At 52.9% G+C, this 57671-nt stretch carries 52 protein-coding genes (2 of these 52 only partly in view); 30 read left to right on the forward strand and 22 right to left on the reverse strand.

Going from position 1 to position 57671, the window contains the following annotated elements; all coding sequences use genetic code 11:
• Together C9I92_RS06885 and C9I92_RS06890 are read right to left on the reverse strand one after the other, a co-directional pair.
• Positions 1-462 carry the start of a DHA2 family efflux MFS transporter permease subunit gene (locus C9I92_RS06885; RefSeq protein WP_047884965.1) on the reverse strand. It extends 1098 nt beyond the left edge of the window, so 462 of the gene's 1560 nt are visible here — the first part of the coding sequence; its start codon is at positions 460-462; the stop codon falls past the left edge of the window.
• Positions 463-464: 2 nt separating this feature from the next.
• On the reverse strand, positions 465-1547 hold the full coding sequence (locus C9I92_RS06890) for an HlyD family secretion protein (RefSeq protein ID WP_047884964.1): 1083 nt from the start codon (positions 1545-1547) through the stop codon (positions 465-467).
• Between the two features lie 134 nt (positions 1548-1681).
• On the opposite strand from C9I92_RS06890, the gene C9I92_RS06895 reads away from it, so the two are divergent.
• Positions 1682-2623, forward strand: a complete 942-nt coding sequence (locus C9I92_RS06895; protein ID WP_047884963.1) for a LysR family transcriptional regulator — start codon at positions 1682-1684, stop codon at positions 2621-2623.
• A 42-nt stretch (positions 2624-2665) separates the two neighbouring features.
• Here the strand turns inward: C9I92_RS06895 and C9I92_RS06900 are convergent, their stop codons facing one another.
• The gene (locus C9I92_RS06900) at positions 2666-3658 is read right to left on the reverse strand and encodes a DUF3187 family protein (RefSeq protein WP_047884962.1); all 993 of its coding nucleotides are present in this window, start codon (positions 3656-3658) and stop codon (positions 2666-2668) included.
• A 510-nt stretch (positions 3659-4168) separates the two neighbouring features.
• Between C9I92_RS06900 and C9I92_RS06905 the strand changes: the two genes are divergently transcribed.
• Positions 4169-5053 carry a radical SAM protein gene (locus tag C9I92_RS06905; protein ID WP_047884961.1) on the forward strand — a complete coding sequence of 295 codons (885 nt, stop codon included), beginning with the start codon at positions 4169-4171 and terminating at the stop codon, positions 5051-5053.
• Between the two features lie 58 nt (positions 5054-5111).
• Here the strand turns inward: C9I92_RS06905 and C9I92_RS06910 are convergent, their stop codons facing one another.
• The 5 genes from C9I92_RS06910 to C9I92_RS06935 form a co-directional block, all read right to left on the reverse strand.
• Entirely contained in the window at positions 5112-6275 is a 1164-nt protein-coding gene (locus C9I92_RS06910; RefSeq protein WP_047884960.1) for a glutathionylspermidine synthase family protein, read from the reverse strand.
• 137 nt (positions 6276-6412) lie between these two features.
• Positions 6413-8443, reverse strand: coding sequence for a DUF885 domain-containing protein (locus C9I92_RS06915; protein WP_047884959.1), 2031 nt, complete (start codon positions 8441-8443; stop codon positions 6413-6415).
• 761 nt (positions 8444-9204) lie between these two features.
• Complete coding sequence (locus C9I92_RS06925; protein WP_047884957.1) at positions 9205-9942, reverse strand: ChrR family anti-sigma-E factor; 738 nt, start codon at positions 9940-9942, stop codon at positions 9205-9207.
• Entirely contained in the window at positions 9935-10504 is a 570-nt protein-coding gene (locus C9I92_RS06930; RefSeq protein ID WP_047884956.1) for a sigma-70 family RNA polymerase sigma factor, read from the reverse strand. Before C9I92_RS06930 ends, C9I92_RS06925 begins: the two co-directional genes overlap by 8 nt.
• A gap of 108 nt (positions 10505-10612) precedes the next feature.
• The gene (locus tag C9I92_RS06935) at positions 10613-11254 is read right to left on the reverse strand and encodes a hypothetical protein (protein WP_146149670.1); all 642 of its coding nucleotides are present in this window, start codon (positions 11252-11254) and stop codon (positions 10613-10615) included.
• Positions 11255-11493: 239 nt separating this feature from the next.
• Here C9I92_RS06935 and C9I92_RS06940 point away from each other — a divergent pair, with 239 nt between their 5' ends.
• The gene (locus tag C9I92_RS06940) at positions 11494-12840 is read left to right on the forward strand and encodes a DUF4397 domain-containing protein (protein ID WP_047884954.1); all 1347 of its coding nucleotides are present in this window, start codon (positions 11494-11496) and stop codon (positions 12838-12840) included.
• A gap of 45 nt (positions 12841-12885) precedes the next feature.
• On the opposite strand, the gene C9I92_RS25760 is transcribed toward C9I92_RS06940, so the two are convergent.
• Positions 12886-13011 (reverse strand): hypothetical protein, encoded by a 126-nt coding sequence (locus C9I92_RS25760; protein WP_277991790.1) that lies wholly within the window; start codon positions 13009-13011, stop codon positions 12886-12888.
• Between the two features lie 52 nt (positions 13012-13063).
• Between C9I92_RS25760 and C9I92_RS06945 the strand changes: the two genes are divergently transcribed.
• Entirely contained in the window at positions 13064-14404 is a 1341-nt protein-coding gene (locus C9I92_RS06945) for a DUF2252 family protein (protein WP_047884953.1), read from the forward strand.
• A 130-nt stretch (positions 14405-14534) separates the two neighbouring features.
• A complete protein-coding gene (locus C9I92_RS06950; protein ID WP_047884952.1) occupies positions 14535-15008 on the forward strand; it encodes a NanQ anomerase/TabA/YiaL family protein in 474 nt (157 codons plus the stop codon).
• 390 nt (positions 15009-15398) lie between these two features.
• Here the strand turns inward: C9I92_RS06950 and C9I92_RS06955 are convergent, their stop codons facing one another.
• The 4 genes from C9I92_RS06955 to C9I92_RS06970 all read right to left on the reverse strand — a co-directional run bounded on the left by C9I92_RS06955 (position 15399) and on the right by C9I92_RS06970 (position 21046).
• The gene (locus C9I92_RS06955; RefSeq protein WP_053061798.1) at positions 15399-17936 is read right to left on the reverse strand and encodes a penicillin acylase family protein; all 2538 of its coding nucleotides are present in this window, start codon (positions 17934-17936) and stop codon (positions 15399-15401) included.
• Between the two features lie 237 nt (positions 17937-18173).
• Positions 18174-19478: a TRAP transporter large permease gene (locus C9I92_RS06960; protein WP_047884951.1), complete on the reverse strand. Its 1305-nt coding sequence runs from the start codon at positions 19476-19478 to the stop codon at positions 18174-18176.
• On the reverse strand, positions 19472-20005 hold the full coding sequence (locus C9I92_RS06965) for a TRAP transporter small permease (protein ID WP_047884950.1): 534 nt from the start codon (positions 20003-20005) through the stop codon (positions 19472-19474). The genes C9I92_RS06960 and C9I92_RS06965 overlap by 7 nt, the downstream gene beginning before the upstream one ends.
• Positions 20006-20014: 9 nt before the next feature.
• On the reverse strand, positions 20015-21046 hold the full coding sequence (locus C9I92_RS06970) for a TRAP transporter substrate-binding protein (RefSeq protein ID WP_084712535.1): 1032 nt from the start codon (positions 21044-21046) through the stop codon (positions 20015-20017).
• A gap of 220 nt (positions 21047-21266) precedes the next feature.
• Between C9I92_RS06970 and paaZ the strand changes: the two genes are divergently transcribed.
• The 14 genes from paaZ (at position 21267) to C9I92_RS07040 (ending at position 35494) form a co-directional block, all read left to right on the forward strand.
• Complete coding sequence (paaZ, locus tag C9I92_RS06975) at positions 21267-23321, forward strand: phenylacetic acid degradation bifunctional protein PaaZ (protein WP_047884949.1); 2055 nt, start codon at positions 21267-21269, stop codon at positions 23319-23321.
• 433 nt (positions 23322-23754) lie between these two features.
• The gene (gene paaA, locus C9I92_RS06980; protein ID WP_207103929.1) at positions 23755-24687 is read left to right on the forward strand and encodes a 1,2-phenylacetyl-CoA epoxidase subunit PaaA; all 933 of its coding nucleotides are present in this window, start codon (positions 23755-23757) and stop codon (positions 24685-24687) included.
• Positions 24688-24701: 14 nt separating this feature from the next.
• Entirely contained in the window at positions 24702-24989 is a 288-nt protein-coding gene (gene paaB, locus C9I92_RS06985) for a 1,2-phenylacetyl-CoA epoxidase subunit PaaB (protein ID WP_047884947.1), read from the forward strand.
• Between the two features lie 13 nt (positions 24990-25002).
• Positions 25003-25791 (forward strand): 1,2-phenylacetyl-CoA epoxidase subunit PaaC, encoded by a 789-nt coding sequence (gene paaC, locus C9I92_RS06990; protein WP_047884946.1) that lies wholly within the window; start codon positions 25003-25005, stop codon positions 25789-25791.
• Between the two features lie 9 nt (positions 25792-25800).
• Positions 25801-26307 carry a 1,2-phenylacetyl-CoA epoxidase subunit PaaD gene (gene paaD, locus C9I92_RS06995; RefSeq protein ID WP_047884945.1) on the forward strand — a complete coding sequence of 169 codons (507 nt, stop codon included), beginning with the start codon at positions 25801-25803 and terminating at the stop codon, positions 26305-26307.
• 13 nt (positions 26308-26320) lie between these two features.
• Positions 26321-27376, forward strand: coding sequence for a 1,2-phenylacetyl-CoA epoxidase subunit PaaE (gene paaE / locus C9I92_RS07000; protein WP_047884944.1), 1056 nt, complete (start codon positions 26321-26323; stop codon positions 27374-27376).
• Positions 27377-27403: 27 nt separating this feature from the next.
• The gene (gene paaF / locus C9I92_RS07005; RefSeq protein ID WP_084712533.1) at positions 27404-28237 is read left to right on the forward strand and encodes a 2,3-dehydroadipyl-CoA hydratase PaaF; all 834 of its coding nucleotides are present in this window, start codon (positions 27404-27406) and stop codon (positions 28235-28237) included.
• Between the two features lie 4 nt (positions 28238-28241).
• Complete coding sequence (gene paaG / locus C9I92_RS07010; RefSeq protein WP_047884943.1) at positions 28242-29030, forward strand: 2-(1,2-epoxy-1,2-dihydrophenyl)acetyl-CoA isomerase PaaG; 789 nt, start codon at positions 28242-28244, stop codon at positions 29028-29030.
• Between the two features lie 2 nt (positions 29031-29032).
• Positions 29033-30619, forward strand: a complete 1587-nt coding sequence (locus C9I92_RS07015) for a 3-hydroxyacyl-CoA dehydrogenase (RefSeq protein WP_047884942.1) — start codon at positions 29033-29035, stop codon at positions 30617-30619.
• On the forward strand, positions 30616-31050 hold the full coding sequence (gene paaI / locus C9I92_RS07020; protein ID WP_047884941.1) for a hydroxyphenylacetyl-CoA thioesterase PaaI: 435 nt from the start codon (positions 30616-30618) through the stop codon (positions 31048-31050). The genes C9I92_RS07015 and paaI overlap by 4 nt, the downstream gene beginning before the upstream one ends.
• Positions 31047-32258: a 3-oxoadipyl-CoA thiolase gene (pcaF, locus tag C9I92_RS07025; protein WP_047884940.1), complete on the forward strand. Its 1212-nt coding sequence runs from the start codon at positions 31047-31049 to the stop codon at positions 32256-32258. Before paaI ends, pcaF begins: the two co-directional genes overlap by 4 nt.
• Positions 32259-32403: 145 nt before the next feature.
• On the forward strand, positions 32404-33696 hold the full coding sequence (paaK, locus tag C9I92_RS07030) for a phenylacetate--CoA ligase PaaK (protein WP_047884939.1): 1293 nt from the start codon (positions 32404-32406) through the stop codon (positions 33694-33696).
• 210 nt (positions 33697-33906) lie between these two features.
• A complete protein-coding gene (gene paaX, locus C9I92_RS07035; protein WP_047885148.1) occupies positions 33907-34836 on the forward strand; it encodes a phenylacetic acid degradation operon negative regulatory protein PaaX in 930 nt (309 codons plus the stop codon).
• 31 nt (positions 34837-34867) lie between these two features.
• On the forward strand, positions 34868-35494 hold the full coding sequence (locus C9I92_RS07040; RefSeq protein ID WP_047884938.1) for an acyltransferase: 627 nt from the start codon (positions 34868-34870) through the stop codon (positions 35492-35494).
• Between the two features lie 172 nt (positions 35495-35666).
• Here C9I92_RS07040 and C9I92_RS07045 read toward each other — a convergent pair whose 3' ends face one another.
• Both C9I92_RS07045 and C9I92_RS07050 read right to left on the reverse strand, forming a co-directional pair.
• On the reverse strand, positions 35667-35912 hold the full coding sequence (locus tag C9I92_RS07045) for a hypothetical protein (protein WP_047884937.1): 246 nt from the start codon (positions 35910-35912) through the stop codon (positions 35667-35669).
• A 55-nt stretch (positions 35913-35967) separates the two neighbouring features.
• Positions 35968-36576 carry a TetR/AcrR family transcriptional regulator gene (locus C9I92_RS07050; protein ID WP_047884936.1) on the reverse strand — a complete coding sequence of 203 codons (609 nt, stop codon included), beginning with the start codon at positions 36574-36576 and terminating at the stop codon, positions 35968-35970.
• Positions 36577-36694: 118 nt separating this feature from the next.
• Here C9I92_RS07050 and C9I92_RS07055 point away from each other — a divergent pair, with 118 nt between their 5' ends.
• Entirely contained in the window at positions 36695-37861 is a 1167-nt protein-coding gene (locus C9I92_RS07055; protein ID WP_047884935.1) for an MBL fold metallo-hydrolase, read from the forward strand.
• Positions 37862-38043: 182 nt separating this feature from the next.
• On the opposite strand, the gene C9I92_RS07060 is transcribed toward C9I92_RS07055, so the two are convergent.
• Positions 38044-39420 carry a hemolysin family protein gene (locus tag C9I92_RS07060; protein WP_084712532.1) on the reverse strand — a complete coding sequence of 459 codons (1377 nt, stop codon included), beginning with the start codon at positions 39418-39420 and terminating at the stop codon, positions 38044-38046.
• Positions 39421-39624: 204 nt separating this feature from the next.
• Between C9I92_RS07060 and C9I92_RS07065 the strand changes: the two genes are divergently transcribed.
• Positions 39625-40251 carry a GNAT family N-acetyltransferase gene (locus C9I92_RS07065; protein ID WP_047884934.1) on the forward strand — a complete coding sequence of 209 codons (627 nt, stop codon included), beginning with the start codon at positions 39625-39627 and terminating at the stop codon, positions 40249-40251.
• A gap of 149 nt (positions 40252-40400) precedes the next feature.
• On the opposite strand, the gene C9I92_RS07070 is transcribed toward C9I92_RS07065, so the two are convergent.
• Positions 40401-42350: a ligand-gated channel protein gene (locus tag C9I92_RS07070; protein WP_047884933.1), complete on the reverse strand. Its 1950-nt coding sequence runs from the start codon at positions 42348-42350 to the stop codon at positions 40401-40403.
• 147 nt (positions 42351-42497) lie between these two features.
• On the opposite strand from C9I92_RS07070, the gene C9I92_RS07075 reads away from it, so the two are divergent.
• The 5 genes from C9I92_RS07075 (at position 42498) to C9I92_RS07095 (ending at position 47525) form a co-directional block, all read left to right on the forward strand.
• Complete coding sequence (locus C9I92_RS07075; RefSeq protein ID WP_047884932.1) at positions 42498-43436, forward strand: LysR family transcriptional regulator; 939 nt, start codon at positions 42498-42500, stop codon at positions 43434-43436.
• Between the two features lie 361 nt (positions 43437-43797).
• Entirely contained in the window at positions 43798-44715 is a 918-nt protein-coding gene (locus C9I92_RS07080; RefSeq protein ID WP_047884931.1) for a siderophore ABC transporter substrate-binding protein, read from the forward strand.
• 53 nt (positions 44716-44768) lie between these two features.
• A complete protein-coding gene (locus C9I92_RS07085; RefSeq protein WP_047884930.1) occupies positions 44769-45743 on the forward strand; it encodes an ABC transporter permease in 975 nt (324 codons plus the stop codon).
• A gap of 19 nt (positions 45744-45762) precedes the next feature.
• The gene (locus C9I92_RS07090; protein ID WP_047885146.1) at positions 45763-46701 is read left to right on the forward strand and encodes an iron chelate uptake ABC transporter family permease subunit; all 939 of its coding nucleotides are present in this window, start codon (positions 45763-45765) and stop codon (positions 46699-46701) included.
• Between the two features lie 5 nt (positions 46702-46706).
• Positions 46707-47525: an iron ABC transporter ATP-binding protein gene (locus C9I92_RS07095; protein ID WP_047884929.1), complete on the forward strand. Its 819-nt coding sequence runs from the start codon at positions 46707-46709 to the stop codon at positions 47523-47525.
• A 123-nt stretch (positions 47526-47648) separates the two neighbouring features.
• Here C9I92_RS07095 and C9I92_RS07100 read toward each other — a convergent pair whose 3' ends face one another.
• Positions 47649-48305, reverse strand: coding sequence for a cupin domain-containing protein (locus C9I92_RS07100; protein ID WP_047884928.1), 657 nt, complete (start codon positions 48303-48305; stop codon positions 47649-47651).
• Between the two features lie 190 nt (positions 48306-48495).
• Here C9I92_RS07100 and C9I92_RS07105 point away from each other — a divergent pair, with 190 nt between their 5' ends.
• Positions 48496-49953, forward strand: a complete 1458-nt coding sequence (locus C9I92_RS07105; protein ID WP_047884927.1) for a catalase — start codon at positions 48496-48498, stop codon at positions 49951-49953.
• Positions 49954-50161: 208 nt separating this feature from the next.
• On the opposite strand, the gene C9I92_RS07110 is transcribed toward C9I92_RS07105, so the two are convergent.
• The gene (locus tag C9I92_RS07110) at positions 50162-51508 is read right to left on the reverse strand and encodes a magnesium transporter (RefSeq protein WP_047884926.1); all 1347 of its coding nucleotides are present in this window, start codon (positions 51506-51508) and stop codon (positions 50162-50164) included.
• A 1014-nt stretch (positions 51509-52522) separates the two neighbouring features.
• Here C9I92_RS07110 and tpx point away from each other — a divergent pair.
• Together tpx and C9I92_RS07120 are read left to right on the forward strand one after the other, a co-directional pair.
• Positions 52523-53026, forward strand: coding sequence for a thiol peroxidase (gene tpx, locus C9I92_RS07115; RefSeq protein ID WP_047884925.1), 504 nt, complete (start codon positions 52523-52525; stop codon positions 53024-53026).
• On the forward strand, positions 53027-53635 hold the full coding sequence (locus tag C9I92_RS07120; RefSeq protein WP_047884924.1) for a peroxiredoxin: 609 nt from the start codon (positions 53027-53029) through the stop codon (positions 53633-53635). It begins immediately after the preceding gene.
• 486 nt (positions 53636-54121) lie between these two features.
• On the opposite strand, the gene C9I92_RS07125 is transcribed toward C9I92_RS07120, so the two are convergent.
• The 3 genes from C9I92_RS07125 to murQ all read right to left on the reverse strand — a co-directional run bounded on the left by C9I92_RS07125 (position 54122) and on the right by murQ (position 57119).
• Positions 54122-54811 carry a pirin family protein gene (locus C9I92_RS07125; RefSeq protein ID WP_047884923.1) on the reverse strand — a complete coding sequence of 230 codons (690 nt, stop codon included), beginning with the start codon at positions 54809-54811 and terminating at the stop codon, positions 54122-54124.
• A 115-nt stretch (positions 54812-54926) separates the two neighbouring features.
• Positions 54927-55367, reverse strand: a complete 441-nt coding sequence (locus C9I92_RS07130; protein WP_047885145.1) for a DoxX family protein — start codon at positions 55365-55367, stop codon at positions 54927-54929.
• An 849-nt stretch (positions 55368-56216) separates the two neighbouring features.
• A complete protein-coding gene (gene murQ / locus C9I92_RS07135; protein ID WP_047884922.1) occupies positions 56217-57119 on the reverse strand; it encodes an N-acetylmuramic acid 6-phosphate etherase in 903 nt (300 codons plus the stop codon).
• A 326-nt stretch (positions 57120-57445) separates the two neighbouring features.
• Between murQ and C9I92_RS07140 the strand changes: the two genes are divergently transcribed.
• Positions 57446-57671, forward strand: the 5' portion of a protein-coding gene (locus C9I92_RS07140; protein ID WP_047884921.1) for a right-handed parallel beta-helix repeat-containing protein. 992 nt of this gene lie beyond the right edge of the window; only the first 226 of its 1218 coding nucleotides appear in the window; the start codon lies at positions 57446-57448; the stop codon falls past the right edge of the window.

The raw sequence follows: 57671 nt of genomic DNA on the forward strand, positions 1-57671 counted from the left end.
AAACAGGGCCATCCCGACGGCCCGTTTATGGATGGGCAGCAACTGGACCACCAGTGAAAATGCCAGCGGGATCAGGGCACCGCCACTGAACCCCTGCATCGCCCGAAAGGTGATCATCGAGCCCAGATTCCATGACATGGAACAGAGGAAAGATGACAGGGTAAAGATCGCAGTCGTCCAGGTGAGGTAGCGTCGTTTACCCAGAGAGCGAGAGAGCCAGCCACTGAGCGGGATCGCAATCATTTCCGCCACCAGATAGGACGTCGAGATCCACGAACTTTCATCCAGGGTAGCAGAAAGCGCCCCCTGAATGTCTTTCAGTGAGGAGTTGGTGATCTGGATATCCAGAATCGCCATAAATGCCCCAAGTAGCCCGCCGAACAACGCGATCCAGTGACGACGGGGCACTGATGTGCTGGTGGATGTAGCCAGGCTGTCAGGGGCGACAGTAACGGCACTCATGGTCAGCCTCGGGTATCAACGGTGGCAACAACAGACAGCCCCGGGATTAGCCGGCCTGTCAGCGCTTTTTGATTCGGGATGGTGATTTTGACCGGCACCCGCTGAACAATTTTGGTGAAGTTGCCGGTCGCATTCTCCGGCGGCAACAAAGCAAATTTGGCGCCAGTAGCCGGAGAAAAACTGTCGACAACCCCTTCCAGGGGCTGATTCGGAAAGGCATCCAGCTCAATGGTGACTTTCTGCCCCTGATGAATACCGTTGAGCTGAGTTTCCTTGAAGTTAGCCTCAATCCAGATATCGGAGGTAGGCACCAGACTCAGCAGCGGCATGCCTGGCTGGACATACAGGCCGACCCGTAGGCTGCGTTTGCCGACAATACCGTCTACCGGGGCATAAACCTTGGTGTAATCCAGATCCAATTGTGCCCTTTCAACCTGGGCGCGGGCTTCGGTGACGGCGGCTTTAGCTTGGTTGATTTGGCTGGCCAGAACGGTGAGCTGATCACTTTCGGCCTGATAGCCGGCTTTTTCTTCGTTGAGCTCTGCCCGGGTCACTTTTTCATGTGCCAGCATGCTGTCGAGTTCATCTTGCGACGAGTAGTGGCGTTCAAGCAGGCTGCGGGTGCGGGAAACCTGTTGCTGGGCGCGCTCGAATTCGGCCTGCGCGGAGGCAACTTTGCTGGCGGCCTGACGGATTTTCGTATGCTGTAGCTGCTGTTGTGCCAGCAGGTTGTCCACGGCCGCCTGCGTGACCGCCAGATTGGCGGTGGCCTTATCGAGTGCCGCGACATAATCACGATCATCTATGGTGGCCAGCAGCGCCCCGGCTTTAACCTGCTGGTTGTCTGCAACCAGAGAGCGGGTGATGTAGCCGGTGACTTTCGGACTGAGTGTCGTGATGTCTCCCTGAAGATAGGCATTATCGGTGGACTCAAAATACTGCCCGTAGCCCAGCCAGTAACCGCCCCCGGCAGCGCCGAGCGCCAGCATAACGAGGGTCGCGATCAGCGGTGCTTTCTTTTTCTTTGATCGTGCCGCTGTGGGCAGGGCGGAAGTGTTGTTCGCGATGGCGGATTGGTCTGCCATTGATACCTCATTGATATAGAACGTGGTTAAGCATAAAAGTGTTACAAAGTGTAAACGAATTGATTGGTTGGTAAGATAAGAAGAAAGGGAAACACTGTTGCAGGAATCTGAATAATCACTATGGCGAGACCAATATGGATCTGAACAGCGTCGCAATTTTTGCCCAGGTCGTGGAAGGCGGGAGCTTCACCCAGGCCGCCGATATGCTGGATCTCACTAAATCTACCGTCAGTCGAAAAGTGGCGGATCTTGAGCAACACCTTGGCGTACGTCTGATCACGCGGTCGACCCGTAGCTTGGTGTTGACCCCGGAAGGTGAACGTTTTTATCAGTCATGCGTGCAAATGCTTGAAATTATGAGTCAGGCTGAGCTGGAAGTGACCGCGAATCAGGATTTGATCCGTGGCCGGCTTAACGTCGTGATGCCGGTTGAACTGGGTCATCAGGTGATGGGGCAGTTTATCAATGATTTTATTAAGCTCTATCCCAATGTACTGGTTCATCTCGAGCTGACAAACCGGGAAGTGGATATCATCGGTGAGGGGATTGACCTGTATGCCCAGGTCGGCGAAATGGATGACTCCACTCTGGTTTCTCGGCAGCTGACTGAATCGGTGAGGGTTTTGGCGGCCAGCCCGGCTTATCTGGAGCAATACGGTCAAATTCAGACTCCGGCTGATCTCAAGCCGCCGCACCATCAGGTGAAGGTGTATAACAAAGCTGTGAAGCTGCCAAATTGGCACCTGATGGAAGACAACGGCAATACCATTATCATCGACTTACCCTATAAGCTGCGGGTGAACACGATTACGTCATCACTGAGTGCTTGTCTGGACGGGTTAGGAGTGGCGATTTTGCCGGAATTCATCTGCCGTGAGCACTTCGCATCCGGTAAGCTGGTGTGTCTGCTGCCCGATTGGAATATGCCTGCTGTCCCAGTCAGTCTTGTTTACCCGCAGCGTAAACTGTTGCCCAAACGGCTGCGGGTGTTCATTGACTATCTGATCGAGCGTTTTGAACAGCGTGATAAAGAGATCGGGACGGCGGCGTATTTACAATGTAAATCTATGCCGTGACGGAGCACTGAGACACGGCAGAATAAGGGCCATTTTTTGCCCTTACAGTTGATGACGATAGCCCAGAGAAAAAGCGATGTCGGTACTGTTGTCCATGTTAAACATATTTTCAACCATGGACACTTCTATCGCGCCATGCTTGGTGTGATAACGGTAGCCGAGCAAGACCTCGGTGGACGGCTCACTGAGATCTGAGGTGGCATCCGAGGCGCCTTCATAAACATGCAGTTCGGTGAGCAGGCGATGTTTGGGACTCAGGACATATTGGTAACTGACGCCGCCGGACAATGCGAACTTGTTGTATTTGATCCCGGATAAAACTTCGTCACTATGGCGATAGGTCATGCCAAGCAGGGTGTAAACCCGATGTCTGCCATTGCGGTAGCTGTAATTGGCCTGTATGCCCTGTTCAAAATTACTGACTTTAAAAGGGCCACTACCGACATAGTTGTAATACAGAGTGCCACCAACAGAGAGGCCATGGTGCGTATTTTCCAGCAGCTGATAACTGGTATAAAAACTGAAGGCGTTACTCATGGTTTCCCCTTCGAAGTCATGAATTTCGACGCCGTACTGCGGAACGGAGATGTCAAAAGAATGGTCATCGACCGTGTCCCGGCCGTTCTGGCCGAGGCCGAAAATATCATGGAATGCTTTGGTCAGGTTATCGAGATGGTTGTCGGCGGCAAAACGCCAGGTGTACCCCAGCTCCATGGCCCAGCGATCATTCAGCTGCCAGTATCCTCCGACCGATAAGGCATTCTGGTAATAGTCGGCCCGGTAATCGTCGGTTTCTGCCCACACACTGGCGATGGTCGCGGTGGCAAACAGCTCCACAGTGTCGGGCTGATAACTGAAGCCACTACGCACGAGCGGTGTCAGGCTGTTGGACTGCAGCGGCGACTGAGCGTAGGTTTTCAGTGGGCCGTAGTCGATTTCTGTGTTGGCCAGCTCGGCAGCATCAACGGGTAGCGCAGCGGCGAAGAGGCTGATTCCGGCCAGATGATAATGGCACTTTATAGTTTTAATTTTCATGGGAAAGCCGTTAATCGAATGGAAAGCGGATTAGCGAAAGCCCCTTTTATAAGGCAAAACAGCTGTGTAGGAGCTGAATCAGTCAAATTGTTGGTAAATTGTTCCGATTATCACGATTTTGTCGCTGAATGTTTGCTGAATCACGTTTGATGACAGGATCGTGATGGCGCATTGTGATGACACGAGACGACATCACGCGATACGTGTGAGGCAGTGCTGATGACGACACAAGGCGTAACTTGGTTGTCGCTTGACTGCTCATTAAGAATATTATTATCAATAAGAATAGCAGAGTGGTTTCAGACAGTTGCTTTAATTGTGCGTCGTTTTTCATTGCGGTAGGGGCGATGGTGTGTGTCCTGAGAAGTCATGATAGTCAGGAAACCGAAGCCAGGCACCACGTTCATAAAATCACATTAAGGCAACAATCATGAACCAGTGGCAGACCGAATGGCAGGGAACAGTGACAAAGAAATACCACAACACGGAACCACAACAAGGAAGAACAGCATGCTGAATTATATTGAACCGGTCTTTCGACCTCCCTCAGAATGGAAATCACTGATTTTGCAGGTGACAAACGGCTGCAGCTATAACCACTGCACCTTCTGCGATATGTATACTCAGCCGCAGAAGAAATTCCGGCCGAAAAAACCTGACGATATTGAGCGGGAGTTGCAGCTGATCGCAGCGTCAGGGGCCCGGGTAACCAGAGTGTTTCTGGCGGACGGTGATGCAATGACCCTGCCGTTTGCACGGTTGCAGCACATTTGCTCTTTGATTAATCACTACCTGCCGACCGTTCAGCGCATTGCCAGCTACTGTCTGCCCCGTAATTTGACTAACAAGACGCCAGCGCAGCTCTCTCAGTTGCGTGATCTTGGGCTAAGTCTGATGTATGTCGGCTGTGAAAGCGGTGACGATGAGGTGCTGGCTAAAATTGAGAAAGGCGAGACGTTTTCCTCGTCTCTGGCAGCGCTGGAAAAAATCAAAGCCGCAGGCATGAAAAGCTCGGTGATGATTCTCAATGGCCTTGCTGGCCCTGCGTTAAGTCGCCAGCATGCATTAGCCTCAGCACGACTGATGAACGCTGCTCAGCCGGATTATCTATCAACGCTGGTGGTGTCATTTCCATTGGGAACTGAACGTTTCGCGTGCAATTTTGACGGGCAATTTCGGCTGCTGACCCAGCCGGAATTGTTTCAGGAAATGGCTTGGCTGCTTGAACATTTGGAATTGGAAAAAACGGTGTTTCGTTCCGATCATGCATCCAACTATCTGGTACTGAAAGGCATTTTGGGACGAGACAAAGCGCGCATGTTACAGCAGGTCAGTCTGGCTCTGACCCATCCTGACTGCATGCCACTCCGTGAAGAGTGGCAGCGAGGTTTGTAACGTTGGATCAGGCGGCTGAAAGCCACATGCTGCCGATAGCCACTGGCAGCATGAATCTTTACAAAATGACGTGGGGCAGATAGCGCGACAAATCCTGCGTGACCCGTGATTGGTCTTCACGAATGGAAATCCCACCCGCTTTGTCATTGATCAGCCAACTGCCAATCAGGGTATAGCTGCCGTTAAATTTCGGCAAAGGATGATAGGCCTGATAGATCATCCCTTCGTCGCCATACGGGCCTTCTACCCGCAGGGTCTGACGGCCCTGTTCGACAATGCTGATGTTGGCACCTTCGCGGGAAAAAATCGGCTTGATGACATAATCGCCCAGCTCGCTGAGGTGGCGATCATCCGGGAAATAAGCCGGCAGCAGGTTCGGGTGCCCTTTGAATTTCTGCCACAGCAGCGGCAGCAGGGCTTTGTTGCTGATGAGGGATTTCCACATTGGCTCGAGCCAGTTCACTTTGGCCTTTGTCAGATTGGCGGCATATTCTTCTCGGAACATGAATTCCCACGGATAGAGCTTGAACATCCAGCGGATTGGTCTGTCCTGTAAATCGGTAAACTCCTGTTTGCTGTTCAGACCGATATCCTCCATGAAGACGAAAGCGGTTGATAACCCGGCCTCTTTGGCACAGTCTTCCATGTACTGCACCGTCCCGCGATCTTCCTCGGTCTCTTTGCAACAGGCAAAATGCAGCGTCTGCCCCGGCTGCTGACGGGCCAGCTCGACAAAACGGGCCATCATCAGTTCCTGCAGCAGGTTAAACTGGTCGGCGTCTCGGCGAATCGCGCCGCTGTTCACCATGTCTTCCAGCCACAACCACTGCCAGAATCCGGTTTCGTACAGCGAGGTTGGAGTATCTGCATTATTTTCATACAACTTAGCCGGGCCGTTGCCGTCGTAGGCAAAATCCAGTCGGGAGTAGAGCGACGGTTCGCGGCTTTTCCATGAATCCAACACCGGTTGCCACATGGTTTCCGGGATCTGGAATTTTTGCAGCCAGTAGTCGTCTGCGACCACGCTATCGACCACCTCCAGGCACATCTGGTGAATCTCTTCTGTCGGCTCTTCCAGATCACGCTCAATCTGTTCCAGGGTGAACTGGTAATAGGCGGACTCATCCCAGTAAGGTTCGCCGTACATGGTATGGAACCCAAAACCGAATTCTTTGGCTTGCTCGCGCCAGTACGGGCGCTCCTTACTGTTAATACGTAGCATGTGCTTCCTGCTGATGATCACAACGAAAGGCGTATTTTTACATGGAAAGCCGGACGGGCAACAGGGGGGAAATGGGGAAGTTGGATCGGGAACAAACAAGTTTCCGGCACAACCGAGCGGTTGTGCCGGGATTTGGATTACTGTTGCGCTTTGAGCCAGTTTTCAATGCTGGTTTCAACGACTTCCATTGGCTGGTCACCGTATTTCAGAAGCTGGTCGTGGAAAGTGGCCCAGTCGAACTGGTTGCCCAGCTTGGCTTGTGCTTTGGCTAGCATCTCTTTGATTACCAGATAACCTGACTTGTAAGACACAGCCTGACCGACATACGCGGCATAACGGAAGCTTTCAGACTCAATGTCACCATCGCCTAACGCGGAGTTCTGGTTCATGTAGTCTTGTGCTTGCTTGATGCTCCAGCCTTTGGCATGAATGCCGGTATCTACCGCCAGACGCATATTACGCAGCTGGGCTTCGTTCAGGCTGCCGAAGTATTGTAGGGCATTACATTCTTCGGCATCGGTGTAGACCCCGCCCTGGAACGTAGCGTAATCAAGATCGGATTTACACATCCCGGTGGCATTGACGAAGGTAGGCTTGCCGTCGCTGTTGAGCTCGCCGTAAATGCCCATCTCCAGGCCCAGCCATTCTGTGTACAGAGCCCAGCCTTCAGCATAGGCAGTGTACCAGACTCCCTGAATGTATTCCGGCTTGTCGGCAGGTGGGTATTCAGTGGCATAAGCGTTCTGGAAGTGGTGGCCCGGCGCAGCTTCGTGCAGTAGCAGGGTGGAGACATTCCATTTTTGCAGGCTGTAATCCGGATGGGTATTCAGGTTAAATTCGTTTCCGCCGTAGGACGCCACGCCGTCATATTTTTCCCGGTTGGCCGGAACCGGCACTATGGTGTAATCGGTTTTGATCGGCTTGAAGTATTTTGCCACTACATCGTTAGCGTCGGTTTTGAAAATATTGTAATCCACCAGTGCCGCTTCACAGGCTGTCAGGCTGGAGGCCGCCGCACACAGCGCGGCATACGGGGTATTCGCGATAGTGCGGCCATCACGGCCGTAGAAGAATTGTTCGCTGTTGAGGTAATCGAAGAACTCATTCAGGTTTATGTTGCCTTCGGCATCGGCCAGGACAAATGTCCGCTCTTCAACAGTGCTGTCGTTTCGCCATTTGGCTTTGATGCTGGTGCCACGCTTGTCGATCACCAGTTGTGCTACCCGCTCCATTTCAGCTTTTGCATCGGCGACCAAATCTTCGCCCAGCTGGTGAAGTTCGGTGGCGGGTTTACCGGTGGTACTGTTTCTGTCCAGCTGCCACTGGTACCAGGCTTGGCCGTTCGGCAACGCACCCCAGCCTATGTTGGTGTCAGTCACTTTCCCTTCACCCCGAGCGCCGGTCAGGTAGTCACTTTGCAGAAAATCAACCAGACGGGTGGTTGCCAGCTCGGCATCGTCCACGACTTTTGTGTATTCGGCGAGGGTTTCGTCACTGTATTGATCGGCATGCGCCAACATGTCATTCAGCCCGCGTTTGAGCAGGCCGTAATTATCCGTGCCTACGGCTAACGCATCTTTGGTACTGTCTATCAGACGTTGGGTCAGGATTGTTGGCAGGCGGGCTTCGTCGACAATCGCCAGAGAGTATTGAGAATAGAGGTTATCGATCCAGGCGGTGTACTCTCGGATGACCTGAATATGTTTCTGGTAGTCTTCCGGGGTGTCTTGTGTGCTGCCTGCGTGGCTCGCATTCCAGTCTATGTAGTTATAAAAGTGGGTGATCGGAATGGCGAAATTACCGAAGCGGGTATTCGGATATGCTGCGCCACGAATCGCAATGTTACGGTCGAACAGAAATGTGTCGTAATAGATTTTGTCTTCGTCAGACAGTGCACTGCGCTCAATCTGCATGAGTTTATCCAGATACTGGCGATCGACCGCCAGCCTGGAGCCGGCCATCTGGTCATTGACCTGCCCAAACGTGGTGCTGTCGAGCGTGGCCATGGCGGACTGGTATTGGCTCATAACCGTCCGTAGCTGCTCTGATGGTTTTTCGGTTTGTTTGGGTTGCTCAACGATGGTGGTGTCGTCATTACAACCGGCCAGTACGGTCAGGGCGAGGAGGGCGATAGCCAGAGGGCTCTTGCGGGGCTTACTGCTGTTCATGTTAATTCCTTCTGCATGAGTATTCCGTCTTCAGACGCGCTAAGGGTAAGGGTTTGATATCTAATGAAATGTGAAAACGGTCACAAGGCGTACAGGGAAAATAACTATGCAACATCAGCATAATGGTGTGTAAGCAAAAATATGCATTCGATCTCATTGGGTGGTTGGTTTTTTGAACAATCATGCCGTTGTGGTGGTGAGATATTCATCAACACAGTGCCCGGGGTGCAAAAGTTTGTGTCGAAATTGGGCTGAAGATCGATTTTTGCTCAATAATGTGAAGTGAAAACTGATAATTATGCGCGCAGCAGGCAAGAAAGGAAAAGGTCTCTTCAATGGTCGTTGGTTAGTGTTGGAGCACAAAGAGACCTCATGTACCAAACGGATCCGGCCCGTATGTGGTACGAATTTCCCGAAGGAATGCGGTATTAGGGTAATGATAAGACCTAGAGTAGGGAACCTAATTGACGATAAGATGAACAGAATGTTTTTTTACCGGGGCAAGCGCTTCAGAGGAATCGATCCTCATGAATCGAACGCCATAAACGGAAATGCAGAATGTCCGACCGTCAGTAACAAAAACGCCCCGTTTCAGTTGGGGCGTTTTTTGTTATGGCAAGCTATAGGGAGGAATTGTCGAGGGAGGATAGACAGTGGAGGCTCTCCCGATTACCTCTGCCATCTGTATAATCTGTAAATCTCAATTTATTCATCTCTTCTTTATGACTGCTCTTTGACGACAGCTTGCTTGGTGAATTTACTTACAAGCGGAAAAATAACTGACTGAACGGGTTCAGCAGTGTCGCCAGACCAGAGGTGAAATGCAGCGGGGCATCGAGCAAAGTCAGGCACAGGCAGTCTTGCCCGCTTCGGGTTTTCGGGACGTGCTGGTTGGCAGAAGTCTGAATGATAAAATCGCCCGGCCGATATGTGCCCTGGTCATCATAAAATTCACCCGCCAGCACCAGCGTGATTTCCTGCCCCTGATGGGTATGTTCCGGTAAGGCACTGTCAGAATCCATGTAGATGAAATTCATTTTCTGAGGGCCACCGACATCAACGGCAGCCCGCTTGAGTTTACCCGGCAGGCGTGACCACGGGCCAATGCGATCGCGGTGTCGCTGCAGTGCTCTTGGCAATGGGTAGGTTTTATCACCCAGGATTAAGGCCGTCGGCATCCCCGCTGAGACCGAGTCATCGCCAGATTCGATCTCAGGCTCTACATCAGGTTCGGACGTGGTCATGATGGCGTGCATCATCGTCATCAGATCCGGAGAAAGGGGGGCTATCGTGTTTTGTGTTCCCGTGTGTTCCACTTCCGGTGTCTCTGATGCCAGCACAGCGGCGGCCTGTGAGTCTTCGATAGAACAGGCAAGCTGCCGGCAGTGCGGGCAGTATTCCAAATGGGTGCTAATCATGATGCTCGATGCCGGGTCTAAATCACCGGAGGCAAATCGCTGCAAAGTCTCGCTAAGCGGATGGAAGCGAATATTACTCATCCAGAGCCTCCTTCATTTTTTGCAATGCTAAACGTAATCGGCTTTTGACCGTTCCTAGCGGAATCCCAATTGCATCGGCCACATCCTGATGCGATGCGCCTTGTAAGCAGATCATGCGCACGATTTCGGCCTGGGCAGGGGGAAGGGCGTTGATCAGGGATTCCAGCTCGCGACTGACGATGGCCCGAAATTCTTCAGGCAACTGATCCGGCTCCGGCTCTTCGTGCAGCACAGGCCATAAATCATCGCCCTGAACCCAATCCTGCTGGTGTTTGGTTTTACGCAGCAGATCGAATTTAACGTTACGGGCAACAGAATAGATCCAGGTCAGTGCTGCGCCTTTGGATTCATCATACAGATGCGCCTTCAGCCAGACTTTAAGCATGGTTTCCTGCACCACTTCCATTGCCAACGACTCATCCCTTAGTTGCTTGCGGGTAAAACTCAGCAACTTGGGGGCGACGTAAGTAAATAGCGTCTCGTAACTTTTTCGGCAACGGGATTCAGCAATTTGCGCGAGCAAGCCAGCCACATCCACAGCGGGTAATGTGTCGTTATTCATAAACTCCTTGTTTGTCTCGGAGTGTACTACCTCAGACTGTTCTACAGGTATGGGTCTCATCATTACTCTATCTGCAAGCATGGGGGCCGTGTTCCAATAACGCAACCACTAATGGTAACGATCACTCTGTCTGATAACTTTTTTCAGGTAGCGCAGACAGTTCCGCGCCGAGGGTTGCTTGAGCAGGCGCTGTTTGGTCTTCAGCGAGAGCGGCAGTAATTCCAGCCAGCGCAGGCATACCCAGTTGGCACAGAGGGGCGTCTGGTTGGTCACCCATTCCGGCCAGACCAGGCCAAATTCAGCCTGCCACTGGTGCAGCCGGGTGATCAAAACATCATCTGCCGCAAGCGACACCGACGAGGGAGACCACCCGCCGTACAGCTGGCCGGTAAGCCGGGTTGGCTGAGCGGGAGCGTCGGAAGAGCGCATAATCCTGCCAAATGAGAGTGTAGCGATGTGCACCTGAATCTGCTGCTGGCTGAGCCAGTCCACGGACTCAATCACCGCCAGCGTCATGACATCACCATCGGCCATGGCGGGGTAACCGCGACTGTCCTGCATCACCAACCAAATGCCCCCGGCTTGTTGTCCGGCGCGGATAGTTTGGGTAAACAGCCAGCCACTGCCTGTCAGGCAGTGACGGGTCATCGGCATCCAATGATCGGTGGATGTCAGGAAAGGCAGCTGCTTTGTTATGCACTTGGGTGTGTTTGACGCGGAATACACAGGACAGGCCTCCTTTTTCTTCATTCCATTACTTTTCTGACGACTTTTTTTGATACCGCTTCGTTACCGGTGCTGCTTAACCGGGTCTTATCTCCATTACGCACCGCAGGCCAAAGTGGATGAGTGCGCCTGAGAATCTCTTTTTGATAAGGCCATCATATGTGCATCGGGGTGATCCTGTTGCAGACACACCTACGTATATTCGCGAGGTAACTGTTCGTAGGCAGTACACAAACAGGCTGTACACAACGAGGAATATTCTTATGAATATGAAATCTGTAGTGAGCGTTCTTGGACTGAGTGTGTTTTTAACGGGCTGTCCTCTGGAAGACGACGATGTTTCACAAATTCGGATTACCCATGCAAGCAGTGACGCCCCGCCGGTGGCAGTGCTGCTGAACGGCGAGACGGTCGGCGGGCTGGAAAATGTTGATTATCAAACCGGCAGCCAGCTGCTGAATGTGGAGTCAGGTACCTACAATGTCGGGGTTGAGGCATTGCTGCCCGGAGATGAACGGCTCTCAGTCATCAGTGCCAATCTCGATTTTTCGCCGGATATGCAGTACGACATTGTCGCGGTGAATCAGGCTGAAAGCATTGAACCTGTGGTTCTTAGCCGACCGGATATCTTGCCCTCTGGCAATGAAATCCGGGTTGATGTGCTTCATGCCCATCCTGATGTGCCAGCGGTCGACATTTATCTGAATACTGAAGAGGATATTTCGGCGGTTGAACCGGCGGTGGCCGGACTGGCATTCAAGGAAGATCATCCAGAACTGCCGGTGATATTACCGGCTGCAACCTATCGTTTACGCCTGACTCTGGCTGGCAGCAAAACGGTAGCTTATGCCAGCGGGCCGGTTGAGTTGAACGGCGGCAGCGACTTGTTGATCACGGCGGTGCCTAATGTCAGTGGTGGCGCGGTTTCTCCGGTGAACCTGCTGGTGGCTGATGGCGAGCAAATCACGGTGCTGCGTAATCTCGGTGAACAGGTGGAAGTGCGGGTTGTACATGCCGTTGCGGATGCCCCGAATGTGGATGTTCTGGCCAGTGGCAGTGTGGTGGATGGGCTGTCCGACATTACTTTTCGTGAGTTCCGTTCTGTTCGGCTTGCCCCCGAACATTATGACCTGAGTGTCGCGGCAGCGTTCGATAACTCTGTTGTTGTCATTGACGCGCCGGATACCTCATTTGCAGCCGGAACCAGCACCAGTATCTACGCTGTGGGTAAGCTGAACAGTGTCACTGACAGCACCATCGAACCCTTGATCATTCCAGAAGATCTGCGCCCGGTGGCGGCATATGCCAAGGTTCGGGTCGTACATGCCAGCTCGACAGCCGCCGGGTTGGGACGCGTTGATATCCATGCGTCGGTCGATGGGGTATTTGATGCTTCTACTGTAGTGCTGGAAGGTGTTGATTTCAAACAGACCGCTGTCCTGAATGTGCCTGCTGGCACTTATCAACTGGCGGTGATACTTCAAAGTGATCCGTCTTACACCCCTGCCGTAACGGCCAGTGCCGAGGTGGAGAATGGCGGTGTGTACTCGGTCGTTGCGACGGACGACTTTGCCGGTGGATTGCTGCTCAACGTGGATAATACGTTGTAAGCATTCGACAGGAAATGGAATAAACAAGCTGGCCAACGGGAAATCCTAATAATCAAAATCCTGTTGGCAACGGCCACGCTCATCTGCTGTAACCGGGCCCTGCTCAATCCGCGGGGCCTGTTCTTTTTCTTCGTCGTGTGTTTCTGTCTGGCTTTCCAATCTTTTCTCCATTGTTGATACTTGAAGGGATCGGAATCTGACTCAAAAAGGAGCTTTGTTGTCTATGAGTACTGACAGACAAACTGTGCTGAAACGCCAGTTGCAATTGATCGACGGTCAATCGAGTGACCCGTCGAACCCGTCCCTGCACAAGCATCGCAAGATGGCGCTGAGCCCGTTTCAGTTTTTTAGAGGTTCAGCACAGCTGTTTTATGCCGACCTGGCATCCGGTGTGTTGACACTGCCCAGTTTGCTGGCTGCAAAACCCGGCATGACCACCATCATGGGCGACTGCCATCTGGCCAATTTTGGCTTTCTGACAGAAGAAGGGTCGCAGGGTGATCAGGTGATTTTTTCCCCGAATGATTTTGATGACGCCTGTATGGGCTACGCGGTGTGGGATATCGCCCGCTTTCTGACCAGCGTGGCGCTGGTGGCAGACCTTGGCCGAGGTATCCTCGACGGGCGTTATATCAGTGACGGCACAGACTCAGCGTCAGGCAGTGATTACCATGCACCAGATAACGACGCGGTCGTTGCCGCGTGCCGGGGCTTTTTGCACGCATACAGCGACACTTTACAGAAAGTGATTGTTGACAGCGATATGCGGTACAAGGTGCTCAAGAAATTTCCTGACGAGCACACGCTCTATAAAACCTGGCGCAAGGCCTGTAAACGGGCTGCAGGCGGGAAAGACTTCCTGACTAAAAGCCAACTGGCCAAATCAACCCGGTTTGAGGATGGGGTACTGCGGTTTGTTGATGAGCCGGAAAAATATCAGGTGCTGGCTGAAAACGAAGTCAAGGAAGTCGCTGCGGTGTTTCGGCCTTATCTGGATGATGACATTCTCGACTGTGTTGCCCGCCTTGGTGCCGGCACCGGTTCGAACAATATGGAACGGTATTACCTGTTGGTGGGGCCAGAGGATTTGCACAGCCTTGATGAGCTGGCAATGTGTCACATTGTGGAGATCAAGCAGCAGCGTCAGGCCGCGCCGATTTTTGCGTTTCCGGATATCAGCCCGGTCAACAAGCTTAACCCGGCGCATCTTACCGCCGACTGTCAGCGGAATATGCAGCGTCGTCCGGACTTACTGCTGGATGAGGTCGTCTGGCGGGGCAAACATTGGCTGGTGCGCTCCCGTCATCATGCCCGTGCGGCACTTAAACCGGATCAGTTGGTGGTGACGCGCAAAGATCCGGCAATCCGACTCAGTGAGTATGCGCAGAGCTGTGGTGAGGCGTTGGCGCTGGCCCATTCCCGCGGTGATCGGCGCTCCTCGCGGTTTGAGCTGTTTATGGTGGAGTCACTGGCTAATTATATCGATGAGATGATTGAGGTTTGTCTGAACTACAGTGAGCAGGTTATTGCTGATCATGCTCTGCATGTCGCGATGTTGGATTAATTTTGCTCTGTATGTGGCCTCCGAATATTGTTCTTGATGTATTTTTTGAAACGATGTTTCGATAATTCTTTTTCATCGCGCTGCCGAGCGGTAGAATAGTCGCCAGCGAAAATCATGAAAGGATACTGTTATGTTTGTCGGTAGCACATCGCATCTTACATTTACACATTGCTTGTCACCCAAGCTGACGGCAGTGATTGCGGAGGTTCTCCAGCGAATCGCCTCGCCTCTGGAAGACGGTCGTTACGATCTTCAGGGAGACAGCGCGTTCTTTTTGGTGATGAGTGATCATACGCAGCTATTGGCGCACCGTAAGTCAGAATGTCATCGCCGTTATCTTGATGTTCAGTTGCTGCTTGAAGGCACTGAAACCTTCGGTTACGGCATATTGCCGTTTGCGGGTCTGGATGAAGATTATCTGGATGAGAAAGACCTTGCCTTCAGCGAACAGCTTCAGGGGGAGGAGCGATTTGTCACTATCCGTGCCGGAGAGTTTATTGTCTTTTATCCGGGGGAGCCTCATCGTCCGCTCGTTGCAGCCTATGATGATCCGGCACCGGTTCGTAAAGTGGTGATTAAAGTAGACAAAGCACTGTTTGAGTAACCTTGTCAATCAAGCTTGATCAGCCCTTTACTGGCTGTACTTTTAGCTGACTGTCTCTGTTATTTACTCGATTTTGCTATTTACTCGATTTTGTTACCGACTAGATTTTGTTGAACAGGAGTCTTTGCCACCCGTTTGCCTTGAAATGGAGGGAGGCGGGGATGAGACCTTGGCAGGGCGAGTCTTGTCTGTCGATTTCACGCACTGTTGAGGGCTGAGACCAATAGCAAGTGCAAGGGTGAAAACAAGGGATCTCCAGATCTGACAGGGTCTCTTAGCAAACCCTCGAATAAAAAAGAGGCGCATGCAGCGCCTCTTTTTTCGTCATTTGAAGCCAGCTTTGAGGCTGTCTTATCATCTCCGAAACCAGATCTAGCTCCAGATCTTTAATCAAATGCGTTGCGGGTCGGGTAAAGAGACCGTCAGCACGGTTTTGTCCGGGCTAGTCTGCTCAAGTGCCTCGCGGGATGAGTAGACAGGCTTCAGACGGAACTGCACAAAGTCCTCATACTGATCGTTATAGTGAGCGGAACGTTCCCCGTTGGGTGAGATAAAACCGGATTGCCCTGGGGCGGCGACTTCAAACGCTTCAATTTTGTCACGACCAAACACCGTCATGTTGTTTTCCGTGCCGCGATTGAGTGCGATTGGGGTGTCGGTAACTTCATCCTGCCCGGCCTGCGGTACACCAATATAGTTTTTATGGCTAAAGCGCAGTACATCGACCTCATCATGCCAGCTGTTGCTATTGGTGCCGTAGCGGGCGGTCACGTGGTCAATGGCAGTGCGCAGTGCATTCAACTTAAGCGAGTCGGTCTTTTGTGTGGTCAGGTACGTCGGGTTAGACCAGATGGCAGCCAGTGCTTTCGTCCCGGTCTGAATGTTATAGCTGTTGGTCAGCACGCGTTCTTTGTTGCCGTAACCGGGGTTGGTAAACCAGCCGCGTTGGGGATCCGGAAGCAGCGGCGTGTAGGTCAGGGTCAGTGCTTCGGACAGCCAGGTACGGAACAGGGTCGAAGCCGGGTGATCATAGCGGCCGTCACCGTTGTCATCGGTATTGCGGTAGTCCCAGGACGCCAGCACCTCAGCCGCCTGTTGAAGGGCAGGATCCTGGCTGTGACGGGCCAGGGTCACTAACTGCGGAACAAAGTGACGTGCGTTAGGATCGCTGAGCGATGCATCCATCATTAGCTGCCAAGCATCCTGTGCAGTGAGCAAGTTGGCTGCATCGACCCGGCGGGTAATTTCAAGATTTCGGTCGACGGTATTCCAGCTGTACCACCACTGATCCGGATTAGGAAACCCTTTGGCAGGGCGATTGTTCCAGTTGGCAATGTAACCGCTGCCCGGATTCAGTACCTGCGGGTTGGTGGAAAACGGATACAGGCCCAGCCAGTCGGCGCTGCCGTCACCGTTGGTGGGCAGGCGACCATCGACGCCCGGATGGCGTATCGGGTAGTGGCCGCCGAGGGCATAGGCGATATTGCCTTGCTGGTCGGCATAATACCAGTTCACGTTAATGGCACTTTGCGCGACTTGCTGCTGCCATTCTTGGTGGTTACTGGCCTGGGCGACTTTGTTCCAGGCCAGCAGGGTAGACAGCTCTTTACCGGCCCAGCCTCGTTGCTTGGCAAAAGCGACCTGATTCTGTGGGTCATAGTTGATCACAGGGCCATGCACGGAACGGTATACTGTAATGATACGGTCGGCTTCGCCTTTGACTTTCACCGTCTGATGCTGCTTATCGAAGGCAATATAGCGGCCTTTATACAGGTATTCTTCCGGGTTATCCGGGTTCAGCGTGAGCCGGAACAGGTCCACATTGTCCCCTGCGCCCCAGGTACTTCCCCAGGAAATATGCTGATTATGACCGAACTGCACCAGCGGGTAACCAGCCGGAGAGTTGCCTACGACGTCATAACCGGCGCCGTGCAGGCCGACGGAATAGGTGTAGGCTGGACGATAGAAGCCAAACTGAGGGCCGTTGATCAGTACCGCGTTGGCCCCCGCAGTTTTCGCTTTACCCAGTACCAGAATGTTACTGAAAGGGGCTTCCTTGAAACCGCGCCAACCCAGGGTGCCTTCAAGGCCGGTTCTGGCGGCGAGGGTTGTCTCATCCGTAAATAGGGCTTGAGTGGTTGGGGCGGCAGACGTCTTGGCGATCACCGCCCCTTCGCTGTTGGTCTGGCGAAGCGCGGCTACGCGCTCATTTCTGATTTTCTGACGTGCCTGCGCAGTCCACTCACCGTCGGGAATGGTATCAACGGCCTGTTGGCTCTGGTACGGCAACAGGGCATCAAACAGAGCCCGGCCTTTGGTTTTTCCGTGTTGTTGTTGCAAGGCCTGCAGTAACTGTTGGTTTTCCAGCTCGGTGTTGTAATCCCCGAAACGGTTAATCATCGAACCGACAAACACCATAACGACATCAAATGGCTGCCATTGAGTCGGGGCGAAGTGGCCGTCCAGAAACTGTTTGGGCATCAGGGTGTCTGGTGACTGTTCGATATGGCGAATCCAGGCGTTGAGGCCATCGGCATAACCCTGAAAAATTTCGGCATCTTCGGGCGGGAGTGCGTTCAGGGCCTGACGGATCGCATCCGGGTTGTAATGCTCGCGGACTTTGATATCCAGCGGCAGGTACTCTTTGCCCAGCACTTCAGCAACCTTGCCCTGCGCGCTGCGCTTGGCCATTTCCAGCTGATACAGGCGATCCTGCGCAATGGCATAGCCAAAGCCGTAGAACAGCCCATAAGTGTTGTCGGCGTAGATATGCGGAGTACCGTAGTTATCGCGCAGAATGGTAATGTCTTCCTGTGCGGCTTGTCGGGTCTCTGCCAGCGAGGCTTCGGGCATCGGCAATGAAGAGCAGGCTGTCAGCAGTGACAGACTTACCAGAGCAAGGCAGGGAGACAAAGTGTGTTTTTTCATGCGTTGAATAGTCCTTTACGTCGTAGGGATAAATGTTTTTGAGACAGCCTGAAATCAAAAACACGAATGGAATAAAAAAAGCCGGAAAACAGTCACAGAATGAAATCCGGCAGAAAAAACGGGTGTCAAACCGGTGTTAACAAATTTCGGATATCGAAAAGTAGGGATATCAAAACGTACCAGTGAACATACGGGCGGCAGGAACCGCCCGTAACCAGCACAACAATCAGTGCTGGATTAAGTGGTATAGAGCATGCCTGGCAGCCAGAGGGATAGCGCCGGAATAAACAGCAACAGCATCAGCCGGATAATGTCGGCGCACCAGAACGGGGTGACCCCTTTGAAAATCGTGCTGGTTTTTATGTCTTTAATCACACCGCTCAGGACAAAAATATTCAGTCCGACCGGCGGAGTGATCAGGCTGATTTCCGTCACAACTACGACAATGATGCCAAACCATATCAAATCAAAACCCATGCTCTGAACCAGCGGGTAAAACACCGGAATGGTCAGGAGTAACATCGACAGGCTTTCAAATACGGTGCCCAACAGGATGTAGATACCAATGATGGCCAACATCACCAGAATTGGCTCGGCACCGACTGACGAAATCAGATTCACCAAATCGTCGGGTAGACCGGCCCGGTTGACAAAATTGGAGTAAATCAGGGCGCCGATAATGACGCCGAACAGCATGGTACTGGTTCGGGCGGTTTCGATCAGGATGTCCTGCAATATCGCCAGTGTCAGGGTTTTGCGGTACAGCGCAATCAGAAATGCCCCGCCAGCGCCGATGCCTGCGGCTTCCGTTGGCGTGAAAATCCCACCGTAAATCCCCCCCATGACCAGCACGAACAGACCGAGAATGGCAGAGACAGAACGAATCGCATGCCACTTTTCTGCCTTGCTCATGCGTTCGCCGCAAGGGCCGGCTTTCGGGTCACGCCACACCACGTAGCGGGTCGCCAGCATGTACAGCACAATCCCTAACATCCCCGGCAGAAAACCGGCGGCAAACAGGTCGCGAATACTCTGCTCCGTCAGCACGCCATAGATAATCAGGATCACACTGGGTGGGATCAGAATACCCAGCGTACCGCCTGCCGCGATTGAAGCGGCGGCCAGCCCGTCGGAGTAGCCGTATTTTCGCATCGACGGCATGGCGACTTTGGCCATGGTTGCTGAAGTGGCCAGACTGGAGCCTGATATCGCAGAAAATCCACCGCAGGCGGCAACAGTCGCCATTGCCAGTCCGCCCTTTTTGTGGCCAAAAAAGGCATAACAGGCGCGGTACAGTTCCTGAGACAAACCGGCCTTAGTGATGAAATTGCCCATCAGAATGAACATCGGGATCACCGACAGGCCGTAATCCTGAGCTGTGTCTATTAGGCGTTTGGCACTGATCGACAGTGCACCATTGATGTTCCAGTCGCCCAGCGCGGCATAGCCGATGAATCCGACTATCCCCATCGCAAACGCAATCGGCATCCGGAGCAGAATCAAGACCATCAGCACAGCGAAACCAATCAGTGTGGTCAGCATGTTGCGTCCTCCTGGTTGTCATATTGCTTGCCGCAGAACTGGGTAATGCACAGCACCAGTGAGGTCACGGCGGTTAACCAGCAGGAGATCGCCAGAAAGTAAATAAAGTAGTACAGCGGGATTTCCAGGTATTCGGTGATTTCACCATAACGCTGAGACCGTACCGCCAGATCCCAAATTTTGATCCCAATAGTTACCAGACTGAAAGCAACCGCCAGACTGAATAGCGCATCGCGAACCCGCTTCACGCCGGTCGGAATAATGCTGTCGGTCAGATCGACACTGATGTGTTCCTTGCGCCAGGTGATCAGCGGCAAGGTGGCAAAAATCAGGCTGCCGAGCAGCAATTCCGTCAGTTCAACACTGCCGGTCAGTGGCATATCAAAAAAGTAGCGTCCTACGACATCGACACAGGTGATGGTCATCAGGCCGAACAACAGCAGGGCGGCTACCCGTTTGAGTAGCCGGTCGAGATGCCGGGCGCCCCATTCCCAGCATCGGGTGAAAAAGTGTATTCCTTGCTTCATGACACGACCCTATAGCTCGATCGGCTGGTAGTTGCGCGCTTCCTGGCGGAAGGCATTCAGGGCGGTTTTCGCATCCACGCCACGGCGATTGGCGGCTTTGACCCAGTCTTCATCCATGCCCTTAACCGCTTGCTGGAAAAACGCCACATCGTCGTCAGAGGCATTCACTACTTTGCTGCCGCTGGCAATGATGTCTTGCTCGCCCACATCATCGGCGGCGGCCCAGGCACGACCGGCCAGCGCGGACAAACGCTCACCGGAGACTCGGCGAATGGCTTCACGATCTTGTTCCGACAGCTGCGCCATGAAATCAGGGCTGAGGAAAATACCGAATGATCCCATGTACAGGCCATGCGGCAGCTTGATGGTGTAAGGGGTAACATCTTTGAACCGGCCAACTTTCATCATATCCATCTGCATGAAAATACCGTCAGCCACGCCCTGTGAAAGCATCTCGTAAGCTTTGTTGGCAGGAGCATTGACGCCGGTGACGCCCAGACGCTTACCGATTTCCGTGGAGACGCCACCGCCGACCCGGATCTTTTTGCCGGCCAATTCGCGGATGCTGGCAATAGGGTTTCGCAGGTGGATCTGTCCCGGTCCGTGGACAAACAAGCCAGCGACTTCAACGCCATCGTACTCACCGGCCTTCTGGAAATATTGTTGATTGATGCGCCAGTGAGCGACAGAAACCGCTTCGGCACCGGCATCCAGCCCCGGCAGTTCGGTCATCTGTGAGAGCTGAAAGCGACCCGGCAGATAGCCGTGGAAGGTCCAGGCGGCATCAATAGCTCCGTCTTCGACCATGTCGACCAGGCTTTTCGGGTGACCGACATCGTATTCCAGTTTGATTTTTACCCTGCCTTCAGTGGCGTCTTCTATCCATTGTCCCCAGGTCGGAAACACGTCCTGATTCATGGTGTGGGTCGGACTGAGCCAGGTCGCGATACGGAGTTCATGCTCGGCGGCTATAGCACTACCGGCGAACATCCATCCTGCGGTGATCCCGGCAGTAAACGTCATCATGGCTTTTTTCAGCATAACAATTCCTTTTTTGTAACGGTTGGCCAGAGGTAAAAATAAACATGACACACAAAATAAAATTTAACAAAGAAATTGTATCGTTTTTATTTGATGTTTGTTGTTTGGATGTTACATTTGTGATCGATAACGAGATGACACAGCCTCTGCATTCCCTCTCTGGCGACTGCCTGAAACGGGTGAGACGTCATCGTTGATACGCCAAATTAGGAAGGACACGATGGAAACGTTACATAGCTACGTAAAAGGAAACTGGTATGTCGGTGGCGGGAAGCCACGGGTGATTTGCAGTGCGCTGAATGGCGAAGCCATTTACCAGCTCGACAGCAGCGGGATCGATAACCAGGCCATGCTGGCGTACGGGCGGGAAAAAGGCAGCCGGGCACTGGCCGGTATGACGTTCCTGGAGCGGGCCACAATGCTGAAAGAGGTGGCCAAATGTATTCTGGCACATAAAGAAGAGCTGTATGCGCTGGCGGCCGAGACTGGTGCAACTCGCACCGACTCATGGATTGACATTGAGGGTGGTGCCGCAACCTTTTTCAATTACGCCAGCTTGGCGAACCGCGAACTGCCGAATGATACGGTATGGCCGGAAGACGATCTGATTCCGTTGTCAAAAGAAGGTACCTTTGCCGCTCGCCACATTCTGACGTCAAAGCCTGGGGTGGCAGTACATATCAACGCTTATAACTTCCCGTGCTGGGGGATGCTGGAAAAACTGGCGCCAACCTGGCTTGGCGGCATGGCGGCCATCGTAAAACCGGCTTCGGATTCGGCCTATGTGACCCAGGCCGTGGTACGCATTATGGTTGACAGCGGCTTGGTGCCGGAAGGCGCGATTCAGTTGGTATGCGGTTCAACCGGCGATCTGCTTGACTGCCTGGATACCCAGGATGTGGTCACGTTTACTGGCTCGGCCCAGACCGGTCAGATGTTGCGTGCCACGCCAAACCTGATTGAAAAATCCATTCCGTTCACCATGGAAGCCGACTCAGTCAACTGCGCTATTTTGGGTGATGATGTGACTCCGGAATCCCCTGAGTTTGCACTGTTTGTCAAAGAAGTATGCCGTGAAATGACGGTCAAAGCGGGTCAGAAATGTACGGCGATTCGCCGTGCCATGGTGCCGCAGCATTTACTGGAAGCCACCAGTCAGGCACTGGTTGAGCGACTGTCACGGGTAGTGGTTGGTGACCCGGCGCAGGAAGGCGTGACGATGGGCGCACTGATCAGTCAATCGCAGCGTGATGATGTGCAGGAGCGTGTGACAACGCTGTCCAATGTGTGCCGAGTCGTGACCGGCGGTACGCTGGACGGGTTTGAGCCACAGGGAGCGGCACAGGGGGCGTATTATCCGCCAACGCTGCTGGTGTGCGATGATCCGTTCAACGCACCAGCTGTGCACGACACCGAAGCATTTGGTCCGGTTTGTACCCTTATGCCATACCAAAACCGCGATGAAGCGGTGTCCCTGGCTAAGCTGGGACAGGGCAGCCTAGTCGGTAGTTTGGTGACTGCCAGCGGCGCGTTTGCCGCTGATATGGTGGCCCGTATTGGCCATGCTCACGGGCGTCTGCATGTGCTCAATGCTGAATCGGCCAGAGAGTCTACCGGGCACGGTTCACCACTGCCGATGCTGGTGCATGGCGGACCCGGTCGCGCTGGTGGCGGCGAGGAAATGGGCGGCTTGCGCGGGGTGAAGCATTATATGCAACGTACCGCTATTCAGGGCTCACCGACCATGCTGGCCGCGATTGGCCGTGAATGGGTACGGGGTGCGGAGAAAATCCGCGATGTGGTGCACCCGTTCCGTAAGCATTTTGAGGACATTGCGATCGGCGAATCACTCACCACGGCACGACGTACCATTACGGAAGCTGACATTGTTAATTTTGCTTGCCTGAGCGGCGATCATTTTTATGCGCACATGGATGAGATTGCTGCCCGTGAATCCATGTTCGGTCAGCGGGTTGCGCATGGCTATTTCGTGATTTCTGCTGCGGCCGGTTTGTTCGTAGAAGCGGCACCGGGGCCGGTGCTGGCCAACTATGGGATGGAAAATCTGCGCTTTATCGAACCTGTAGTGATTGGGGACACTATCCAGGTCCATCTGACCTGCCAGCGGAAGATCAAAAAGCCGCAGCGCCGACCTGAGGATGTGCCTCAAGGCGTGATTGTATGGGATGTGGAAGTGGTGAAGCAGGACGGCTCTACGGTTGCGTCATACAGCATCTTGACGCTGGTCGCCCGGCGGGAAGGCGATGTTGCCTGAGCCTTCGCGTCTGTCCGAGATGCCTGCGATGTAAAGTGGTTCTGCTGTTTATAGGGTTAGAGGCTTGTAGCTCAAAGCTCAAAGCTCATAGACGGGTTTTTCGCAGGTATCCCGGTATTTACTGCGTTGTCAGCATCGCCACAAGTCTGATTTGTATTGTGTTTTTCTCCATTTTGGGGACGGCTTGATCGTCCCTTTTTTTCACCGTTTTGGTGCCTATTTTCCCCTCCTGCCACTACCTCGATAACTCTCTTATCAATTTTTTATTTCCCTTACCTGCTCGTTACTCTTTTCTCCTGCTGACTCCTCACCCTTTTAAATACAGATGTAATCACTTTGTGAAAAATATTTTGATTGCTCGTATTGCCAAAGTGAAAATAAGTGATACATTAAAAATCACAAACGATAAATTAATGTGTCATATTGGAGTTGGATGATGAATGAGTCCGCGCTGTTCGAACAGAAGGTCGCCAGTGAAACGGCGATAGAGCCTAAGGATTGGATGCCTGAGCACTACCGCAAAACCCTGATCCGCCAGATTGGCCAACATGCCCATTCGGAAATTGTCGGCATGCTGCCGGAAGCAAACTGGCTGACCCGTGCCCCGACGCTGCACCGTAAGGCCGTACTGCTGGCCAAAATCCAGGATGAGGCCGGTCACGGCATGTATCTGTACAGTGCAGCGGAAACGCTGGGCGGTGATCGCACCGAGCTGTATCAGAAGATGTTGGCTGGCGAGATGAAGTACTCATCCATCTTCAATTATCCGACTCTGACCTGGGCGGACATCGGCGTGGTGGGCTGGCTGGTTGACGGGGCGGCAATTGTTAATCAGGTGGCGCTGTGCCGGACTTCGTACGGCCCTTATGCCCGCGCGATGGTGCGCATTTGTAAGGAAGAAAGTTTTCACCAGCGTCAGGGCTATGAAGCTGTGACGGCACTGGCGAATGGCACGGAAGCACAGCGCGCGATGCTGCAGGATGCCATCAACCGCTGGTGGTGGCCGTCGCTGATGATGTTCGGTCCGAATGACAGCGAGTCGCCGAATTCCGCTCAGAGCATGGCGTGGAAAATTAAACGTCTGAGTAATGACGAGCTGCGTCAGAAGTTCGTGGACAACACGGTTCACCAGGTTGAGGCGCTCGGCATGACGGTGCCTGACCCGGATCTCAAATGGAATGAAGAACTCGGCCACTATGAGTTTGGTGAAATCGACTGGGAAGAATTCAATCAGGTCATTCAGGGTCACGGGATCTGTAATCAGGAGCGCTTAGATGCCAAGCGCCGCGCCTGGGATAACGGCGCCTGGGTTCGCGAAGCCGCACTGGCTCACGCCCGTAAGCAAAACGTTCGACAGGTAGCATGACAAGGAGAGTAGAAATGAACACAGCAACTTGGCCTCTGTATGAGGTGTTTGTCCGAAGCAAACAGGGATTGGATCACAAGCATGTCGGCAGCGTTCGCGCCGCTGACAATCAGATGGCACTGGAAGCGGCCCGCGATCTGTATACCCGTCGCAACGAAGGATGCTCGGTATGGGTCGTGGAATCTTCCAGCATCACGGCTTCCCAGCCGGAGGAGAAAGGCGCGTTTTTTGATCCGTCGGATGACAAAGTGTACCGCCATGCGAGTTTCTACACTATCCCGTCCCATATCAAGCACATGTAACGGGGATTGGATCATGACTACCTCGACTTCTGCAAACGGCACAACTGAATCGTCGGCGTTGTTGCAACGCTATGTACTGCAACTGGCAGATACCAGCCTGATATTGTCTCACCGCTTATCCGAATGGTGCGGTGTCGCACCTGAACTGGAAATCGACATGGCGCTGTCGAACATCGCATTGGATCTGCTGGGTGAAGCCCGCCATTTGTACCAGTATGCCTCTGAGCTGGACAACCAGCAGCGCACGGAAGATGACTTCGCGTTTTTACGCCATCAGTCCGAGTTCCATAACCTGCTGCTGGCCGAACACCCTAATGAGGGGTTCGACATTACGCTGACGCGCCAGTTCCTGTTTGACAGTTACCACTACCTGTTGCTTGACGCGCTGCAGCAGAGCAGCGATCCGCAACTGGTAGCCGTTGCCCGAAAATCTCTGAAAGAAGTCAGCTATCACCAGCGTTTCAGCCGCGGCTGGCTGATCCGACTGGGGGATGGCACGGCGGAGAGCAAACAGAAAATGCAGCTGGCGCTTGATGCACTCTGGCGTTTCACCCCAGAGATGTTTGTCTGCTCTGACGCCGAACAGGCGCTGGCTGAACAGGGTATTGCGGTGGATGTTGCCAGCCTGAAAGCACAGTGGCTGGAGACGGTAACTGAGGCCTGCCATGAAGCCGGGCTAAATGTACCGCAAACCGCCCATCGTCGGGTTGGCGGCAAAGAAGGCCGCCACAGTGAGCACCTGGGCTACATCCTGGCGGAAATGCAGTTCATGCAAAGGGCCTATCCCAACAGTCAGTGGTAAGGAGGGGAGATGGTAACGCAGAACATCTCACAGCTTGGCCATCCGGCACAGGCGAAGGTCTGGCAGTTGCTCGGCGCGATTCCGGATCCTGAAATCCCGGTGATCACCATTGCCGAACTCGGCATGCTGCGCAAAGTGGACTACCGCGGCAACGAATGGGTGGTGACTTTCACACCGACCTATTCGGGCTGCCCGGCGACAGAGATGCTGATCGCCGATATCCGCCAGACCATGGAAAGTCACGGCTACCTGCCGGTGCGGATTGAAATCAGGCTCGATCCGGCATGGACCACTGACTGGCTGACGCCGGAAGCTCGGAATAAGCTGACCCGATACGGCATTGCGCCGCCGCAGGGACAAGCGTGCATGACCCGCTCCCTGCCGGATGAAGTGCCGTGTCCACATTGCAGCAGCACCCAGACCCGGCTGATCAGCGAGTTTGGTTCGACAGCCTGCAAGGCACATTATCAGTGCCGCGACTGTCTGGAGCCTTTTGATTACTTCAAATGTATTTAAACGAGAACAAACCATGACAGATTTTTACCCCTTGACCATTCAGGACCTTGAAAAGGAAACAGCGGACTCAGTGGTAGTGACGTTCTCGTTGCCTGAAGCGCTGAAAGCATCTTTTCGTTTTACACCCGGCCAGTACCTGACCCTGAAAGCGACCGTCAATGGTGAGGAACTCCGCCGCTGTTACTCCATTTGCTCGGCAGCCAACGACGAAGCACTCAAAGTCGGCATCAAGGCAATCCCGGAAGGGCGCTTTTCCCAGTTCGCCAACAGTGCGCTGCAGATTGGTGACTCGCTAGAGGTCATGGCACCGCGCGGCCACTTCGGCTTCCAGCCGGATGCGGCCAACCGCAACAACTACCTCGGCATTGCCGTCGGTTCCGGGATTACCCCGATTCTGTCAATGCTGAAAAGCTGCCTGGCGAGTGAGCCGGACAGCCAGTTTACCCTGCTGTATGGCAACCGCAGCCTGAGCAGCACCATGTTTCAGTCTGAACTGGCGGACTTGAAGAATCAGTACCCGGATCGCCTGCAGGTGGTGTACCTCTTTTCCCGGGAACGCAACGAAGCGGCATTGCTTAACGGGCGTCTGGATGCTGACAAACTGCGTGAGCTGGGTAACAGCCTGTTCAATTGGGGGGACTTTGACGCCTGCTACCTGTGCGGCCCTGATGAAATGCTGGAACCCGCATATGTTGCCCTCAGTGAAGGCGGGCTGGCGGAAGATCGTTTCTTCGTGGAGCGTTTCAATACCACGCCAGCCAAGCGGGCTGAGATCAAAAACCAGTCAGCCTATACCAAAGTGCATCTCAAGCGGGACGGACGGGTGATGACCCTGGAAATGACCGCGCAGGATGACAACATCCTGGATGCCGCGCTGCGTCAGGGGGCGGATTTGCCCTACGCCTGTAAAGGCGGCGTATGTGCCACCTGTATCTGTAAGGTGAAATCCGGACAGGTTGAAATGGGGCTGAACTACAGCCTGGAAGCCGATCAGATTGAGCAGGGCTATGTGCTGAGCTGTCAGGCGGTGCCGACCTCAGACGAAGTCACTGTCGATTTTGATGTGTAAGACTGGCCATTCGTGCAAGGAGGCACTATGCAGGCGGAACAAACAACAGCACAACAGGCTGAGCAGCCGCAATCTGAACTGGCATCACACCCATATGAGTATCTGGCGTGTGACCTGACCCGCCGCGTACTGACGATCCGTTTTACTCATTATCAAAAACGCAATGCCCTGACCAATGACTGTCTGGCGGAGCTGGCGGCGGTGCTGGAGATGGTAGACGGCGATGACAACATCGGGGCGGTGGTGCTCACCGGCGGTGCTCACTGTTTTGCTGCCGGGGCCGATCTCAACGAACTGGCCAGTCAGGATGCGGTGGCAACCTGGCAAAATCCCAGACCTCAGCTGTGGCAGCGTATCGACAGCTTCAGCAAACCGCTGCTGGCAGCGGTGAATGGCTATGCCTTTGGCGCAGGGCTGGAGCTGGTGCTGCTGTGCGACGTGGTTATCGCCGCCGAGCAGACCCGTTTCGGCCTGCCGGAAATTACCCTAGGGCTCATGCCGGGGGCTGGTGGCACACAGCGACTGAGTCGTACGGTCGGTAAATCGCTGGCCAATCAGATGGTGCTGACCGGCATGCCGATTGATGCCCGCCAGGCTTGTAGCGCCGGATTGGTCAGTGAGGTGACACTGGCGGCGCTGACACTGGAACGCACGCAACAACTGGCTGTAGTGATAGCCAGCCGCGCACCGCTGGCCGTGAAAGCCGCCAAACAGGCACTTAAACAAGTACCGGAATTGCCGCTGAGTCAGGGCCTGAAACAGGAAAGACAACTCTTCTCACTGTTGGCTGCGACACAGGACAGACAGGAAGGCATCGACGCTTTCTTTTCAAAACGCACACCGAAATATCAAGGAAATTAAACACATGGAACAGACAGTTCTTTACTCTGCGGAAGCCGGAGTGGCTTTGATCACCCTGAATCGGCCTCAGCAGCTCAACAGCTTCAACCCTGAAATGCATCAGGCCCTGATGGCCAGTCTGAAACAGGCCGAGGCGGATCCGGCTGTGCGTGCCATCGTGCTGATCGGAGCCGGGCGTGGGTTCTGCGCCGGACAGGATCTCAACGACCGCAACATCAGTGCCGATCAGCCGATGCCGGATCTGGGCGAAAGCATTGAACGTTTCTATAACCCGCTGGTGAAGAAAATCACGCAGCTGAATAAGCCGGTGATTGCCGCCGTCAATGGGGTGGCGGCAGGTGCCGGTGCCAATCTGGCGCTGGCGTGCGACATCGTGATAGCCGCACAGTCTGCCAGTTTTATTCAGGCATTTTGCAAGATCGGTCTGGTGCCGGACTCGGGTGGTACCTGGATTCTGCCGCGCCTGATTGGTCCTGCACGGGCAAAAGCCCTGATGTTGCAAGGTAACAAAGTGAGCGCGGAACAGGCCGCTGACTGGGGCATGATCTGGCAATGCGTGGCTGATGACGTGCTGGCGAGCGAAGCCATGGCGCTGGGTCAGCAGCTTGCAACGCAGCCAACTACCGGACTTGGATACATCAAACAGGCCTTGTTGCATAGCAGCACCAATACCCTGGAAGAGCAGTTGGATCTCGAACGCGATCTGCAGCGACTGGCGGGTCGAACTGAAGACTACCGTGAAGGGGTCGCGGCCTTTTTTGCCAAGCGTCAGCCGACGTTCAAGGGGTACTGATCATGGCGGGTATTCAACACGTCGCCGTGATTGGTGCCGGAGCCATGGGAGCCGGTATTGCCCAGGTCGCGGCGCAGGCGGGTTTTCGTGTGTCACTGTTCGATCTTGCCGTGTCACAGGCTGAACAAGCGGTGCAGCGCATTGCTGACGCGCTGGATAAGCGGGTGGCTCGCGGCAAGCTCAGTGCTACTGAGCGTGATGGTACGGTATCCCGTCTGCACTGCGTTTCCCAATTGGCAGAGATTGCCGACGCGGACCTGGTGATCGAAGCCATTGTCGAAAATCTGGCCGTAAAGCAGAGCCTGTTCCGGGATCTGGCTGCCATCTGTCGCGAAGACTGCCTGCTGGCCAGTAATACCTCGTCGATTTCGATCACCGCCATTGCCAGTGCGGTCAACCGTCCTGAGCGGGTTGTGGGGCTGCACTTTTTTAATCCGGCACCGGTAATGAAACTGGTTGAAGTGATCCGCGGGATTGCCACCAGTGCGCAGACCGCCCAGATAGCGCTGGATTGGGCACGGCAATGCGGCAAGCAAGCGGTGCTGGCGCGTTCGACACCGGGATTTATCGTCAACCGGATCGCCCGTCCTTTTTATGCCGAAGCATTGCGTGCATTAGAGGTGCAGGTAGCCGAACCGGTACAGCTGGATTACCTGATGCGCCATGCCGGCGGGTTCAATATGGGGCCGTTTGAACTGATGGATCTGATTGGCCATGACGTCAATTACGCCGTGACCTGTAGTGTGTTTGAAGCCTGTTATCAGGACCGACGCTATCTGCCGTCCCTGATTCAGAAAGAGCTGGTGGATGCCGGATACCTTGGCCGTAAAACGGGCAAAGGCTTTTACGACTATGCCGAAGATGCGCCGCAGCCAGCGTTGAATTTATTGCTGCCGGGTGCAGGTGCCTGCCAGTCAAGTTTGGCGGCTCGCAAACTGGGGCAATGGTTACCGGCGGATCACGGTCTGTTGGAGCTGGTTGCAAATCAGCTCACCCTTGAAGCCAAGGCCACTAACGCAACAGATGTCACGGTTGCCACAGGTTCGGCTCAATTGGCAGCCGTTACTTTTCCTGCCGAAAGCGGGCCGGCCTGCCTAGAGGTGAACGGTGTTCTGCTGGTGCCGACCCGTGGTGAGAGCGCGACCATGCTGGCTGCACGTTTTCAGCAACCGGTGGTGACCGTAGATTACTGCCGTGATTACCGTCTTTCCCCGGTAATTGCACTGGCACCAGCGGCGCAGAACACTCAAGAGCAAACTCGCCAGGCCATAGTATTTTTCCAGGCGCTGGGTAAGCAGGTACTGCTGCTCAAGGACTATCCGGGCATGGTGGTCTGGCGCACTGTCGCCATGCTGGTCAATGAAACGTTGGATCTCGCCAACAAAGGCGGTGCCTCGCTGGCGGATATCGACACGGCGATGTGTTTCGGCGTGAACTACCCGCAGGGCCCGGCCGCTTGGGGCTGCCAGTTGGGCTGGTCGGCCATTTGCGACACGCTCGACGGACTGACCGCGTTTTACGGTGAAGAGCGTTACCGCCCGTCACCAATGTTGCGCGAATTTGCAATGATAAACAAGGAGTTGGTATGACGCCACAACAGCAACTGGCATGGCAGTGTGCGGAGAAAATGTACAGCCAGGACGGCTGCTCCAACCTGCTGTCCCTGAAAATTGAACAGATGGACCAAGGTTCGGCGACAGTCAGCATGACGGTGACCCGCGATATGTTGAACGGCTTTGAAACCTGCCACGGCGGGATGATTTTCAGCCTGGCGGACTCAGCGTTTGCATTTGCTTGCAACAGCGAAAATCAGGTGGCGGTAGCTGCCGGATGCAGCATCGAGTATGTCCGTCCGGGGCGGGCGGGCGATACCCTAACGGCTGTCGCTCAAGCACGCTCGCAGGGCAAGGTGACAGGTACATACGACATTGAAATTACCAATCAGGACGGCAAGTTAGTGGCGCTGTTCAGAGGCAAGGCACATCGGTTGGGCAGACTGGTACTGGAGGAGACACCATGAAAGACGCGTATATCTGTGATGCAGTAAGAACCCCGATTGGCCGTTACGGCGGCGCGCTGGCGCAGGTTCGCCCTGATGATCTGGCCGCGGTGCCGCTCAAGGCACTGATGGAACGTCATCCGGCGCTCGACTGGCAGGCGGTCGATGATGTGATTCTGGGTTGTGCCAATCAGGCCGGTGAAGACAACCGCAATGTCGCCCGTATGGCGACCCTGCTTGCCGGACTGCCACAGGAAGTGTCGGGCACCACCATTAACCGCCTGTGCGGTTCGGGGCTGGATGCGCTGGCCATGGCTGCGCGCAGCATCAAAGCGGGTGAAGCGTCGCTGATGATTGCCGGTGGGGTGGAATCAATGTCCCGGGCTCCGTATGTCATGGCGAAGTCGGCCTCAGCCTTCGATCGTGGGGTACAGATGTTTGATACCACCATCGGCTGGCGTTTTATCAATGCGCAGCTTCAACAGGTGTATGGGTCGGATTCTATGCCGGAAACGGCGGAAAATGTTGCTGCCCGTTTTGGCATCAGCCGAGAGGATCAGGATCGCTTTGCCCTGCGCAGTCAGCAAAAAACTCAGCAGGCACAAGCGGCCGGTATTCTGGCGCAAGAAATCGTACCGGTGACGATTCCCGGTCGCAAAGGGGCGACGACAGTGGTCAGTGAAGATGAGCACCCGCGTCCGGAAACCACGCTAGAGCAGTTGGCTGCGCTCAAAGCGCCGTTTGCCGCCGAGGGCAGCGTGACCGCCGGCAATGCATCGGGCGTTAATGACGGTGCGGCAGTGCTGTTGGTGGCCGGTGAAGACGCCGTGAAAAAATTTGGTCTGACTCCGAAAGCCCGGATTGTCGGCAGTGCCACCGTTGGGGTAGAGCCCGCCATCATGGGCATTGGCCCGGCACCGGCAGCCAAAAAAGTGCTGGAGCAGACTGGGCTGGCCATCACTGATATGGATGTCATTGAACTCAATGAAGCCTTTGCATCTCAGGCACTGGCCGTGCTGCGTGAGTTGGGGCTGCCAGATGATGCTGAGCATGTGAACCCCAATGGCGGTGCCATTGCGCTGGGTCACCCGTTGGGCATGAGCGGGGCACGTATTGCAATGGCTGCGGTGAATGAGTTGCACCGGCGTCAAGGGCGCTATGCGCTGTGCTGCATGTGTATTGGTGTCGGACAGGGGATTGCGATGATCCTTGAGCGCATCGAGGCGTGAGCAAAGGCGCGTTCTGGAAGAAAGATCGGGTGCGATTAAGCACTGGGTCTTGAGCGTAACGATTGTTCAAATTAACATCTAATTAACAATTATATTAATTACAAAGTCAGCAAAAGATAACGCCAATCCAAAAGGAAGCAAAGGAATGACACATCAACACCTTGAGGCGATTGAAACGGCCTCGATCGACGAGCTAAGAGCGTTACAGTTTGAACGAATGAAATGGACTCTGGAGCACGCGTACCGTAACGTGCCGATGTATACCCGTAAATTTGATGAAGCCGGTGTACACCCTTCTGATTTCACGTGTTTGGAAGACATCAGCAAGTTTCCTTACACTACCAAGCAGGACTTACGCGACAATTATCCGTTTGGCACTTTTGCCGTTCCGATGGAGCAAGTAGTGCGGGTGCATGCGTCATCCGGCACGACCGGCAAGCCGACAGTGGTGGGTTATACCCAGAAAGACATTGATACCTGGGCGACCATTGTGGCGCGTTCCATCCGTGCGGCGGGCGGCAGTGCCAAAGATATGATCCATGTTGCCTACGGTTATGGCTTGTTCACGGGCGGTTTGGGTGCGCATTACGGCGCCGAAAAACTCGGGGCGACAGTCGTGCCGATGTCTGGCGGCCAGACCGAGAAACAGATTCAGCTGATTGAAGATTTCAAACCGACCATCATCATGGTTACCCCGTCATACTGTCTGAACCTGCTGGATCAGCTGGAGAAAAAGCACGGCGGTGATGCGTCTGGCTGCTCACTGAAAATCGGGATTTTTGGTGCTGAGCCGTGGTCAGACTCCATGCGTGAAGAAATTGAACGTCGTCTTGGCATCAAAGCGCTGGATATCTATGGCCTGTCGGAAGTGATGGGGCCGGGTGTGGCGATGGAATGTGCCGAGACCGCTGACGGGCCAACTATTTGGGAAGACCACTTCTTCCCGGAAATCATCGACCCGAGTAACGGTAATGTCATGCCGGAAGGTGAGCACGGGGAGCTGGTGTTCACGTCGTTGACCAAAGAAGCGATGCCGGTCATTCGCTATCGCACCCGTGATCTGACCCGCTTGCTGCCGGGCACTGCCCGCACCATGCGCCGGATGGATAAGATCACCGGTCGCAGCGATGACATGCTGATCATCCGTGGGGTGAATGTGTTCCCGTCACAGATCGAAGAGCAGATCCTCGAAATCAAGCAACTCAGTCCGCACTATCAGCTGGAAGTCAGTAAACAGGGCAATCTGGATACCCTGAAAATCAAAGTGGAGCTGAAAGGCGCCACCAATACCGAGTGTGGCAACCAGGTCGTCAGTGAGTTGCGTCACCGTATCAAGACTATGGTCGGGATATCCACCCTGATTGAGCTGCTTCCGGATGGTGGGATCCCGCGCTCCGAAGGCAAGGCGCAGCGGGTCATTGACCTTCGTCACGCCTGAGTCTGACGGGTACTGCCCCGGGCTGCCTGACGCCGGATGGTCAGTCTCCCGAACCGCCGAATGAAAGCTTGAAAACACACAGCGCTGCCGGCTCGGCAGCGCTGTGATATGTCACTGATATCCTAATTAATCGTCCAGTTTGCTGTGAAAGAAAAAGGTCACTTGTTATGATGCCTGGCAGGAAAAAGAAATAGATTCATGGAGTTGCTTTTGGAAAGTCGTTTTGACGCGTTTTACTCTTCAGCTATCGATCACCATTCCATCAGCGGAACCTCGCTGGTGATCACCTTTCTGGGCGATTATTTGTGCCACTCCGGTGGCGGTATCTGGATGGGCAGCCTGATTAAATTCATGGAATCTCTGAGCTTTAACCAGCGCTTTGTCCGTTCATCGGTGTTTCGTCTCAAGCAGGACGGCTGGCTGGATGTCAAAAAGCAGGGGCGCAAAAGCTACTATTTCATGACGCCGGAACGTTTTGACGAAGTGCGTGCGGCCAACCGGAAAATCTACAGTGTGGAAAGTGCGAGCTGGAACGGCAAATGGAATCTGGTGCACATTCCATCCTCCACGCTGCTTGATGCGAAGGTGCATGGCAAAACCCTTTCCCGACTGGGATTCGGTGTACTTGATAAAGGCGTTTATATTCAGGCTGATCAGGGCCAGCTCGACGCGATGGATATTGATGCCATCAACCAGGCGTTCCCGAATGCCCACGTGTTCCAGCACGCGGATATGGCCGGTTTAACACAGCGTGATATGCAGAGCTTTATTTATACAACCTGGGAACTGCAGCGTATTCAGGATGATTATCAGGCGTTTTGCCAGATGTTCAATCCGGTATGGCAACAGCTTAAAGACATGCCTACTGAGGAACTTAACCCGGAAGACTGTTTCAAGCTGCGTTTGTTGCTGATTCATTTTTACCGGCGAATCATTATTAAAGATCCGCTTTTGCCAGGGGAACTGCTGCCGGAAGATTGGCCGGGCGGTGTGGCTCAGAGCCTGGCTATGAACCTGTACAAGAAAATTCACTTGAGTGCCCGGAACTATGTGACCGAGCACGGCGAGACCATTGTCGGACCGGTTCCGTTGCCTGCTTCCGATTACTACGCACGGTTTGGCGGCTTAACGGCCAGCTGACGGCCTCGCGCTTAACGCAAAGGACATGCTTATGCCAGTGTATCAGTTAGATGGAATTACCCCGGTGATTCATCCGGACAGTTTTGTCCATCCCAGTGCCGATATTATCGGTGATGTCATTATCGGGGCCCGTGTTTATATCGGCCCCAGTGCATCGATTCGTGGCGATATGGGGCGTATTATCATTGAAGACGGCAGTAACGTGCAGGATAACTGTGTGTTGCACGGGTTTCCCAATCAGGAAACGGTGCTGGAAGAAAACAGCCATATCGGGCATGGGGCGGTGATCCATGGCTGCCGGATTGGCCGCAACACCCTGGTGGGGATGAACGCTGTGGTGATGGATCTGGCGGACATTGGCGCGGAGTCCATTATTGGTGCGCACAGCTTTGTTAAGGCTCGCAGTGTATTTGCCCCCCGCAGTATGATCATGGGCAGTCCGGCTGTCTGTACCCGTCAGGTACGAGATGATGAGCTGGCCTGGAAAGAGAAAGGAACGGCCATGTATCAGCAGCTGGTGACCCGCTGTCTGACGACGCTGAAGGAAGTGACACCGCTGCCGAAGCCGGAATCTAACCGTCCAACTATGGTGTTTGACACTGCGCCAGTACCGAAAAAAATGCAGGCGGAAAGCGATGCCCAATTCGATGACGCATGATCCGGTACATGGTCCGCTATGCGGTGTGTGAGGTGCCTCAAGCCAAGTTTTCTCAAAAAAAATCGTGCCGGAGCACGATTTTTTTTGAGAGAGAAGGACATTATTCTTGGCAATCCCTGAGCCTGTTTCATGAGCTGCTCATAAAGCTCGTCAGGCAGGGGATGAGGCAGGGTTATTTGCCTTTCTTCTCTTTATGGTCTTTCTTGTTGCCTTTGCCTGGGTTGTCATCACCATGGATACTACGGTTTTCCTGGTTCTGTTTTTTCCACTGCTCACATTCTTCAGACGTAATTTTGATGTTGTCTGATTCCAGTTTCAGGCAGTCTTTGCTGAGTTCGAAACCGTTACCGGAAATTTTAACTTCAGCGTTTGCTAGCGGGCTTAACGCCAGTGCTGCCACAAGTAGGATGCGTAGCATGGTGATCTCCTGTTGATAATGTTCAGTGTTAAATATGCTATACGGGTTATCGGGATCATTCCTTGATCGCATAGGCGGAAATAAACTGTTTTACCACAGAGTGAATTGCCGCGCTTTTTTCCTCTTCAGATGCAGTGCGGTTCGTCATCAGTTGCGGCCAGAATACAACAGCTTTCAGCCCGCTGATGAACTGTTCAGCCACGATTTCAGGGCACGGCACATCCAGTCGCCCGGCTTCTAAGCCGTCCCGTATCCAGCGTGACAGCCCGCAGCCGCCTTCCAGTTTTTCGACTTTTTCCATCATCAGCTCGCCAATGTCGCTGGAACGCAAGCATTCCATGATCACGACCTTTGCCAGACATTGAAAGTCAGGGTTACTTAACAAATCGGCTTCCTTGCGGGCAATGCTAAGCAGTTGAGTGTTCAGCGGTTGCTCCGGTTCAAACCGGATTTGCCGCATCACCGTAATTTTAGATAGTAAACGCTCGATAATGACGCAAAAAAGGCTTTCTTTGGTGGGGTAGTACTTATAAAGCGTACGTTTTGACACCTCGGCCTGTTTGGCGATGGCTTCCATGCTTGCTTGCTCCAGCCCTTTTTCTGCAAAAATTTTCAGGGCGGCGCAAATGATACTTTCCTGTTTTATTTCAGTCACTTTACTCATCGGTACTATCCCGTCCAGGGTTCCTCGTCACGACCAAAGTAAACACATGTGTTTACTTTGAGCGGTTCTTGGTTATCATAAAAGTATACACCTGCGTTTACTTTTAAGGCTAGAACAAATGAAAACATCTCTGAAAGCATCGCTGGTCGCTGTAATGGGCGTACTTGGGGTCGCAGCTTACAGTGGCGATGATGTTGATGGCTGGCATGTACAGAGTGAAGAAATCCGCCAGGAGCGGATTGCCCGCTCGCCACAATTTGACAACGGTACCGCTATCAGCCGCCTGCCTCAGGTTGATCACAGTGAAGGCATGTTATCGGTGATGTGGAAATTTTTCATGGCGCGGGATCAATACAAGCCACATGACCGGTTGACATTTAAGGCGGTGGATACGGCCAAGCTGGTGGAGCCCAGCCAGGATTTGCGGGTGACCTGGCTGGGGCATTCGTCGTTGTTCGTGGAGGCTGACGGGGTACGGATGCTGATAGATCCGGTGTTTGACTATGCTTCGCCATCGCTGTTTTCGCGCTGGTTCAGTCGCAATGTTGATGCCCCGGTCAGCCGCGAGGCATTGCCACTGCCGGATGTCATTCTGATTTCCCATGACCACTATGATCATCTGGAAGAGAGCACGGCGCGTTACTATGCCGATAAAAACGTCACTTTTTATGTGCCGCTCGGGGTGGGACGTCATCTCGAAAAGTGGGGAGTAAACCCGGCTAACATCCATGAATTTGACTGGTGGGAAAGTCAGCGTGTCGGCTCGGTGCGCATTACTTCGGCCCCGGCCAATCACACCTCCGGCCGGGGATTGTTTGACAAAAACCAAACCCTGTGGACGTCATGGGCGATTCAGGCCAACGCCGGCAGCGTGTTCTACAGCGGTGATTCGGCGTACGGTGAGCATTTCAAGGCGATTGGAGAAAAACTGGGGCCGTTTGACCTGACCTTCCTGGAAGTGGCCGCCAATCTGAAAGCGGACAGCGGCTATCCGGTTGAAGGATGGGGGCATATGCAGGCCGCCCATACCATGCAGGCGCATCTCGATGTACGGGGCGATAAATTGTTTCCGGTTCACTGGTCGACCTACGAGTTGTTTCTGAATAAATGGGACGAGCCGGTGAATGATCTGATTGATGAAGCCGCGTCATACCAAGTTGAACTGGTCACCCCGATGATCGGCGAATCGCTGGATCTGTCCCAGCCGATCAGAACGGCTTATTGGTGGCAGTCGCGTGAATCCTGGTATGACTTATCCAAGCTGGCAATGGCTGCCAACAAATAGGTGACAATCGAGCCCGATTACCCATTGCTTATCAGGTTGTATTGATCAACAGTCCGCGCTGAATTGCGGTTCAGCATGAGCAGTGGTTCAGCATGAGCAGTGGTTCAGCATAAGCAGTGGTTAAAGTAACTAACGGGGTAAGGCTGCGCTTTTCCCCGTTCCCTGATCGTCTTCTGGTGTGATTACTTCGGGGATACGTCTCCCGATATCGGGGAAGAGGCTCCCTTGTCAGGGGAGTGGCGTTGGCCTTCCTCTGTTCTGTCAGGTTCTAACTTGGCGGCAATCTGGCAGACGTTGATCTTGTCGGCTCGGTTACCTTCCACCCGGGTGACCGTGAAGCGCCAGCCTTCCCATTCGATGACATCATCCACCTCTGGCAATCGGTTCAGGCACCACATCAGCATGCCACTGAGAGTGTGGTAACCATGGTGTGTTTCGTCCGGCAAAGCCGTTAAGGCCAGTAGGTCTTTAAGCACCAGAATGGGGATCAGCCCATCCATCAACCATTGTCCCTCTTCTGTTTCCAGTGACCAGATATCTTCCGGCGCACGGATATTAAACTCGCCAGTCAGTGCTTCGAGAATGTCATGGGGAGTCACAATTCCCTGAACATCGCCGTATTCATCCACCACAAACACCATGGTGTCGCCAGATTGACGGAAATGTGCCAGCAGCTGAGTACCGGTCCAGGTTTCAGGTACAAAGACGGCAGGTTGCAGGGAGTGGGTGAGCGTAGAGCCCGACCGGGCAATCTTGTGCTGCAAGAACTGCTTGGCGGAGCTGATGCCAAGTGGATTATCAATGCTCCCTTCAACCACCGGAAAGCGTTCATGGCCGGAAGCCAGCAGGCGATTAATGTTGCTGTCTATCGGCGTATTGATATCGAGCAACTCAATTTCGCTGCGCGGTGTCATCAGGGATGTGACGCGCCGATCATCAAAGTGGAACACGTTTCGCACCATGTCGTGTTCCTGTTTTTCGATCGCCCCGCACTCGCTACCTTCCGTCAGCACCGCCCGGATATCCTCTTCGGTCAGGCTGTCACCGTTGTTCTGGTTGTTTTTGCCAAGCAGCCGCAGGATTAAGTCGGTAGAGCCGGAAAGCAGCCAAACAAACGGGCGAGACAGCTTTGCCAGCAGTGCCAGCGGAAAGGCCATGACTCGGGCGATACTCTCAGGATGAAACTGGGCAAGGCGCTTGGGCACCAGCTCGCCGATGACAATGGAAACATAGGTAATGCCCACAACCGCTATGGCTGTCGCAGTGACCGAGCTGGTTCTGGTGCTCAGTCCGTTCTCGTGCAGCAGGTCAGCCAGCGGAGCCGCCAGTGCGGCTTCTCCGAAAATACCGTTGAGGATCCCGATAGCCGTGATGCCAATCTGAACTGTTGATAAAAAACGGGTTGGCTCTTCGCCGAGCTGAATGGCCAGTGCCGAACTGGCATCCCCCTGGCTCGCGAGTTTTTGTAATCGACTTTTCCGGGCCGTCACCAGCGCAATTTCTGACATGGCAAACACCCCGTTAAGCAGGATCAGTGCGACAAGAATCAGCACGTCCATAACCGTCTCCTTGAATCCTCAAACAATGTTCTTCTGTCGCTGAGTATCGCGCTAATCGGAGCGGGAAGCGGTGAGGTTTTCCGCAAGTTTTTCTTTGTATTGATGAAATTTTTTGCTGGATGGTGGTGGGCATAAGGGGGGTGAGGTTAGAGTGGAGCCGTCACTCCCTGACAGTTACAATGTGGCTTCACAGAGGAAAAGATGATGACAGAGCTAAGCATGTATCACATTGCGTTTCGTACTCAAAGGTTGCAGGTGGCTTCGCTAAACCGCCACCAGGCGGGGCTACATCAGGAAATCATGGCTATGTTTACCGCACGGGTGAGCCGCTATCTGCCGCCGGCCAGTCAGCAACTGCGCTCCCCCCTTGAGGTCGATAGCTGGCTGGACAGCATGATGCAGACCGGCATGCTGCTGAGGCTCACTGAACAAGTGGATGGCGACAGTACGGTAAATGGTTCAGAGAACAGATCAGCCATTGGTTATCTGTTTGTGTTTCCGGAACAAGAGCACGGAAAACGGGGCTACCGGGTGGGGTATGTGCTAGATGAAGCGCAATGGGGCAAAGGTCTGGCGACCGAAGCCATGCAAGGGTTACTGCATTATTTGTCAGATGCATGTTTGCCTGATGCTGAGTGTTCAGAGCGGGACGTAGCGACGCCTCATTTAGCGCCAGAAGTGAGCCGTGCAACGTACTTTATTGCAGGCATAGAACCGGCAAATGTTGCTTCACTCAACGTGCTGACGAAGTTGGGATTCGAGTTTGATGAAACCCGACAGTCGGTCGACTATTACCGTTTAGCTGCGACGGCTATCGCTGCTGCACACTGATACAGTAAGCGGATAAATCGCTGCAAACCGGAAGTATCAAGAAAGGTGTAAATAAAGGCGGGAAGAAAGGCTCACTTTCTCTGTGACAGCGACCGAAAAGCCTTTGTCACAGTGGCATAGAAAGTGAGCCGAATTGTCAGACGTTTGGGTTAGAACGCAATATCCATTCCCAGCCAGTAACGGCGACCGTCTTCAACGTACTGGTATTTCTCGTACGTTACCGCTTCATCAAACAGGTTGTAGATCGCTGCTTTTACGCGTGCGTTGTCGGTCAGCTGGTAGTTAATACCCGCATCAACAAAGGTATAAGACGGCGCAATGAAAGTACGGCTAGACGGTGTGGTAACCGGCTGGCTTTCTTTGCCGCGGTAAGTCACTTTCACCCAGCTGCCCAGATTGTCAGTCGCAGCCCAGTCCATCCCCGCATTCGCCAGGTGTTTTGGCAGCTGGTTCAGTGGCATGCCTTTGTACTGACCACTTTTCTGCTCAGAGTCGGTATAGGTATAGCTGGCGTTCACACTGATGGTGTCGGTCAGAGGCGTGGCCAATGTGGCCTCTACCCCGCGGGTAACGGCTTTATCGACGTTGACGCGGTATGTCGGATCGGCACCCCAGTCATTCTGTCCTTCAGTACAGATTGATGTCGGGCAGGTGACTCGGGTGATCTTGTCTTTAAAGTCGTTATTGAACAGCGTCAGACCGGCATTCAGACCGCCAAGGCTGGAATACAGCAGGCCGATTTCGGTGTTCACTGATTTCTCTGGTGACAGATCCGGGTTACCGTAGATGTTGCCGCCACGGCTGACCTGTGCCCAGTCGGCGGTAATTTCACGCAGCTGTGGCGAACGGAAACCGGTCGATACACCACCTTTCAGTGTCCAGTCTTCGGCAAAGTGCCATACCCCGTAGGCACGTGGGCTAAAGTGTTCACCATAGTTTTCGTCATGGTCAAAGCGGCCGCCCAGCGTCAACGAGAAGGTGTCCGTCAGGCTCCAGTCATCTTCGATAAACGCTGCCATCTGGGTGTTGGAAATATGCGTACGGCCTGATGTTTTCGCTTTGTTGGACGACTCGTCATCCAGCGAGGCATGGGTAAACTCAGCACCGACTGTCACCATGTGATCGCCCAGCGTCAGGAACGCCGTTGATTTTGCAGTGGTGTTGGCAATTTCCATCTTACGCGTTTTGTTATCGCTGATTTCATACTGCACATAGCTGTCGGTACTGATGTCATCCCAGTTGCCCTGGTGAGTCACGGCATAGTGAGTACGGCGATATTCGTTCACGGAATCTTTTCCGTTTTCTTCCACGCTCATGCCTGCGTTGCCGCGGCGATCTTGCTCAGAGACACCGGTTTCAAACTGGATCAGGTTGTCGTCATTAATCTGATAGTTCAGCTTACCGGTCACGCTGTTGAGGGACTTATCTTCAAAACCGTTGACGATTTTGTCTTCGTCGCGCTGGGTGGTCTGGCCGTACAGTTGCAGGCCCAGTTTGTCTTCAATCAGCGCGCCGCTCAGATAGAAGTTCGCGCTGCGTTGATCACCCGAACGGCTGTCTTCCTGAATAATGGTATCCAGTTGAACGTTACCGCTCCACTCTTTGCCGAATTTGCGGGTAATAATGTTCACAACCCCCCCGATGGCATCGGAGCCGTAAAGGGTCGACATCGGGCCGCGAATAACTTCAATGCGCTCAATCGCTTGTAGCGGTGGCAGCCAGCCTTGTTCAATGCCCGGGCCGTCACTGTTCGGACGTGTCTCGCGGGATGACTGGCGTTTGCCGTCAACCAGAATCAGGGTGTATTTCGAGCTCATCCCCCGCAGGCTGATATCGGTGGTATCCCCCCCTCCGGTAATGACCACCCCCGGCACGTCACGCAGGGCATCCGTCACATCGCGGTAGTAGCGTTTTTCCAGTTCGTCACGGGAAATTACGCTGATACTGGCGGGTGCGTCGACCTGTAACTGCTCATAGCCTGCTGCGGTGACAACAACGGTCTCCATGGCTTGCGACGACGACTCTGCATAGGCAGAAACCGACAATACGGACGCAATTGCAGCAACTAGCGGCATAACAGCAGGCTTGGGGCTGGACATAGGTAACTCCTTAAATGATAATCATTATTAATTGTGGTGCGGATTCTTCCCTAACTGGAAACAAAGAGCTAGGGCAATAAACGGAACGGTGTTTTCCATTTATGGAACGGGGATTCGCTTGGAGTTATGAAGGAAAAATGTTAAGCCATGCATGATCTTGCAGCGCTAAAAGCTTTTGATGCCCTTTGTCAGTACCAGAGTCTGACGGCAGCGGCTGAAGTATTGAACCAGCCTAAATCCACCCTGAGCCGACGTCTGGCACAATTGGAAGTCGATCTGGGGCAGTCGCTGGTCACCAGGCAGGGGAACCGACTGAGTCTGACGGAAGCCGGGCAGGTGTTCTCACAGTACACCAGACAGATTCTGGCGTTGTCTGAACAGGGCAAAGAGGCGCTGCAAAGTCTCAGCAATAATGCCTGCGGGGAGCTCACTTTGCTGGTTCACCCGAATCTGTTACGCGGGTGGTTTTCAAAGGTGCTGAACCAGTTTATGAATGCGCACCCGGGCATTCATATTAATCTGCATTCCCAGACGCTGGCAGCGGGAAACAGCGAGGTTGATCTGATGATTTGGGTCGGCTCTCCGCCTGAACATTCGCTGCGGCGTGAGTTGCTGGGGCACTGGTCGTTCGGACTATACGCGTCACCGGCGTACCTGGAGGATCACCCGCCACCGACCCACCCGAGTGAGCTGACTGGCCACCCCTGGATTGATCTGATTGCCAAACGGCAGGATGGGCTGACCCTGCTTCACAAGGAGGAAGGTAGCTACGATTTGCCGCCTATCAATTCCCGATTACGGACCGACAGCCTGACCATGCAGGCTGACGCTATTGCCAACGGGCGGGGTATTGGCATGTTACCGGTCTGGCTGGCAGACGGGTTCGAACGGGCCCATCCCGGTAGCGTGTTGCCCTGTCTGCCGGGTTGGCAACCGGAAGCAACGGAAGTGGCCTGTTATTACACCGCGGGTCGGCCGCCCTTGCGGGTTAAAGTGTTGCTCGATGCACTGCGCCAGCAATGTCCGCCGGAGTGGACTCAGTGTCACCATGCCTATTCTATGAAAGCGTCAGAAAAATCAGCGTGAAGCACCGTTTACTGCCGCCGGATAAATACCCCAGATAAATACCAATGTGAAACCGTGTCCGTGTATCGGTTAATCAGCTTGTGTCAGCCGCCTGGCTGTTGTGTATCGGTGCTGACTGACTGGCAATGGCTCCTCATAAACCGGGTGATGTCGCTTGCGGATAAACGGATTTTGATGCCAACCCATTGCTTCTAAATGGGCTTTTCGATACGTCTCAATGACATCGCGAGAATGAGACTATCACCATCAAGCTGAATCGTTACTGAAATGTAAAGGAGAATAATTCGCATTTTTGTTCGTGACCTCGGGAGATTTTTTGGCTAGGATTGGCTCACTTTTCTGTAAACCGTGGAAATTCTGGATGAAATCTTTGAGGTCTTTGACTCGTCTTGTTGTGGTAGCGGCAGGCGTACTGGCTGCTGCTTCATCTTTTGCAGCAACAAAAACTATTCAGCACCATGAAGGTGAAATTACCCTGGATGGTGTGCCTAAACGTGTTGTCGTGCTGGGTCACGGCAGTCTGGATACGCTGGATCGTCTCGGCGTCGAGCCGGTTGGGGTCGTGAAAGCGATGATGCCAACCTACCTGGACAAGTATCAGGATAAGAAATATGCCGCGATGGGGTCTGTCAAAGAACCGGATTTTGAAGCCATTTACATGGCTAAGCCGGATCTGATCATCGCGGAAGCCCGTCTGCGTGAAATGATGGGAGAGCTGAATAAGATCGCGCCGACCATCATGTATGCGGTTGATTACGGTGAGTACTGGAAAGACACGCAGGCCAACTGGCGTATGTTGGGTGAAGTGTTTGACAAGCAGACAGAAGCAGATGCACTGATCGCAAACACGCAGGCCAAACTGGATGACACCCGCGCGAAAGCACAGGCCAGCCAGATGAAAGCCATGATGGTGATGAACAACGGCAGCAACCTGGCGATGTTCAACCAAGGCAGCCGTTTCTCGATGGTGTTTGATGAGTTTGGTTTCAACCCGGCCCGTAGCGAAGAGGTGAAAACAACCGGCTCCCACGGCAACCTGATCTCCTTTGAATACATTGCCGATGCCAAACCAGACGTGATTTTCGTACTGGATCGCGAGCAGGCTATCGGGAAAGAGATCGGTAAAGCCAAGTCACGATTCAACAATGTGCTGGTGAAATCGACCCCGGCATCGCAAAACGATCGCATTGTGTATCTGAATCCGAATGCCTGGTACATCACTATGGCTGGTGTGACGGCAACCGACATTATGATTGATGACATTGCCCAACTGTTTTAATCCCTCTTTCTTATAACGCTGAGGCCTGTGTATTCGCAGGCCTCTTTTAATTTATGAAACCGAATTTATTCCATCATTCCCGAATCGCCCTTGCGGCGTTTCTTCTCGTCCTGCTGGGCGTGCTTTCCCTGTCAATCGGGGTGGCCGAAATGACGCTGGCCGGCCTGCTCAACGGCGATTTCCAGTCCACTTCTATTTTGTTTGCCAGCCGTATTCCTCGCTTACTGGCGATCTGCCTGGCTGGGGCTGGCCTGAGTGTGGCAGGGTTGATCATGCAGCAGATCTGCCAGAACCGTTTTGCTTCTCCGGATACCACCGGCACCATCGACTGTGCCGTGCTGGGCTATGTTGCGACCATGGTGCTGTTCACCGGCATGAGTAAATGGCTGGATCTCGCGGTCATTTTTGCTTTCGCGTTGGGCGGCACGCTGCTGTTTGTGCGCTTTCTGCAGTCCCTGCAATTTAAAAACACTGTGCTGGTACCGCTTATTGGGATCATGTACGGCAATGTGGTGTCGGCACTGACCCAGTTCATGGCGTACAAATACGATCTTATCCAGACCATGAAATCCTGGACCGTTGCGAATTTTTCGTCCGTGCTGCAGGGGAACTACGAACTGCTGTATCTGGCCATTCCGGCCACGGTACTGGCTTACCGTTTTGCCAGCAAATTCAGCGCGGCCAGTATTGGTGAGAGCTTTGCCAAAAACATCGGCCTCGATTATCAGAAAATTGTGCTGATCGGCGTCGTGATTGTGGCCGTGCTGTCTTCATCAGTCGTGATGATTGTCGGCGTAATTCCTTTCCTTGGGCTGGTCGTGCCTAATGTGGTCTCGATGTTTGTCGGCGACAACATGAAGCGCAACCTGCCGTGGACGGCCTTCTGGGGCGTCATTCTGGTACTGAGCTGCGACATTCTGGGGCGAGTGATTATCTTCCCGTTCGAGGTGCCTATCGCCATGATCATTTCCATTCTCGGCGGCACGACATTTATCTATCTGGTTCTGAGGGATAAAGCCCGTGCGTGATCTCAGTAAGAAACAAGACATGTTGAAACTCACTGTGATTGCGGCAGTGGCGCTGGCGATTGTGGCCGTTTTTCTGGGGCAGGGGCTGACCCCCGATAACTACCAGTTTTTCCTGTCGCGTCGCATCCCTAAAATCCTGGCCATTGCCATGGCCGCCGTGGCAATTTCGGCATCCTCCCTGGTGTTTCAGACCATTACCAACAACCGCATTCTGACGCCGTCGATTCTGGGTTTCGATTCGCTGTACGTGATGCTGCAGACCCTGATTGTGGCGGTGTTTGGCAGTGCCAGTGCCATGATTGCCAATCCGCACCTGAATTTTGTGGTGTGTGTGGTGGTGATGACCGGCCTGTCGACCGCGCTGTTCAGCCTGTACTTCCGTCGCAGAAACAACAATGTGTTCACCTTGCTGCTGGTCGGTATTGTGCTTGGCAGCCTGTTTGAAAGTTTCAGCAGCTTCTTCGCGATGCTGATAGATCCGAGCGAGTTCACGGTACTGGAAGGGGCGATGTTTGCCAGTTTCAACAACGTGAACAGCGAGATTGTTTACTGGTGCACCCTTCCGTTGGGGCTGTGCCTGTTGTACCTCAGCCGTCTGGCATCGCAGCTTGATGTGATGTGGCTGGGCGAAGATAACGCGAAAAGTCTGGGGGTTGATACCCGTGCACTGACCCTCAAAGTGATGATGGTGGTCGCTATCCTGATTTCTATCTCTACCGCGCTGGTGGGGCCGGTACTGTTCTTCGGCCTGATTGTCGTCAGCCTGACCCGTGAAATGTACCGCAACTATCACCACCGTTTTCTGTTGGTTGCAACCAGCCTGCTGGCGGTTTTGCTGTTGGTCGGGGGGCAGTTCATGGTCGAGAAAGTCCTGAATTTCAATACCACTATCAGTATCATCATTAATTTCCTCGGAGGAAGCTACTTCCTCTTCCTGTTAGCGCGAAACAAGATTTAGTTGCCATGATTAAACTGACCGGATTATCTAAAAGCTACGGCCAACAATTCGTTGTAAAAGACGCGAGTGCGCTATTTCCGAAAGGGGAAGTGACCTCAATTATCGGTCCTAACGGCGCGGGTAAAAGCACCCTGTTGTCGATGGCGAGTCGCCTGACTGAAAGTGACGCCGGCGAAGTGCTGATCGCCGACAAGCCATTATCGCAGTGGGACAGCAAGGATCTGGCTAAGCGTCTGGCAGTGCTGCGCCAGTCGAACAATATCAACATGCGGTTTTCGATTCGCGAGCTGGTGGCGTTTGGGCGCTTCCCGCATACACAGGGGCGACTGAATGAGGAAGACAACCGTATTATTGATGAGGCGCTGGCGCATCTGGGCATTTCAGATATCCAGCACAAATACCTGGATGAGCTGAGCGGTGGCCAGCGCCAGATGGCATTCATTGCGATGGTGGTGGCCCAGAACACGGATTACATTTTTCTGGATGAGCCGCTGAACAACCTCGATATCCGCCATTCTGTCGATATCATGACCACGCTGCGTCGTCTGGCCCATGAGTTCAACAAAGCCGTGGTGATCGTGATTCACGACATCAACTTTGGCTCGTGCTATTCCGACAACATTGTGGCAATGAAAAAAGGGGAAGTGGTCGCCAGCGGTAAGGTCCATGAGGTGATTCAGACATCCATCATGGAAGCGATGTACGAAATCCCGTTTGATATCAAAGAAATAGATGGCCATCGGATTTGCCTGTACTACGGCTCACCCAGCATCACGGGTGAACGGTCGCGATCGTGTGACGGCGCATTAGCCAATGTAAGCTGAACGTGAGCACAATCATCAGTACACCATGAAATCCGGGGGAGGAATGACTCCCCCGGATTTTTTATATCGGGCAGCCCAACGGATTGCCGGGCTGGTGGGAGAGTCGCTGATCGCTTAACAGAGCTACAAGCTAATCGGCAGGTGTCCGGTTTTATACAGCAGCACTGTGCCTTCACTGGTTGTGAAAGTGCGTTTACTCAGGTGGGGTAGGCGCAGCCAGCTAAGGGCAGGATAATGGCCATGCTTATCATTCAGAGCACCGGAGAGAATCAGGATTTCTTCTCCGCCAATCGCCGGATGAGGCGGGAAAGTCAGGTCGGGCGGGCAGGAGACCAGTGCCGTGTGCTGATGGCCACACAGATGAAGTGGTATCGCGGCAAACCCATTGTCTCCCTGATGCCAGTCGGTATTAAGGGTATCTATCCGCACTTCCTCATGATCTTTCACCATAAACTGGTTCAGTTTTACAAACAGCGTGCAGCCGGAGCGGCTGAGGGGCGAATGCTCACTACCGGGGGGATTACGCAGGTAGCTGCCCGGGCCAAAGTCGCCGGTTTGGTCAGAAAACACCCCGTCTAACACCAGAATTTCCTCTCCCAGCGGATGCTTATGGGAGGGAAAACAGGAACCTGCCGCATACTTCACCAGACTGGTGGTATGACCGGACTCTTTAGCTTCGCGCTCCAGCGGTTTGCGCCACACGCCCTGGCTTGGACTGGGCTGCCACTCCATGGCCGCGGTATCAATAATCACAATCTGGTCGAATTCCATATTAAGCATAATGTGCTCCGGCAGTGCATGAAGGGGCGTCTTCTTAGTGTAATCGGGAACCGGCGATTTGCGGTGTCTGATCAAAGCCGGCAGCAAAAGACGGTTTCTAAGGCAGTGCCTATCGCTAAAATAGGCAGGATGAATTTTATCTCCGTCCTCGGAAAGCCTATCGTAGAGGCAAAGATGAAGGAGAGAAATTATGACAAAACAAACGCTTACTCATGCCAATGGGGCACCGGTCACCGATAACGACAACAGCCTGACCGCAGGCCCGCGCGGCCCTGTTTTGTTGCAGGATACCTGGCTGCTGGAAAAGCTGGCGCATTTCGATCGTGAACGTATTCCTGAGCGAGTCGTGCATGCGAAAGGCTCAGCAGCATTCGGAACCTTTACGGTCACGCACGATATCACCCCATTTACCAAGGCTGATCTGTTTTCCGAAATCGGTAAGCAGACTGAGGTTTTGCTGCGTTTTTCTACCGTCGCCGGAGAAAAAGGCGCGGCCGATGCGGAGCGTGATGTCCGCGGCTTTGCCCTGAAGTTCTACACCGGCGAAGGCAACTGGGATCTGGTTGGTAACAACACGCCGGTGTTTTTTATCCGTGATGCGCTGAAGTTCCCGGATTTTATCCATACTCAGAAGCGCGATCCGAAAACTAACCTGCGCAGCGCAGAAGCGGCCTGGGATTTCTGGTCACGTCACCCAGAGTCACTGCATCAGCTGATGATCCTGTTCAGTGACCGTGGCATTCCGACTGACTATCGCCACATGAACGGTTATGGCAGTCACACTTACAGCTTTATCAATCGTGATAATGAGCGTTTCTACGTGAAGTTCCATTTTAAAACGCAGCAGGGGCACCGTTATTACACCGATGAGGAAGCGGCCAAAATTACCGGCAAAACCCGCGAGTCATCGCAGGTGGATTTGTTTATGAGTATCGAAGACGGAGAGTTTCCGCGCTGGGATGTGAAAGTGCAAATCATGAGCGAGGCTGAAGCAGAGCGTTTCCACATTCACCCGTTTGATATCACCAAGGTCTGGCCGCATGGAGATGTGCCGTTGCGAGACGTCGGTGTGCTGGAGCTTAACCGTAATCCGGATAACTATTTTGCGGAGGTTGAGCAGGCGGCGTTCACTCCGGCTAATGTGGTGCCGGGCATCGGATATTCACCGGATCGTCTGCTGCAGGGGCGCCTGTTCTCTTACGGGGATACACAGCGTTACCGCCTGGGTATCAACCATGGCCAACTGCCGGTTAACCGGCCAAAGTCTGCGGTGAATACGTCTCACCGTGACGGTGGTATGCGGGTGGACAATAACGGTGGCCAGCAGCCGAACTACGCGCCGAATCAGCAGGGAGCCTATCAGCCGACTCAAGATTATGCGCCGCCTTTGGCTCTGGAAAAAGAAGCGCTGCATTTCAACTTCCGTGATTATGACGCGGATTACTACTCGCAACCGGGCAACCTGTATCGCCTGATGGATAAAGGTCAGCAGACTCGTCTGGCGGGTAATATTGCTGCCTCGCTGGGTGAGGTGCAATCGGAAGCGATTGTTCAACAACAGTTGGCGCATTTCCGATTGGTTGATGAGCAGCTGGCGCAGGCAGTAGCCGAAAAGCTGGGGCTACCTGGGTATGCTGCAAACCGTTAACATTCCGAGTTGTAAACGGTCGTATCGCAGAGTGCTGAGATATCTTTCGTACTAAAACGGACGAAAACCGCACGAAAACAGGTTTATTATCGGGATAAAACAGGGCTTAGGCCGAGGTTTAAGGCGGAATCAAAAAAACGCCCCGTTGCGCTATGCGACGGGGCGTTTTTCTTTGTGGTGTGAGTGTCGAGGCCGGGGCTGGCAGTTGCTATAGAAGCAGAAGTTTGGCTGTGCCCAGGAAAGCAAAGAAACCGACCACATCCGTGACGGTGGTCAGAACCACGGAGCCTGCCAGTGCCGGGTCGAGCTTGAATTTATCCAGTGCGACCGGTATCAGTACCCCAAACAGGGCGGCAGTAATAATGTTGACGACGATACCGACTGCGATAATGGCGCCAATCAGGAAAGACTGGAACCAGATGCCGGCCAGCAGCCCGATAAGCACTGCCCACAACACACCGTTCAGAAAACCGATCCCGCACTCGTTGCGCAGCAGTGACCAGCGGTTACCGGCCGTGACCTGATTCAGCGCCATACCGCGGATCATCAGTGTCAGGGTTTGGCTGCCGGCAATCCCGCCCATTGAGGCGACAATCGGCATCAGAACCGCTAACGCCACCACTTCGGCAATGACGTCTTCAAATAAGCTGATGGTCACCGATGCCAGAATGGCCGTGAGCAGGTTGATACCCAGCCAAACGGCACGTTTACGGGCACTTTTAGCGATAGGCGCAAACAAGTCATCCTCTTCGCTCATACCGGCGTTTGCCATCAGCGTGCTTTCGTAGCTCTCACGCATCAGCTCCAGCGCCAGATGAAGGTCGATTTCACCAATCAGCTGATCTTGCTTATCAACGATAGGCAGGCTGAATCGCTGGCTGTGTTCAATGGCTTCGACGGCCTCGGTCAGGGAGGCATCGTCTTCCACCACCGGAAAGGAACGATCGGCTAGGGTACTGAGTTTAGCCATGGGCTCAGCTTCACGTAACTGCTGGTAGTTTACGCCGCCGACAAATTTTTTGCTGTGGTTGACCACATAGATAGGGGCCGGGTAGCTATAGCCGTGGCGTTCCAGCAGCACCAGAGCACGTTTTGCCGAGATGCCCTGAGGCAGAGACATGACTTTGGGATTAGCATATCGGCCAATTTGATCATCGCTGTACTGGTTGGCGCGGTCGAACAGCTCGAGATCGTCTTTGCTCAGCAGGCTCATGGCCTTTTCGATGATCTCGTCCGGCAGCGAGTCTGCCCATTCAATCAGCGACAAGTTATCGAGTTTCGCCAGAACCAGGTTCAGTTCGGCTTCGCTGAGTGAGTGGATTACCCAGTCACGGGTATCGGCACGCATAGCGGTAAGCACGTCAACATGGCTGTTGAGCGGCAGTTGTCGCCATAACTCCATCCGCTCGTGCAGCGGTAGGGCTTCAAGCAAAGTGGCAATCGAACCGGGATCCAGCTGCTGGATTTCCTGTTCATTAAAAAGTTGGCGTTGTTCGTCTGTATCGGCCGCGGAAATGCGTTCTATCAGTTCGCTTAAGTCAATCGTGTGGCTCATGCATGGTTCCTTGTGGTTATCGCGGCATAAAGCAAGGCGTTTCTCTGGTAATCCGATAGACAGAAAATCGGGTAAGAAGGCGGAAACGCAGGCGTTACCTTACCATTTCCATGGCGGCTTTGTCCTGAGAAAACATGATGTAGCAAGGCATTGAAGCGAAAAGCAGCAAGGAAAAATGTGTCGAAATATGAGCGATTTTTGACGGAATGGTTACGCGTTGCTGATGTCGTTCGCACCGTAAGCGACATAGTTTATCAATTACGTAAAATTGAAATAGCCTGAATTCAACTTGTCAGTAGTCAAATCACGGTGCAATAAGATCTGACAAGTTACTCTAACTCGCTTATGCCGCTGTCTATTTTTGAGTAGAGGTTCACACACATGCGGTTAATGCGTATTTCCCCAATCAAAAGTCCTCTGAAGGTTGGTTTTTGGGTATGACTGACTGCCTTGATTAAACGAGTGTGAATCCATGATTAAGAATCGTGTTGGGTTGGTTGCAATGGTATTGTTAAATCGTTATACGCTTCAATGTTATGTGGTGGATAAAAGCCATCGAGTGGCACTGTTTCGTTACCTAATTAAGATAATTGTCGGAAACTGTTTCAAAATGTAACCTCTTTTTTAAGTACGTTAAATCACCTATTTTTATTTGATTAATCGATAAATAGAAATTGAAATTATCTTTCATTACAAAGCGCGCTATGAGTCTCATATTCCTACGCGAGAATACTAATAGCGTTTATTCTCCGCAACTTAGCTATGCAAGGCCTGTAGTTATTCATGAATTGTGAATTGAGCAAAGTCTCCGTGGCTTAATTGTTAAAAATATTTGTTGATAGTCTAGTTTCTGTTGAAAATTAGGACTGTTGAATATTGGGGAACGCATATTGACCTCGCTATATCTGTAAGAAAATGTCTGGTCAGACCTACAAAGTTGTCATTGCTAATTTTGAATATATGGGTTCTTATTTATTCGTTTTCTCAATGGCTTAAATAAGAGTAGTAACAAAAATGCCACAAGTAACTTTTCAAAATAACCCTGTGAATATTGTCGGTTCGATTCCTGTCGTTGGTCAATTAGCTCCTGAGTTTTCTCTTACAGCATCTGACTTATCTGAACTGACACTATCAAGTTTTTCAGGGAAAAATCTGATTCTTAATATTTTCCCAAGTATCGATACCCCAGTGTGTGCGGCCAGTGTTAAGCGTTTTAATGAGGAAGCCTCAAAATTAGATGATACACAGGTGATCTGTATTTCTGCTGACTTACCTTTTGCTGTCGGTCGATTCTGCGAAATAGAAGGGATTGATAATGTTCAACATGCATCAACTTTCCGTAGCTTAGACTTTGCTGAGACATATGGAGTGGCAATTCCAGATGGCGCACTCAGAGGTTTAACTACTCGTGCGATCGTATGTGTGAACAAAGTAGGCATTGTCATTCACAGTGAACTGGTTGAAGAAATTACAAATGAACCAAATTACGACGCTGCAATTTCTTCGATGAGCCAATAAATGAAAAAAATAACATTAGTTGTATCTTTGCTGTTTTCAACTGGCGCTTTTGCTCAGTTTTCTACAACAGATACGAATGCTGACTTTGGTGAGCATCAAGTTGTAACATTAGAAAAAACAAATAAGTTTAAATTATCTGGTGAGGCGATTAAGGTCGGAGATTACATGCCATCGATTCAATTGGTGACCTCTGAACTAAAACCTTTTGATACCAGCTCTGAAACAAGCGCTGTAAAGATTTATAGCGTGTTAACTTCTGTAGATACTCCTGTTTGTGTTCAACAAGCTATTGACTTAGATAAGTATGTTTCAAAAAATAAAACTGATCTAGAAGGTATTGAATTTTTTGCTATCAGTGCAGATACTCCTTTTGCTCAACAGCGTTTTCTAAAAGAGAAAGGTTTACAAGGAATTACATACCTTTCTGATTCATCAAAGCATCAATTTGGTTTGAATACAGGTTCACAAATCGATGAGTTAGGTTTATTGACGCGAAGTATTATCGTTACAGATAAGTCTAATAAAGTAGTGTACACACAAAGAGTACCAGAGTTAACTACGATTCCAAATCTTAAAGAAGCAGTAAAAGCTGCGAAAAAGTATTTATAATTAATTCTGATTGATTGTTATTTGAATTAATTTTTTAAATCTGATTTAAATACAAAAATGCCTCAACATTGAGGCATTTTTCATATGCTGATTCATGTAATATTAGTGAGTTTAGTGCTTTCCAATAAATTTATTAAAACTCATGATTCACAAATCATTCTAATTTTCCACGTTTCCTCCTCCCATATTTCTAGTAATGCCTAAATTCTCAATTATATGAAACGCATTTTCGTACAGAACCGTGTTAAGGCTTTCCTTAGATATTGGCAATACTTCTTCACAGTGACAGTATGAAACAAAAAATCTTACACTTTCCGGTGCTGTTGTTAAGTCAAGGAAAGGTAATGAGACAAGCAGCAGCCCAGCGGTAGGGAGAGTTGGCAGAAGGCGGAAAACAAGGTGCTGGTACTCAAGTGTGAATAAAAGTTCGGCAGACAGGGAAGGGCTGTCTGCCGAATATATAGGTTCGCACGTAAGGTGGAGTGGTTATGGCAGGTCAAACACTAGGGCTGTCACCGGTTCCGCTCCAAGGTTGCTGAGCAGGATGTCACTTTCCTGAGTTATCATTGCGCCATCCCCCGGTGCGAGGATTGTGTCGTTGACACTGAGTTGCCCGTCGACCTGGTGGATGAACACGTTCCTTTGGGGAGTAATCGGCACCGATTCCCCCGGCAGCAGGATAATCTGGCTGAGGGAAGCATCCTGCTTGATTTTCAGGGTGCCGCCCTGGCCATCGGGTGTCGCAATCGATGTGATCCCCGGTTCCCGACCAAACGCTTTTTGCTGATAGCCCGGTTGCCCGCCGGTTTCACTTGGCTGGATCCATATTTGCAAAAATCGTAATGGGCTGGTGTCAGACGCATTGTATTCGCTGTGATAAATCCCACTCCCGGCAGACATTAGCTGAAATTCTCCGGCATGCAAAATCTTCACATTACCTTCACTGTCTTTATGGGCGATACTGCCTTCCAATACGTAGCTGATGATTTCCATGTCACGGTGACCGTGGGTATCAAATCCTGCACCTGGCTGCACGATGTCATCATTGATCACGCGCAGTTCGGAAAATCCCATGTGTTGCGGGTCATAGTAACTACCAAAAGAAAACGTATGGCGACTGTCGAGCCAGCCAAAGTTCGCCCGGCCACGTTCATGTGCTTTACGTACTGTGATCATAGTTAACTCCCAGGTTGCTTCGTTACTGAAGGATTCTGCCTCTGTGAACCAGCGTCCTGAGACAGAGGCTCTGACACAGAATCTTCAGGACGGTCGGAAATAGTGGCGGTCGATATTAGCGGCGGTTAGCCAGCAGGTTGTCCAGACCCAGTTTACCCGCCCCGGAAATGGCCAGAGAGACAGCCATGGCTAACAGCGCCAAACCAAACTCGTAGCCGTTGTTCGCCATGAACAGGCCATTTTCCAGGTGGACGCTGGCAATGGCGACAGCCATGGTAAAGGCGACGACGGCTGCAGCCGGACGAGTCAGCAGACCCAGCAGAATAAACAGACCCCCAAAGAACTCTGCACTACCGGCTAACAATGCCATCAGGAAACCCGGAGCCAGGCCGATCGAAGCCATCCATTGACCGGTGCCTTCCAGCCCGGAGCCACCGAACCAGCCGAACAGTTTTTGTGAGCCGTGGGCCATTAGGATAATCCCAACAGGAACGCGCAATGCCAGCGGTGCCAGAGAGGGATGAGAAGTCAGAAGGCGTTGGATAAAAGTGTTCATAATCATGTCCTCAAAAAATTCGAATGTTGCTTCAGATTTCCCTCTTGAATTTCACGGTGGAGTGAGAGGGTTAACCTGAGCTGTTGATCTGAAGTGTAGGGACAAATGGCGACTAACAACACGGGGCACGCTTGTTCTACTTGTTCAAAAAAGTTGAATGAGCTGCGGGGAAGGCGTTCCGCGGTGGGCCTGGTCAGCTTTCCTGGAGAGTGTGCTCAGGAGAATAATCGGTGTGCAGGCAAGGAGATAGACTAAAATTAATTGGGTTGCTCCAGTTTTTGTTAAGGATGCATTCGTTATGATGGTTCCTGATGCGACGGGTTAGTGTGCCGTTTTGGCTGAGAGTTTGTGTAGCCGATGGCACCGACAGACGCACCCGTATCGTATTCAGTCTCGACTCGCTAATTGTGTCTCTATTTTGGACACTCGCTATTTGGCTCAGCATTTGCTGAGCTTTTTTGTACCTGCGATTTGCCATGGCAACTATCTCTCGCTTCTGGAGCGACGGTTTCAGAGGGCTGGCTTTTTATTCCGCGTGAGGTTTTCTGCTGTGGGAATGTGGGAATGTGGGAATGTGGGAATGTGGGAATGTGGGAATGTGGGAATGTGGGAATGTGGGAATGTGGGAAGAAGAAAATTGCGAGTGAGGGATAGCAGGCGTGGTGTTATTACCAGCCTGCTGAGAATACCGCTCTGAAGCGGTGAGTGTCTGGTGCCCGACTAGCGCCCGAAGCGATCCAGGTATATTGGGTTAACACAGAGTGAGGCCTGCAAATAATGTGGCCGACACCTGAGCCTCACTGCGGATTATCCGACCGGGAATGTCGGTTGATTGCCCGGTTGATCGCCTTAGTGGTTTTCAATGGCTTTGCGGGTAAAGCCCTGATTCTGGCTGAGTAGCAGGCCTGCCTCTTCTGCAGACACTGCGGCCAATATCATCACAATGGCTGTTTTACAGTGACCGCCGCTTGCTTGCAGGGCAGCAATGGCTTCTTCGCGGCTGCATTCGGTAGCGGACATAACGATATTCTTCTGGCGTTCAACCAGCTTGGCGTTGGTGGCTTCCACATCCACCATCAGATTGCCGTAGACTTTACCGGTGCGAATCATGGCGCCGGTTGTTAGCATATTCAGGATCAGTTTTTGTGCTGTACCGGCTTTCATACGTGATGAGCCCGTCACCACTTCCGGGCCAACCACAGGAGTGATGGCAATCTCTGAGGCTTCGCTCATCGGGCTGTCCGGATTACAGCTGATAGAAACTACGGTTGCTCCCAGCGAGGCTGCGTAATCCATCGCGCCCAGCACATATGGCGTTCGGCCGCTTGCGGCAATGCCCACCACCACATCTTTGGCTGTCAGGTTCAGGTCTTTGAGATCCTGTGCGCCCTGCTCACGGTTATCTTCGGCATTTTCCACCGCTTTCAGGATAGCCGGATGACCGCCCGCGATCAGCCCGACCACTTGTGCGGCCGGTGTACCAAAGGTCGGCGGACATTCGCTGGCATCCAGAATACCGAGACGACCGGAGGTACCCGCGCCGGTATAAATCAGGCGACCGCCCTGGAGAAAGGCCTCGGCAATCTTATCGACGGCGAGCGCGATGGCTGGCAATACGGCCTCCACGGCCAGCGCGACGTTTTTATCTTCATTATTGATGACCCGAAGCATATCCAGCGTCGGTAGGGTATCAATCTGCTCACTGGCTGGATTGCGGCTTTCGGTGATCATCTTGGTCAGGTTGATGTTCATGGCGGATCCTGAAGGGTGATTATCGCGATATGTTAGCACGGATGAGACAGAGGGATCTCACCGGTACGTTGGCGATTTGCTTGAATACCTGAGAGTGAAGAGCAGAGAGTTGATGTCAGTGCTGCCTTGATTGTTTGTTTGGTGCGTCTCAATAAATAGGCATGCAAAAAAGTGAGCCGGAATGCTATCTGCTTGAACAAAAAATGACTTTTCAAAAAATGGATTTTTTTGTGCTGAACGGCGGCGGGTGCTGACAAAAAACTGACATTACCAGCCGGTGTTTTCGCGATTATCCCTGCCTTCAAAACGATAACAATGGTAAAAAAATGAACACAACAACGCTTGGCTTAAAGCCACATTCAAAGCATCGTTTGAAGCCCTGGCGGGTAAGTTTACTGATTGCGTCCGTCTTTTTGATGGCATGCGGTGGCTCGGGTGGCGCTGAAGCCAAACCGTCTGAAGACAAAGGCAAACCGACCACCCCGGGCAAACCTAACAAGCCAACGCAGCCAGAGACTCCCGACACGGATACCGGTAACGGCAGCGAAGGCG

Origin of the sequence: Photobacterium ganghwense (assembly GCF_003025595.1) — a bacterium.
GTDB lineage: Bacteria > Pseudomonadota > Gammaproteobacteria > Enterobacterales > Vibrionaceae > Photobacterium > Photobacterium ganghwense.

Bases quoted from the DNA above. Each gene is read 5' to 3' on its own strand.
- C9I92_RS06955 (WP_053061798.1), bottom strand. From the start codon at position 17,936: ATGAAAAAACACACTTTGTCTCCCTGCCTTGCTCTGGTAAGTCTGTCA.
- C9I92_RS07015 (WP_047884942.1), top strand. From the start codon at position 29,033: ATGGCGGGTATTCAACACGTCGCCGTGATTGGTGCCGGAGCCATGGGA.
- C9I92_RS07045 (WP_047884937.1), bottom strand. From the start codon at position 35,912: ATGCTACGCATCCTACTTGTGGCAGCACTGGCGTTAAGCCCGCTAGCA.
- C9I92_RS06960 (WP_047884951.1), bottom strand. From the start codon at position 19,478: ATGCTGACCACACTGATTGGTTTCGCTGTGCTGATGGTCTTGATTCTG.
- C9I92_RS06940 (WP_047884954.1), top strand. From the start codon at position 11,494: ATGAATATGAAATCTGTAGTGAGCGTTCTTGGACTGAGTGTGTTTTTA.
- C9I92_RS07110 (WP_047884926.1), bottom strand. From the start codon at position 51,508: ATGAGCCACACGATTGACTTAAGCGAACTGATAGAACGCATTTCCGCG.
- C9I92_RS06925 (WP_047884957.1), bottom strand. From the start codon at position 9,942: ATGAGTAATATTCGCTTCCATCCGCTTAGCGAGACTTTGCAGCGATTT.
- C9I92_RS07080 (WP_047884931.1), top strand. From the start codon at position 43,798: ATGAAATCTTTGAGGTCTTTGACTCGTCTTGTTGTGGTAGCGGCAGGC.
- C9I92_RS07070 (WP_047884933.1), bottom strand. From the start codon at position 42,350: ATGTCCAGCCCCAAGCCTGCTGTTATGCCGCTAGTTGCTGCAATTGCG.
- C9I92_RS07060 (WP_084712532.1), bottom strand. From the start codon at position 39,420: ATGGACGTGCTGATTCTTGTCGCACTGATCCTGCTTAACGGGGTGTTT.
- paaE (WP_047884944.1), top strand. From the start codon at position 26,321: ATGACAGATTTTTACCCCTTGACCATTCAGGACCTTGAAAAGGAAACA.
- paaZ (WP_047884949.1), top strand. From the start codon at position 21,267: ATGGAAACGTTACATAGCTACGTAAAAGGAAACTGGTATGTCGGTGGC.
- paaK (WP_047884939.1), top strand. From the start codon at position 32,404: ATGACACATCAACACCTTGAGGCGATTGAAACGGCCTCGATCGACGAG.
- C9I92_RS07075 (WP_047884932.1), top strand. From the start codon at position 42,498: ATGCATGATCTTGCAGCGCTAAAAGCTTTTGATGCCCTTTGTCAGTAC.
- tpx (WP_047884925.1), top strand. From the start codon at position 52,523: ATGCCACAAGTAACTTTTCAAAATAACCCTGTGAATATTGTCGGTTCG.
- C9I92_RS25760 (WP_277991790.1), bottom strand. From the start codon at position 13,011: ATGGAGAAAAGATTGGAAAGCCAGACAGAAACACACGACGAAGAAAAA.
- C9I92_RS07095 (WP_047884929.1), top strand. From the start codon at position 46,707: ATGATTAAACTGACCGGATTATCTAAAAGCTACGGCCAACAATTCGTT.
- C9I92_RS06970 (WP_084712535.1), bottom strand. From the start codon at position 21,046: ATGCTGAAAAAAGCCATGATGACGTTTACTGCCGGGATCACCGCAGGA.
- C9I92_RS07130 (WP_047885145.1), bottom strand. From the start codon at position 55,367: ATGAACACTTTTATCCAACGCCTTCTGACTTCTCATCCCTCTCTGGCA.
- C9I92_RS07055 (WP_047884935.1), top strand. From the start codon at position 36,695: ATGAAAACATCTCTGAAAGCATCGCTGGTCGCTGTAATGGGCGTACTT.
- C9I92_RS07090 (WP_047885146.1), top strand. From the start codon at position 45,763: ATGTTGAAACTCACTGTGATTGCGGCAGTGGCGCTGGCGATTGTGGCC.
- C9I92_RS06945 (WP_047884953.1), top strand. From the start codon at position 13,064: ATGAGTACTGACAGACAAACTGTGCTGAAACGCCAGTTGCAATTGATC.
- C9I92_RS06900 (WP_047884962.1), bottom strand. From the start codon at position 3,658: ATGAAAATTAAAACTATAAAGTGCCATTATCATCTGGCCGGAATCAGC.
- C9I92_RS06965 (WP_047884950.1), bottom strand. From the start codon at position 20,005: ATGAAGCAAGGAATACACTTTTTCACCCGATGCTGGGAATGGGGCGCC.
- C9I92_RS06935 (WP_146149670.1), bottom strand. From the start codon at position 11,254: ATGAAGAAAAAGGAGGCCTGTCCTGTGTATTCCGCGTCAAACACACCC.
- C9I92_RS06890 (WP_047884964.1), bottom strand. From the start codon at position 1,547: ATGGCAGACCAATCCGCCATCGCGAACAACACTTCCGCCCTGCCCACA.
- C9I92_RS06895 (WP_047884963.1), top strand. From the start codon at position 1,682: ATGGATCTGAACAGCGTCGCAATTTTTGCCCAGGTCGTGGAAGGCGGG.
- C9I92_RS06910 (WP_047884960.1), bottom strand. From the start codon at position 6,275: ATGCTACGTATTAACAGTAAGGAGCGCCCGTACTGGCGCGAGCAAGCC.
- C9I92_RS07105 (WP_047884927.1), top strand. From the start codon at position 48,496: ATGACAAAACAAACGCTTACTCATGCCAATGGGGCACCGGTCACCGAT.
- C9I92_RS06915 (WP_047884959.1), bottom strand. From the start codon at position 8,443: ATGAACAGCAGTAAGCCCCGCAAGAGCCCTCTGGCTATCGCCCTCCTC.
- C9I92_RS07065 (WP_047884934.1), top strand. From the start codon at position 39,625: ATGACAGAGCTAAGCATGTATCACATTGCGTTTCGTACTCAAAGGTTG.
- C9I92_RS06905 (WP_047884961.1), top strand. From the start codon at position 4,169: ATGCTGAATTATATTGAACCGGTCTTTCGACCTCCCTCAGAATGGAAA.
- murQ (WP_047884922.1), bottom strand. From the start codon at position 57,119: ATGAACATCAACCTGACCAAGATGATCACCGAAAGCCGCAATCCAGCC.
- paaA (WP_207103929.1), top strand. From the start codon at position 23,755: ATGATGAATGAGTCCGCGCTGTTCGAACAGAAGGTCGCCAGTGAAACG.
- paaC (WP_047884946.1), top strand. From the start codon at position 25,003: ATGACTACCTCGACTTCTGCAAACGGCACAACTGAATCGTCGGCGTTG.
- C9I92_RS07050 (WP_047884936.1), bottom strand. From the start codon at position 36,576: ATGAGTAAAGTGACTGAAATAAAACAGGAAAGTATCATTTGCGCCGCC.
- C9I92_RS07120 (WP_047884924.1), top strand. From the start codon at position 53,027: ATGAAAAAAATAACATTAGTTGTATCTTTGCTGTTTTCAACTGGCGCT.
- pcaF (WP_047884940.1), top strand. From the start codon at position 31,047: ATGAAAGACGCGTATATCTGTGATGCAGTAAGAACCCCGATTGGCCGT.
- C9I92_RS07125 (WP_047884923.1), bottom strand. From the start codon at position 54,811: ATGATCACAGTACGTAAAGCACATGAACGTGGCCGGGCGAACTTTGGC.
- C9I92_RS06950 (WP_047884952.1), top strand. From the start codon at position 14,535: ATGTTTGTCGGTAGCACATCGCATCTTACATTTACACATTGCTTGTCA.
- C9I92_RS07100 (WP_047884928.1), bottom strand. From the start codon at position 48,305: ATGCTTAATATGGAATTCGACCAGATTGTGATTATTGATACCGCGGCC.
- C9I92_RS07040 (WP_047884938.1), top strand. From the start codon at position 34,868: ATGCCAGTGTATCAGTTAGATGGAATTACCCCGGTGATTCATCCGGAC.
- paaG (WP_047884943.1), top strand. From the start codon at position 28,242: ATGGAACAGACAGTTCTTTACTCTGCGGAAGCCGGAGTGGCTTTGATC.
- paaD (WP_047884945.1), top strand. From the start codon at position 25,801: ATGGTAACGCAGAACATCTCACAGCTTGGCCATCCGGCACAGGCGAAG.
- C9I92_RS06930 (WP_047884956.1), bottom strand. From the start codon at position 10,504: ATGAATAACGACACATTACCCGCTGTGGATGTGGCTGGCTTGCTCGCG.
- C9I92_RS07085 (WP_047884930.1), top strand. From the start codon at position 44,769: ATGAAACCGAATTTATTCCATCATTCCCGAATCGCCCTTGCGGCGTTT.
- paaF (WP_084712533.1), top strand. From the start codon at position 27,404: ATGCAGGCGGAACAAACAACAGCACAACAGGCTGAGCAGCCGCAATCT.
- paaI (WP_047884941.1), top strand. From the start codon at position 30,616: ATGACGCCACAACAGCAACTGGCATGGCAGTGTGCGGAGAAAATGTAC.
- paaB (WP_047884947.1), top strand. From the start codon at position 24,702: ATGAACACAGCAACTTGGCCTCTGTATGAGGTGTTTGTCCGAAGCAAA.